Raw genomic sequence first — 57671 nt, 5'->3', positions numbered from 1 at the left:
ACCTGGATCGCCGGCGACAGGCCTTCAGGCAACACACCTTCGTTGACGAGTTGGGTGAGGGCTTGTTGGATCAGCTGGCGAATGGTGTCTTTCATGGTGTTCTCTTTCGACCGCAAGCGGCGGCGCGCGATGCGCAGGTGGAAAAACTGGGCATTATCCGTGGCGAGGGCGGGCTTGCCAACCTTCGCGGGACCTGTGGCCAGGGTTAATACAAATCTACCGGGTCTACGTCCAACGACCATCGCACTTGCCGGCCGCTGGGCATTTGCTCCAGGGCAAGCAACCAGCTACTTAATAGCCGATGCAGCGGTGCGCGGGAGGTTGCCTGCAAGAGTAGCTGAGCGCGATAGCGCCCGGCGCGGCGCTCCATGGGCGCAGGCACCGGGCCGAGCAGTTCGATGCCGCTCAGACCCAGTTCGCCAAGCAAACGTTCGGCCGCGCTGCACGCTTCATCCAGGAAACCTTCGGCCTGCCCCGGCTTGTGCGCTTCGGCGCGTAGCAGTGCCAGGTGGGAAAACGGCGGCAGGCCGGCGGCGCGACGTTCGCTCAGGGCCTGTTCGGCGAAGGCGAAGTAGCCTTGCTCGGTGAGCTGGATCAGCAGCGGATGGTCGGCCAGGTGCGTCTGGATAATCACTCGGCCTGGCTCCTCGGCACGCCCTGCGCGGCCCGCAACCTGCACGATCAACTGCGCCATGCGCTCGCTGGCACGGAAATCCCCGGAGAACAGCCCACCGTCCGCATCCAGGATCGACACCAGGGTCACCCGTGGAAAGTGATGCCCCTTGGCAAGCATCTGCGTGCCGATGAGGATGCACGGCTGGCCTTTCTGGATGGTGGCGAACAGCTGGTTCATCGCGTCTTTGCGCGACGTGCTGTCACGGTCGACCCGCAGCACCGGGTAATCCGGGAACAGGATGCCCAGGCGTTCCTCGGCGCGCTCGGTGCCTGCGCCGACCGGTCGCAGGTCGACTTTGCCGCACTGCGGGCAATGGCGCGGCACCCGCTCCACATGGCCGCAGTGGTGGCAGCGCAGTTCGCCGTGGCGCTGGTGCACCGTCATGCGCGCGTCGCAGCGCTCGCACTCGGACATCCAGCCGCAGTCATGGCACAGCAGCGTCGGCGCAAAGCCGCGCCGATTGAGGAACACCAGCACCTGCTGGCCAGCGGCGAGGGTCTGGCCGATGGCTTGTTGCATTGGCCCGGAAATACCGCTGTCCAGCGGGCGGCTTTTGACGTCCAGGCGCAGGAAACGTGGTTGCTTGGCGCCGCCCGCCCGTTCGTTGAGGCGCAAGAGGCCGTAACGGCCGGTGTAGGCGTTGTGCAGGCTTTCCAGGGACGGCGTGGCCGAGCCCAGCACAATCGGGATGTCTTCCTGGCGAGCGCGCACCAGCGCCAGGTCGCGGGCGTTGTAGCGCAGGCCTTCCTGCTGTTTATAGGAGCCGTCGTGTTCCTCGTCGATGATAATCAGCCCGGGGTTTTTCATCGGGGTGAACAGCGCCGAACGGGTGCCGATAATAATGTCGGCCTCGCCATCCCGCGCTGCCAGCCAGGACTCCAGGCGCTCGCGGTCGTTGACCGCCGAATGCACCAGCGCAATACGCGCATTGAAACGCTGCTCGAAGCGCGCCAGGGTCTGCGGGCCGAGGTTGATCTCGGGGATCAGCACCAGCGCCTGTTTGCCGGCTTGCAGGGTTTCGCGGATCAACTGCAAATAGACTTCGGTCTTGCCGCTGCCCGTGACGCCGGCCAGCAGGAAAGCGTGGAAACTGTCGAAGCCTGCTCGGATCGCTTCGTAGGCGGCGCGTTGCTCGGTGTTCAGCGGCAATTCCGGCTGGGCCAGCCAGTGTTCGTGGCGGGCGTCAGGGGCGTGCTTGCGGATTTCCACCTGTACCAGGCCTTTTGCAAGCAGCAGGTCGAGGCTGTCTTTGCTCAGCATCAGCTTGCTCAGCAGTTGATGAGCCACGCCATGGGGATGCTGCGCCAGCGTGGCCAGTGCTTCACGTTGGCGTGGGGCACGGGCGATGCGCGGGTCGTCGAGGCGCGCGCCGGGCACCATCGACCAGAAGCGCTCCTGACGCGCTTCGGCCAGTTCGCCCTGGCGCAGCAGCACCGGCAAGGCCCAGCTCAACGTATCGCCCAGGCTGTGCTGGTAATACTGAGCGGTCCACAGGCACAGCTTGAACAGCGCGGGTGGCAGTGGAGGGGTGGTGTCGAGAATGGCCAGCGCGGGCTTGAGTTTTTCGGCCGGCACTTCGCTGTGGTCGGTGACTTCAACCAGAATGCCGATCATCTCACGCCGCCCGAACGGCACACGCACACGCATGCCCGGTTGCAACTGCGCCCGCAGTACGCCGGCCGGCGCCCGGTAATCGAACAGGCGGCGCAGGGGCGAAGGCAGGGCGAGGCGCAGAATGGCGTCGGGCACGCGAGGAGTCTCATATAAAGGCAGGCGGTGGCGCAGGGGCGGGAGCCTAGCAGAGCCGGGAGGGCTTGGGTATGCCACGGTTTTCTGATGAAAGGAGGTTTTCAGCCAGATGTGCAGCTTGCGTGATTGAAAAGGTCTGGTAGAATCCGCGGCCTAATTACGTGCGGTATTCGACAATAGTGTCGAGTGGCGGCACGCTAGCCCGAGGAAGTGCCATGAAAGCCGATATCCATCCAGCGTACGAAACCATCGAAGTCACCTGCAGCTGCGGCAACAAGTTCGAAACCCGTTCGAACCTGTGCAAGCCACTGGGTACTGACGTATGCAACGAGTGCCACCCGTTCTACACCGGTAAGCAGAAAACTCTGGACACCGGCGGCCGTGTACAGCGCTTCGCAGATCGCTTTGGTGCTTTCGGCAAGAAGCCTGCTGCTACTCCAGCAGAGTAAGGCTCAAAAGCCTTATGGGCTTTTGCCAGCTGTTGAAAAAGGCGTCCCGTGTGGGCGCCTTTTTTGTGCCTGGGATTTGGCTTTCAGTCGCCCAGGCCGACGTGTCGTGCCCCGCGCCGTCCGCCTTGGCCCGGGTGGAGGTGCAACGTGTGGTGGATGCGACACCGTGCGCCTGAAGGATGGCCGCAGTGTGCGGATGATCGGTCTCAATGCCCCGGAAACCGGCAAGCAAGGCCGCTCCGACGAGCCCTACGCCGTCGCGGCTCGCCAGCGTTTGCAGGTGTTGGTTGAGGCCAGTGGCGGCCGGGTTGGCTTGGTGCCGGGGCGCGAGAGCAAGGACCGCTACGGCCGTACCTTGGCCCACCTCTACAGCGCTGATGGAAAGAACCTTGAGGCGCAACTGCTGGCCGAAGGCCTGGGGTTTCAGGTGGGGGTCGCGCCCAATGTCGATCTTGTCGCTTGCCAGAAAGCTGCGGAGGACAGCGCCCGTGACGCGCGTTTGGGCGTATGGCAGCCGTCACCCGTGCAAGGCGTGGCGCAACTCAAGCAGTCCGGCTTCGCCCTGGTCAGCGGCCGAGTGAGCAAGGTCGAACGCAATCGTGGTGGAATCTGGATCGAGTTGCAGGGTTCACTGGTATTACGCATTGCACCCGAACTCGCCCGCCGGTTCGACTCCGTATTGCTCAGTGGTCTGCAAGGCAGGGCAGTCGAAGCCCGTGGCTGGGTGCAGGATCGATCCAAACGGGGTGGCCGGAAAAACGGCCAGGCACGTTGGTTGCTGCCGCTGACCGACCCCAGCATGCTCAAATTGGCTGATTAATAAAAAATTGTAGACATTTTTTTATTCGATTGTGAACAGTTAACCCCTTGTATCCCGTGGCCTTAGACCAAAGTACGGCGTTTTGGGGCCTTGACACCTGTGACTACCCAGTCTTGTAGGGACTTTGCGACACGCGTATCCTCGGCGGTCCGTCGACCAACAGTAAAAGCGGAATGCCGATATGTCTGATTTGAAAACTGCCGCTCTCGAATATCATGCCCATCCTCGTCCAGGAAAGCTGAGTGTAGAGCTCACCAAGGCCACTGCCACCGCCCGCGACCTGTCGCTGGCCTACAGCCCTGGTGTTGCCGAGCCCGTACGTGAAATCGCCCGCGACCCCGAACTGGCGTACAAGTACACCGGCAAAGGCAACCTGGTTGCAGTGATTTCCGATGGCACCGCGATTCTCGGCCTGGGCAACCTCGGTCCATTGGCCTCCAAGCCAGTCATGGAAGGCAAGGGCGTGCTGTTCAAGCGCTTTGCCGGCATCGACGTTTTCGACATCGAAGTCGACTCCGAAAGCCCGCAGGCTTTCATCGACACGGTCAAGCGCATTTCCATCACCTTCGGTGGCATCAACCTGGAAGACATCAAGGCACCTGAGTGCTTCGAGATCGAAAAGGCCCTGATCGAACAGTGCGACATTCCGGTATTCCACGATGACCAGCACGGCACCGCGATCGTTACCGCGGCCGGCATGATCAACGCCCTGGAAATCGCCGGCAAGACCCTGGCTGACGCGCAGATCGTCTGCCTGGGCGCCGGCGCTGCGGCCATCTCCTGCATGAAGTTGCTGGTGAGCATGGGCGCCAAGCTGGAAAACATCTTCATGGTCGACAGCAAGGGTGTGGTCCAGTCCGAGCGTACCGACCTGAACCAGTACAAGGCGATGTTTGCCCACGCCACCGACAAGCGCACCCTGGCTGACGCCCTCGACGGTGCAGACGTGTTCGTCGGCCTGTCCGGCCCGAACCTGCTGAGCGCCGAAGGCCTCAAGTCCATGGCGGCCAACCCGATCGTGTTCGCCTGCTCCAACCCGGACCCGGAGATCTCGCCGGAACTGGCTCACGCCACCCGCAGCGACGTGATCATGGCCACCGGCCGTTCGGACTACCCGAACCAGGTCAACAACGTACTGGGCTTCCCGTTCATCTTCCGTGGCGCCCTGGATGTGCGCGCCAAGCGCATCAACGAAGAGATGAAAGTGGCTGCCGCCAATGCCCTGCGTGAACTGGCCAAGCTGCCGGTGCCTCAGGACGTGTGCGACGCCTACGGTGGCGCCAAGCTGGAATTCGGTCGTGAGTACATCATCCCGAAACCAATGGACAAGCGCCTGATCACCCTGATCTCCGATGCCGTGGCCAAGGCCGCCATCGAGACCGGCGTGGCCACCCTGCCGTATCCGAAGCACTACCCGCTGAAAAGCGTGGATGATGTGTTCAACGGCTAAGCCGTTGTAGCGCACCCACAAAAAGCCCCGGCTCTCGCGAGTCGGGGCTTTTTTGTGGCGATTCACTTGGGCCTTGTGGAGACCCAAGTGTGGGAGCGGGCTTGCCCGCGATAGCGATGGATCAATCAGCTCATGTGGCGCCTGACACACCGCAATCGCGGGCAAGCCCGCTCCCACATTGAATCTGTTTCAGGCCATAAATCTCACTAGAACAGATCGATCGGCGCCGCCTCATCCGCCGGCAGCGGGCTACCCGGTGCAACGCCATTGCCCAGCTCATTGACCGACGGCGGCGTGTCTTCGCTCTTGAACAGTTCGAAGTACGCATTCGGTGTGCTTGGCGAGGCCGCACGGCCACTGATCGGGTCGATGCGCAGGCTGAGGATGCCTTCCGGCTCCGGCTGGGTGTGCGGCGGCTTGTCCTTCAAAGCTGCGCCCATGTAGCTCATCCAGATCGGCAGTGCGACGGTGCCACCGAACTCGCGGCGACCCAGGCTTTCCGGCTGGTCATAGCCGGTCCACACGGTGGTCACGTAGTCGGCGTTGTAGCCGGAGAACCAGGCGTCCTTGGATTCGTTGGTGGTACCGGTCTTGCCGGCGATGTCTGGCCGGTTCAGCGCCAGGGCGCGGCGGCCGGTCCCCTTCTTGATCACATCTTCCAGGATGCTGTTGAGAATATAAGTGGTACGGCCATCGACAATACGCTCGGCAACTGCCGGCGCCTGTGGCTCCGCCGGGGTACCGTTGGCGGCCTGCGTCGTGCCTGGGGTCGGCTCGATGGTGATGCCGCCATTGCTTGGCGCTGCCAGGCCATCCGTCGCTGCCACGCCGTTGACCACGTCACCGGGCACGCGTGGTGGGTTGGCGGTGAACAGGGTGTCGCCGTTGCGGCTTTCGATCTTGTCGATCAGGTACGGTGTGATCTTGTAGCCGCCGTTGGCAAAGGTGCTCCAGCCGGTGGCGATTTCCATCGGTGTGAGGGTCGCGGTGCCCAGGGCGAGGGACAGGTTGGGCGGCAGGTCTGACTTGGCGAAACCGAAGCGCGTCATGTAATCGATGGTCTTGCTCACGCCCATTGCCTGCAGCAAGCGGATCGACACCAGGTTACGCGACTTGTACAGCGCTTCGCGGATGCGGATCGGGCCAAGGAAGGTGTTGGTGTCGTTCTTCGGGCGCCAGACCTTGTCCAGGTACTCGTCGACAAACACGATGGGTGCATCGTTGACCAGGCTGGCGGCGGTGTAGCCGTTGTCCAGCGCGGCGCTGTAGATGAACGGCTTGAAGCTCGAGCCCGGTTGGCGTTTGGCCTGGGTCGCGCGGTTGTAGTTGCTCTGCTCGAACGCGAAGCCACCGACCAGGGCACGGATTGCACCGTTCTGCGGGTCCAGCGACACCAGTGCGCCCTGGGCCAGCGGCACCTGGCTGAACTTGAGGCTGTCGTCCTTCTGGCGTTGTACGCGGATCAAATCGCCCACCTGCGCCACGTCCGACGGTTGCTTGGGCATCGGGCCCATGCTGTTGGTGTTCAGGAACGGGCGCGCCCACTTCATGCTGTCCCATGCCACATGGGCTTCGCCGGTGCGGGTCAGGACCTGCACGCCATCTTTTTTCACCTGGGTGACGATGGCCGGCTCCAGGCCGCTGATCGCACGCTGTTTGCCCAGCTCGGTGGTCCATGCGCTCAGGGTCTTGCCCGGCAGGCGTGATTCGGGGCCACGGTAGCCGTGACGCTGGTCATAGGTGATCAGGCCGGAATGCACCGAATTATTGGCGATATCCTGCAAGTCGCTCGGCACGGTGGTGGTCACGCGGAAACCTTCGGTATACGCCTCGCTGCCGTAGCGGCCGACCATCTCGGCGCGCGCCATTTCGGCGATGTAAGGGGCGTTCACTTCCGGCGTCGGCACGTGGTAGCTGGCATTCAACGGCTCGGCGATGGCGCTTTCGTAAGCGGCCTGGTCGATCTTGCCCAGCTTGTACATGCGCCCCAGGATCCAGTCGCGGCGCTCTTTGCTGCGCGCTGGGTTGGCCAGTGGGTTGAAGCGTGAGGGCGCCTTGGGCAGGCCGGCGATCATGGCCATCTGCGCCAGGCTGGCGTCACGGATGGACTTGCCATAGTAGACCTGCGAGGCCGCCTCGATCCCGTAGGCGCGGTTGCCCAGGTAGATCTTGTTCACGTACAGCTCAAGGATCTCATCCTTGGTCAACTGGCGTTCGATTTGCAGCGCCAGGAGGATCTCGGTGGCCTTGCGCGAAAAGCTGCGCTCGCTGGTCAGGAAGAAGTTCTTCGCCACCTGCATGGTGATGGTGCTGCCGCCGGATTGAATGTGTCCGCTTTTTACCAATTGCGTGGCCGCACGCACCAGGCTGCTGGGGTCGACGCCATAGTGGTTGGCAAAATTATCGTCTTCGGCCGAGAGCAGGGCGCTGATGAAATTGGGTGGAATATCGGCAAAACGGATCGGTGTGCGGCGCATTTCGCCGAACTCCGCGATCAGTTTTTCATCGCTGCTGTAGACCCGCAAAGGAATCTGCAACTGGATACTTCTGAGGGCCTCTACGGAGGGCAAACCCGGACTAAGGTAGAGGTAGGCCCCGCTGAGCACGAGCAGCAGCCCGCAAACGATGGCGACAATGGAGTACCCGAAAAACTTCAGCAGACGAATCAAGGCTTTTGGATTTCCAGAGAAAAGAATGGGTTAGGCGTCGGGGCTTGCATGGCAATCGATGGATCGACCCGAGCTGCAGATAAAAAGCGGCAAAAAACGCTGGGCATTAAAGCATTTTTCGACTTGGGGCGTCATTCGCACCTGCTCAACAAGTCGACCGAATGCATGGCGCCCGGCGGCAATCAGGCGGTATGACAGGCAAAGCTTTAGGGAGTTTTATGGGAAAAGGATTTTTCACGGGAAAACTCGATACCCTGCTGGGCGTCGACATCAATGACACGGCAATCCGGCTGGTGGAGCTGGGCCGTTCAATCACGGGTTACCACATTCGGGCCTATGTCACCCAGGCATTGCCGGTACGCTCGGTGGTGGACGGCACATTCCTGGATCTCGAAGGCGTGGGACGCACCTTGCGCAGTGCGTTGTCGCGAATGACAACATCGGTCCGTGGTGCTGCCGCTGCGGTATCCGGGCCCTCGGTGATCACGCGCATAATCGAGATGGAGGCTGGGCTCACCGACGATGAGATGGCCTGGATGATCCAGATGGAGGCAGACCAGTACATTCCTTATCCATTGGATGACGTGGCCATCGACTTTCAAGTGCGCGGGCCGACCGCCCTGGACCCAGGTCGTGTCGAGGTGCTGCTGGCGGCGTGCCTGAAGGAACACGTCGAGGCACGGGAAGCGGTTCTGGCGCTGGCCGGGCTGGTGCCGAGGGTGGTCGATGTCGAAGCGTTTGCATTGGCGCGCGCATGCAGTCAGGATTTCGCCAGCTTCACGCCGGGCCATCGAGTCGATGGTGCACAATGGGCTGTGGACGCCCACGGGATGGGAATTGCTTGCGGGTTGGCCCTGAGGAGTTTCGCTTGAAGACACGAATCAACCTTTTGCCTTGGCGCCAGGCGCTGGCGGAGCGGCGACGCAAGTACCTGCTGGCGTGTCTGCTGGCGTTCGCCTGCACGGCGCTCGCAGCCGTGTGGCTGGCGGACCAGGTGATCGACCAGGCCATTGACCGGCAAGTGACCCGTAATGACCATCTGGGCAAACAAATCACCGGCCTGGATTCGCGCATCAAGACCATCGATGACCTGCAGGAGCAAAGCCAGCAGTTGGCGCAGCGCATGAAGGTTGTGCAGGACCTGCACGACTCCCGCTCGTCCGGTGCGCAATTGTTGGATCAGTTGGCGCGCGCAGTACCCGACGGTGTCCATCTGCATGAAGTGGTGGCGAAGGGCGATACGGTGAGTATCAGCGGCAGTGCCGAGTCGAGCCAGGATATCGCCCAACTGATGCGTCGCCTGGAGTCCGCGCAAGGCGCCCACTCCACGCGGTTGCAACAGGTGCGAACCGAGGGCGCGCGTGGCAACAACGAATTCCAGCTGATGGTGCGACAGGGCGAGCCTTCCGAGGCGCGACCTTGAGCCCGTTGAGGCTCAATCTTTCTGCACTCACTCACAACGCTGCAAAATGGCCCCTACCTGGCAAGGCCCTGTTGGGCTGTGCGCTGGCGAGCCTGATATTTGTGGTGGGTGACCTTGTGTACCTGAGCCCGTCGCGTCAGCGGCTAAGCCAGGTCGAGGTGCGGGAAGTGGCCCTGCAACAGCAAGTCGCTCAAAAGACGGCCATGGCTGCCCCCCTTGAGGCGCGCACGCAGCAGCTCCAATTGATGCAGGCGAAAGCCGATGAGCTTTTCCGGGCGTTGCCGGGCAAATCCGAAATGCCCGGCTTGCTGGAAGACATCGCGCACTTGGCATTGGCCAATGGTCTGGTGGTCGAGAGCGTCACGCCGTTGGACGAACAGTCCCAGCCGTATTATCACGAGCAGCCGGTACAGGTCGGCGTGGCAGGGGCTTACCACGACCTGGCGACGTTCCTGAGTAGCTTGGGTGGTCTGGTGCGAATCGCGACGGTGCACGATGTGGTCCTGCGGCGGGATGGCAAGCTGCTGCGCCTTGATCTGCTGGTCAAGAGCTACTGGCAGCCGGGCGGCGTGGGAGGCGGTCAGGCCCGCCAAGGGCAGCCCTTTGTCTACGAGGCTTGCGGGCTGCGCGACCCTTTTCAGCGGCTTGCCGTTCAGGTCGATCACCTACCTGGGCGGCCGGCCCGTGCGCCAGATCTCGCCCGGCCACGCGCAGCCCTGGAAAGCCTTGCGCTGGACCAGTTCGAAATGGTCGGCACGCTGTCCCGCGGGTCGCAGGTTTTCGCCTTGCTGCGTGCGGCCTCCACGGTGCATCGCCTGGCGGTCGGTGACTATGTGGGGCCGGACCATGGCCGGGTCACGGCCATCCATGAGCGTCACATAGAGCTGGTCGAGCTGTTTCCTGATGGTCAGGGTGCATGGCTGGAGCGCCCGCGAACCCTGGTGTTGAACGTCAACTCATAACGGAATCGAATCAATGAAAAGGATTTTCTTGTCCTTCGGTGTGGCGCTATGGATAGCGTTCACGGCGCCGATGGCTGTTGCTGTGCCCAATCGTGTAGACCTGATCCAGTTGCCACCGCCTGGCAGCGCCACGTCGAGCGCTTACACCGGCGACAAGCTGAACCTCAACTTCCAGAGCATCGAGTTGCGCACCGCGCTGCAGCAGATTGCCGATGTGGCGGGCCTCAATCTGGTTGCCAGCGACGATGTGCAGGGCTCGATCACCCTGCGTCTTAAGGATGTGCCTTGGGATCAGGCGTTGGACCTGGTGCTGCAAGCCAAGGGCCTGGATAAGCGGGTAAAGGCCGGTGTGTTGCTGGTCGCGCCCGCCGAGGAGTTGGCCGCGCGTGAGCTGCTGACGCTGGAGTCGCGCAAGCAAATGGCCGAACTGGCGCCGTTGCGTCGGGAGCTGCTGCAGGTCAATTACGCCAAGGCGGCGGACCTGGCCAAGTTGTTTCAGTCAGCCACGGGCCTTGAGGGCGTCACCGATGAGCGTGGCTCGGTGGCGGTGGATGATCGCACCAACAACATCATCGCCTATCAGACTGGCGAGCGGCTGGAGGAACTGCGCAGGATCGTGGCGCAACTGGATGTGCCGGTGCGCCAGGTCATGATCGAGGCACGGATTGTCGAGGCGAATGTCGATTATGACAAAAGCCTGGGCGCGCGCTGGGGTGGGCGGCTGACTCGCGGCAACTGGGGCGCGGGTGGCATTCCCAAACCTCTGCCTGAAGGCGCGGAGCCGCCGGAAAACCCACCCAGTTCACCTTTCGTGGACTTGGGGACATTCAACGGCACCTCGGGCTTGGGCATCGCCTTTATCACCGACAACCTGCTGCTGGACCTGGAGCTCACCGCCATGGAGAAAACCGGTAACGGCGAAATCGTCTCGCAACCCAAGGTGGTCACGTCCGACAAGGAAACCGCACGCATCCTCAAGGGCACCGAGATTCCCTACCAGGAATCCAGCTCCAGCGGCGCCACCTCGGTGTCGTTCAAGGAGGCCTCGCTGTCGCTGGAGGTCACCCCGCAAATCACCCCTGACGACCGCGTGATCATGGAGGTGAAAGTCACCAAGGATGAGCCCGACTATCTCAATAAACTCAACGACGTGCCGCCGATCAAGAAAAACGAGGTCAACGCCAAGGTGCTGGTCAAGGATGGCGAGACCATTGTCATCGGCGGGGTTTTCTCCAATACCCAAAGCAAAGTGGTAGATAAAGTGCCATTTTTGGGCGATGTGCCGTATCTTGGCCGCCTTTTCCGGCGCGATGTGCTGGCGGAGAAAAAATCCGAGCTGCTGGTATTCCTGACTCCGCGTATTATGAATAACCAGGCGATTGCTGTGAGTCGTTGATTCTGTGCGAAATTTGATTCTTGTAGGACCGATGGGCGCTGGAAAAAGCACCATCGGCCGTTTGCTGGCCAAAGAGCTGCGCCTGCCGTTCAAAGATTCCGACAAGGAAATTGAATTGCGCACGGGTGCCAATATCCCATGGATCTTCGATAAGGAAGGCGAACTGGGCTTTCGTGACCGCGAGCAGGCGATGATTGCCGAGCTGTGCGGCTGCGATGGCGTGGTATTGGCGACCGGTGGTGGCGCGGTGATGCGTGACGAGAACCGTCGCGCGCTGCATGCCGGTGGCCGCGTGGTCTACCTGCATGCGTCGGTCGAGCAGCAAGTGGGCCGTACCGCCCGTGATCGCAATCGCCCGTTACTGCGCACGGCCAATCCGGAGAAAACCCTGCGGGATTTGCTGGCGCTGCGCGATCCGCTGTATCGGGAAATTGCCGATCTGGTGGTGGAAACCGATGAGCGGCCACCCCGGATGGTGGTCCTCGACATTCTTGAGCGCCTGCAACGGCTGCCACCCCGTTAAAGCCAGGCCCGAAATGCGCTATTCTCGGCGGCGCGCCAACACCTCCCAAGGTGTGGCGTAGAGCCATCAGGCAGCGTCAGTGTTTGGCGTTACCGGTCGTCAATACATCTTCAACGCGGGGACACATGCAGACACTTAAGGTCGATCTAGGCGAGCGAAGCTACCCGATCCATATTGGCGAAGGTCTGTTGGACCAGACCGAGTTGCTCGCACCGCATATTGCCGGGCGGCAAGTGGCGATCATCTCCAATGAAACGGTCGCGCCGCTGTATCTTGAGCGTCTGAGCCGCAGCCTCGCGGCGTACTCCGTTATTTCTGTGATCCTGCCCGACGGCGAGGCCCATAAGAACTGGGAAACCCTGCAACTGATCTTTGATGGCCTGCTGACTGCACGTCATGACCGCCGTACTACCGTGATCGCCCTGGGCGGCGGTGTGATCGGCGACATGGCCGGCTTTGCAGCGGCCTGCTACCAGCGTGGCGTGGACTTTATCCAGGTGCCGACCACCCTGCTGTCCCAGGTGGATTCGTCGGTGGGCGGCAAGACCGGCATCAACCACCCGCTGGGCAAGAATATGGTGGGCGCGTTCTACCAGCCGCAAGCCGTGCTGATCGACACCGCGACTCTCAACACCTTGCCGCCGCGTGAGCTGTCGGCGGGTCTGGCGGAAGTCATCAAGTACGGGCTGATCTGCGACGAACCGTTCCTGACCTGGCTGGAAGAGCACGTCGACGCCTTGCGCAATCTCGACCAGGCGGCCCTCACCGAAGCCATTTCCCGATCCTGTGCCGCCAAGGCACTCGTGGTGAATGCCGACGAACGGGAGTCCGGCGTACGGGCCACCTTGAACCTGGGTCACACCTTCGGCCATGCGATCGAAACCCACATGGGCTATGGTGTGTGGTTGCATGGGGAAGCCGTTGCGGCTGGCACCGTGATGGCACTGGAGATGTCGCAGCGCCTGGGCTGGATCAGTGCCCAGGAGCGTGACCGTGGCATCCGCCTGTTCCAGCGCGCCGGTTTGCCGGTGATTCCGCCTGAAGAGATGACCGAGGCAGATTTCCTCGAACATATGGCAATAGACAAGAAAGTGATCGACGGTCGACTGCGACTGGTGCTGCTGCGCCACATGGGCGAAGCGGTGGTGACCGACGATTATCCGAAAGAGATTTTACAGGCCACGCTGGGAGCGGATTACCGCGCCCTGGCCCAGCTTAAAGGTTAATAAGATCCCGATGACTAGTTTGCATGCCGACGAGGCGTTCCTCGGCCATTACCAGTTAAGCCACGACCCTTTTGCTCCACGGGTGCCTGGTTTCAAATTTTTCCCGGCCCAGCGCAAACCAGTGCTCGGCCAGTTGCATCACCTCGCGCGCTACAGCCAATTGCTGCTGGTCGTGACCGGCCCTTTGGGCAGCGGCAAAACCTTGCTGCGCCAGGCCCTGGTGGCCAGCACTAACAAGCAGTCGGTGCAGAGCGTGGTGGTGTCGGCCCGTGGTGCCGGTGATGCGGCGGGCGTGTTGCGCCAGGTCGCCCAGGCGCTGGACGTGGCGACTGCCGAGCCGAACGCAATCCTCAAGCAAGTGGTACAACTGGGCCTGACCGGCCAGGAAGTCTACCTGCTGGTGGATGACGCCGAACAGCTCGACGAATCCGCCCTCGAAGCGCTGCTGGCGCTGGCAGCCGGTACGCCGGAAGGTCGCCCCCACGTGTTCCTGTTTGGTGAGTCGTCGCTGATTGCCGAGCTGGAGCAGATCAGCGGTGATCAGGAGCTGTTCCACGTCATCGAACTGCAGCCGTACGAAGAGGAAGAAACCCGCGAATACCTGGCTCAACGCCTGGAAGGCGCGGGCGCGGGTATCGAACTTTTCTCCGCTCAACAGATCTCTGATATTCACGAAAGCTCCGACGGCTGGCCTGGCACCATCAACCAGGTTGCCCGCGATGCCATGATCGAAGCCATGATTGCCAGCCGCACAGCGGTCAAGCGTCCAAAGATGGGGTTCACTATGCCTAAGAAACACGTATTGGCTATTTCCGCCGTTGTCGTGGTCGCTGTCGCCGCCGCCTGGTTGATTCCAGGCCGCAGCAAGGCACCGACTACGGCCGGCGCGCCAACCGAACAGGCGCAGTTGCCACTGGGCAAACCCACGCCAAACGTCGAGTTCGCCAATTCCGGGCAACCGACCAACCTGCCGATGGTTGGCCAACCTGTCATGCGCGGCCCGCTCGCCGAAGAAGCTGGTGGTATCTCCGAAGGTGATGACGGCGTGCCGGTGGAAGGTTCCAGCGCAACACCGCCGACCGTCACGACCACTGCACCACCTGCGGGCGTCCCAGCCGGTCAGCCAGCGGCAAAACCAACGCCGGCACCGACTGTTGCAACCGCCAAGCCTGCGCCTGTGACCAAACCTGTTGCGCCAGCGCCAGCCGCCAAGCCCGCTCCGGCCCCGGCTGCCAAGCCTGCTGAAAAACCGGCCGCCACCGTTGCCAAGGCCGGTGCTGCAGGTAGCGGCTGGTATGGCAGCCAGCCTTCCGGCAACTTCGTGGTGCAGATCCTCGGCACCAGCTCCGAAGCCAACGCCCAGGCGTTCGTGAAAGAGCAGGGCGGCGAGTACCGTTATTTCAAGAAAGTGCTCAACGGCAAGCCTCTCTACGTGATCACCTATGGCAGTTTCTCCAGCCGTGCAGCGGCTGATTCTGCCATCAAGGCCTTGCCAGCGAAGGTTCAGGCTGGTAAACCTTGGCCTCGCACTGTTGCCAGCGTTCAACAAGAACTCGCAACAACTCGCTGAAGATCCGGCGGCCTTACCCAGGTCGCCCTCCCGGCACCTCAAAAAAACCACAAGTGCGTGCTGTCTCTAGAGACCGCGCGCTTTGTGGTGTCTGCGTCACAGTGGCTTTTGAGTCGTAACGGTCAGAATTAAAAAAGTTTTGACTAGCACAGCATATCGCTTTAAACCTTTCATAAATGCGACATAGATTTGCGACATTTCGTCGCTAAATTTGTGAGCGTCTGTGTCGGTGTGTACAATGACCTCCCTTTTGCCCCCGCTAAGCCGGCGTACGTTCGGCGTGGAAGGTAACCGGTTGAATTGAAAAGAAATTTGCCTCGGAATAAGAGGCAGCCTGGTGAGAAAGTGTCTATGAAAGCAGGTCTGTACCAACCCGATGAATTCAAGGATAACTGCGGTTTCGGCCTGATAGCCCATATGCAGGGCGAGCCCAGTCATACCCTTTTGCAAACGGCCATCGAGGCCCTGACCTGCATGACCCACCGCGGTGGGATCAACGCCGACGGCAAGACTGGTGACGGCTGCGGCTTGCTGATTCAAAAGCCCGACCTGTTCCTGCGTGCTGTCGCAAAAGAGCAATTTGCGGTCGACCTGCCCAAGCAGTACGCCGTGGGCATGGTGTTTTTCAACCAGGACCCGGTCAAAGCCGAAGCCGCTCGCGAGAACATGAACCGCGAGATCCTGGCTGCCGGCCTGCAACTCGTCGGCTGGCGCAAAGTGCCGATCGACACCAGCGTGCTCGGCCGCCTGGCCCTCGAGCGCCTGCCGCAGATCGAGCAAGTGTTCATCGCCGGGGACGGCCTGAGCGACCAGGACATGGCGATCAAGCTGTTCACGTCGCGTCGCCGCTCGTCCGTTGCCAATGCCGCCGACACCGACCACTACATCTGCAGCTTTTCCCACAAGACCATCATTTATAAAGGCCTGATGATGCCGGCGGACCTCACCGCCTTCTATCCAGACCTGAGCGATGAGCGCCTGCAGACCGCAATCTGCGTGTTCCACCAGCGCTTCTCCACCAACACCCTGCCGAAATGGCCGCTGGCCCAGCCATTCCGCTTCCTCGCCCACAACGGCGAGATCAACACCATCACCGGCAACCGCAACTGGGCCGTGGCCCGTCGCACCAAGTTCGCCAACGATTTGATGGACCTGGAAGAGCTCGGCCCGCTGGTCAACCGCGTGGGTTCCGACTCCTCCAGCATGGACAACATGCTCGAACTGATGGTCACCGGCGGCATCGACCTGTTCCGTGGCGTGCGCATGATCATTCCGCCAGCGTGGCAGAACGTCGAGACCATGGACCCGGACCTGCGTGCATTCTACGAGTACAACTCGATGCACATGGAGCCGTGGGACGGCCCGGCCGGCGTGGTCATGACCGACGGTCGCTACGCGGTATGCCTGCTCGACCGTAACGGTCTGCGCCCGGCGCGTTGGGTCACCACCACCAATGGTTTCATCACCCTGGCTTCGGAAATCGGCGTGTGGGACTACAAGCCCGAAGACGTTATCGCCAAAGGCCGCGTGGGGCCGGGCCAGATCCTGGCCGTGGACACCGAAACCGGGCAGATCCTCGACACCGACGCCATCGACAACCGCTTGAAGTCCCGTCACCCGTACAAGCAATGGCTGCGCAAGAACGCCCTGCGCATCCAGGCGACCATGGAAGACAACGACCATGGTTCGGCGTTCTACGACGTGGACCAACTCAAGCAATACATGAAGATGTACCAGGTCACGTTCGAAGAGCGCGACCAGGTGCTGCGTCCGCTCGGTGAGCAAGGCTACGAGGCGGTTGGCTCCATGGGCGATGACACGCCGATGGCCGTGCTGTCCCAGCGCGTGCGTACGCCGTACGACTATTTCCGCCAGCAGTTCGCCCAGGTGACCAACCCGCCTATCGACCCGCTGCGCGAAGCTATCGTGATGTCCCTGGAGGTGTGCCTCGGTGCCGAGCGCAACATCTTCCAGGAGTCGCCTGAGCACGCCTCCCGCGTGATCCTCAGCTCGCCGGTCGTGTCTCCGGCCAAGTGGCGCTCGCTGATGACCCTGGAGCGCCCGGGCTTTGACCGCCAGATCATCGACCTGAACTACGACGAGAGCCTCGGCCTTGAAGCCGCAGTGCGCAACGTCGCCGACCAGGCCGAAGAAGCCGTGCGTGCTGGTCGTACCCAGATCGTACTGACCGACCGCCACATCGCGCCGGGCAAGCTGCCGATCCACGCCTCGCTGGCGACTGGCGCGGTGCACCACCGCCTGACCGAGAAAGGCCTGCGTTGCGACTCCAACATCCTTGTCGAAACCGCCACCGCCCGCGACCCGCATCACTTTGCGGTGTTGATCGGTTTCGGCGCCTCGGCGGTGTACCCGTTCCTTGCGTACGAAGTGCTGGGTGACCTGATCTGTACCGGTGAAGTGCTGGGCGACCTCTATGAGGTGTTCAAGAACTACCGCAAGGGCATCACCAAAGGCCTGCTGAAGATCCTGTCGAAGATGGGCATCTCCACCGTTACGTCTTATCGCGGTGCGCAACTGTTCGAAGCCATCGGCCTGTCCGAAGAAGTCTGCGAGCTGAGCTTCCGGGGAGTGCCAAGTCGCATCAAGGGCGCACGTTTCGTCGATATCGAAGCTGAACAGAAAGCCCTGGCAGCCGAAGCCTGGAGTGCGCGCAAGCCGATCCAGCAAGGCGGCCTGCTCAAGTTCGTGCACGGTGGCGAATACCACGCGTATAACCCGGACGTGGTCAACACCCTGCAAGCCGCCGTGCAGCAGGGCGACTACGCCAAGTTCAAGGCATACACCTCGCTGGTGGACAACCGCCCGGTGTCGATGATCCGTGACCTGTTCAAGGTGAAGACCCTGGACACGCCGATGGACATCGCCGAAGTCGAGCCGCTGGAATCGATCCTCAAGCGCTTCGACTCCGCCGGTATCTCCCTGGGCGCGTTGTCGCCCGAGGCTCACGAAGCCCTGGCCGAAGCCATGAACCGCCTGGGTGCGCGTTCCAACTCCGGCGAAGGCGGTGAAGACCCGGCGCGCTACGGCACCATCAAGAGCTCGAAAATCAAGCAGGTCGCGACCGGCCGTTTCGGTGTAACCCCGGAATACCTGGTCAACGCCGAAGTGCTGCAGATCAAGGTGGCCCAGGGCGCCAAGCCCGGTGAGGGCGGCCAGCTGCCAGGCGGCAAGGTCAACGGTCTGATCGCCAAGCTGCGTTATGCAGTGCCGGGCGTGACCCTGATCTCGCCGCCGCCGCACCACGACATCTATTCGATCGAAGACTTGTCGCAGCTGATTTTCGACTTGAAACAAGTCAACCCGCAGGCGCTGGTCTCGGTGAAGCTGGTGGCGGAAGCCGGCGTGGGCACTATCGCCGCCGGTGTGGCCAAGGCCTATGCCGACCTGATCACCATCTCTGGCTACGACGGCGGCACCGGCGCTTCGCCGCTGACTTCCATCAAGTACGCCGGCGCGCCTTGGGAGCTCGGCCTGGCCGAAACCCACCAGACCCTGCGCGGCAACGACCTGCGTGGCAAGGTGCGCGTGCAAACCGACGGCGGCCTGAAAACCGGCCTCGACGTGATCAAGGCCGCGATCCTCGGTGCGGAGAGCTTTGGCTTTGGCACTGCGCCGATGATCGCCCTGGGCTGCAAATACCTGCGCATCTGCCACCTGAACAACTGCGCCACCGGTGTCGCCACTCAGAACGAGAAGCTGCGCAAGGATCACTACATCGGCACCGTCGACATGGTGGTGAATTTCTTCACCTTCGTCGCCGAAGAGACCCGTGAGTGGCTGGCCAAGCTGGGCGTGCGTTCGCTGGAAGAGCTGATCGGCCGTACCGATCTGCTGGAAGTCCTCGAAGGCCAGACCGCCAAGCAGAACCACCTGGACCTGACGCCGCTGTTGGGCAGCGATCATATCCCGGCCGACAAACCGCAGTTCTGCGGCGTGGACCGTAATCCACCGTTCGACAAAGGCCTGTTGGCCGAGAAGATGGTCGACATGGCCGGTTCCTCGATCAACGACGCCAGCGGTGGCGAGTTCGCCCTGGATATCTGCAACTGCGACCGTTCCATCGGTGCACGCATCTCCGGCGAAATCGCGCGCAAGCACGGTAACCAGGGCATGGCGAAAGCGCCGATCACCTTCCGCTTCAAGGGCACCGCGGGCCAGAGCTTCGGCGTGTGGAACGCCGGCGGCCTGCACATGTACCTGGAAGGCGACGCCAACGACTACGTGGGCAAGGGCATGACCGGCGGCAAGCTGGTGATCGTTCCGCCTAAAGGCAGCGTGTACAAGACCCAGGACAGTGCCATCATCGGCAACACCTGCTTGTACGGCGCCACCGGTGGCAAGTTGTTCGCTGCCGGTACTGCCGGTGAGCGTTTCGCCGTGCGTAACTCCGGTGCCCACACCGTGGTGGAAGGCACTGGCGATCACTGCTGCGAGTACATGACCGGGGGCTTTGTCGCGGTACTGGGCAAGACCGGTTACAACTTTGGTTCGGGCATGACCGGCGGTTTCGCCTACGTGCTCGACCAGGACAACACCTTCGTCGACAAGGTCAACCACGAGTTGGTCGAGATCCAGCGGATCAGCGGCGAAGCCATGGAGTCCTACCGGAACCACTTGCAGCACGTGCTGGACGAGTACGTCGAGGAAACCGGCAGCGAATGGGGTCGTAACCTCGCCGAAAACCTCGATGATTACCTGCGTCGTTTCTGGCTGGTCAAGCCCAAGGCTGCCAACCTGAAATCGTTGCTTTCCAGCATCCGTGCCAACCCGCAGTGATATGCGCCTGAAGAGTTTGATGAGGTTTTAACATGGCTGAACGTCTGAATAACGACTTCCAGTTCATCGATGTCGGGCGCAAAGATCCGAAGAAGAAACTGTTGCGTCAACGCAAGAAAGAGTTCGTGGAAATCTACGAACCCTTCAAACCCCAGCACTCGGCCGACCAGGCCCACCGCTGCCTGGGGTGCGGTAACCCGTATTGCGAATGGAAGTGCCCGGTGCACAACTTCATTCCCAACTGGCTCAAGTTGGTGGCCGAGGGCAACATCCTCGCTGCCGCCGAGCTGTCGCACCAGACCAACACCCTGCCGGAAGTCTGCGGCCGGGTGTGCCCGCAGGACCGTCTGTGCGAGGGTGCCTGCACCCTCAACGACGGCTTCGGCGCGGTGACCATCGGTTCGGTGGAGAAGTACATCACCGACACCGCGTTCGCCATGGGCTGGCGCCCGGATATGTCCAAGGTCAAGCCGACCGGCAAGCGCGTCGCGATCATCGGCGCCGGCCCGGCGGGCCTGGGCTGTGCCGACGTGCTGGTACGTGGCGGCGTGACCCCGGTGGTGTTCGACAAGAACCCGGAAATCGGCGGCCTGCTGACCTTCGGCATCCCCGAGTTCAAGTTGGAAAAAACCGTCCTGAGCAACCGTCGTGAAGTGTTCACCGGCATGGGTATCGAGTTCCGCCTCAATACCGAAGTCGGCAAGGACATCACCATGGAGCAACTGCTCGAAGAATACGATGCCGTGTTCATGGGCATGGGCACCTACACCTACATGAAGGGCGGTTTCGCCGGTGAGGACCTGCCGGGCGTTTATGACGCGCTCGATTTCCTGATCGCCAACGTCAACCGCAACCTGGGCTTTGAAAAGTCGCCGGAAGACTTCGTCGACATGAAAGGCAAGAAGGTCGTGGTGCTCGGCGGTGGTGACACCGCGATGGACTGCAACCGCACCTCGATCCGCCAGGGCGCCAAGTCGGTAACCTGTGCCTATCGTCGGGACGAAGCCAACATGCCGGGCTCGCGCAAAGAGGTGAAGAACGCCAAGGAAGAAGGCGTGAAATTCCTCTACAACCGCCAGCCTATTGCAATCGTCGGTGAAGAGCGTGTCGAGGGTGTGAAGGTGGTCGAGACCCGTCTCGGCGAACCGGACGCCCGTGGCCGTCGCAGCCCCGAGCCGATCCCGGGTTCCGAAGAGATCATCCCGGCCGATGCCGTGGTCATCGCCTTCGGCTTCCGCCCAAGCCCGGCGCCGTGGTTCGAGCAGTTCCAGATCCAGACCGACAGCCAGGGCCGCGTCGTGGCCCCGGAACAAGGCCAGTACAAGCACCAGACCAGCAACCCGAAGATCTTCGCCGGTGGCGACATGGTGCGCGGTTCTGACCTGGTGGTAACCGCGATCTTCGAAGGCCGCAATGCCGCCGAAGGGATCCTGGATTACCTGAACGTCTAATCTCGTTCAGGCTGAAATGCGGTCAAAAATGTCGGAGGGGGCTTGCCCCCGATAGCGGTGGTTCAGTTACAGATACTGGGACTGACACACTGCAATCGGGGGCAAGCCCCCTCCCACATTTATTTTTGTAGCGCTTTCATGTCCGCGACAAATTGACCCGATAGACAAAAGGCACGGCTCATACCGTGCCTTTTGCGTCTGGCTCTGAGAAAATGCCCGCACTTTTTTTGCGGATGCCGACATGACTGCCCTCAAGAACGACCGTTTCCTTCGTGCCCTGCTCAAGCAACCCGTGGACGTCACCCCTGTGTGGATGATGCGCCAGGCCGGTCGCTACCTGCCGGAATACCGCGCCAGTCGCGCCAACGCCGGCGATTTCATGAGCCTGTGCATGAACCCGGAGTTCGCCTGCGAAGTCACGATGCAGCCGCTGGACCGCTATCCACAATTGGACGCGGCCATCCTTTTTTCCGACATCCTCACCATCCCTGACGCCATGGGCCAGGGCCTGTACTTCGAGACCGGCGAAGGCCCGCGTTTCAAGAAAGTCGTCAGCACCCTGGCCGATATCGAAGCCCTGCCGATTCCAGACCCCCACAAAGACCTCGGTTACGTGATGGACGCCGTCAGCACCATCCGCCGCGAGCTTAACGGCCGCGTGCCGTTGATCGGCTTCTCCGGCAGCCCCTGGACCCTGGCCACCTACATGGTCGAAGGCGGCTCGTCGAAAGACTTCCGCAAGACCAAGGCCATGCTCTACGACAACCCGCAAGCCATGCACCTGCTGCTGGACAAGCTGGCACAGTCGGTCACCTCCTACCTCAACGGCCAGATCATGGCCGGCGCGCAAGCCGTGCAGATCTTCGACACCTGGGGCGGCAACCTGTCGGCGGCGGCGTACCAGGAGTTCTCCCTGGCCTACATGCGCAAAATCGTCAGCGGCCTGATCCGCGAACACGAAGGCCGCAAAGTGCCGGTAATCATGTTCACCAAGGGTGGCGGCCTGTGGCTGGAAAGCATTGCCGACGCCGGTGCCGACGCCCTGGGCCTGGACTGGACCTGCGACATTGGCGAAGCCCGCCAGCGCGTGGGCAACCGCGTCGCGCTGCAAGGCAACATGGACCCGACCGTGCTGTACGCCAAGCCTGAAGCCATCCGCACCGAAGTTGGCCGCATCCTGGCCAGCTACGGCAAAGGCACCGGGCACGTGTTCAACCTCGGCCATGGCATCACCCCGGAAGTGAATCCGGAGCATGCGGGTGCGTTCCTGCGCGCGGTGCATGAGCTGTCGGCGCAGTATCACGAATAACACGCAAAACAAATGTGGGAGGGGGCTTGCCCCCGATGGCGGTGTACCAGTCAGTACAACTATGACTGATCTACCCTCATCGGGGTGTAGCCCCCTCCCACATTAAAAGCCAGAGAAACTCAGGCCTTCGCTTGCCCCAACGGCGGCAACTTTGCCAACTTCAACGCCACCAGCAACGCCCCGATCAACAGCGCCACGATAAACGCGCCGATCCCGTTCCACCCGGCGAAGTGCCAGAAGAACCCGCCTGCCGTCCCGGCAATACTCGACCCCACGTAGTAGCAGAACAGGTACAGCGACGACGCTTGCCCCTTGGCCCTCACCGCGCGGCGGCCGATCCAGCTGCTGGCCACCGAGTGGGCGCCGAAGAAGCCGAAGGTGAAGATCAGCATGCCCGGCACCACCAGCCACAGGGGGGTGAACAAGGTCAGGGCCATGCCGGCCAGCATCAGCACGATGGTGCCCCACAGCACGCGACGGCGGCCGAGGCGGTCAGCCAGGGAGCCGATTTTCGCCGAGCTGTAGATGCCCGAGAGGTACACCAGCGACAGCAGGCCGACCACGGCTTGGCTCAGGTCATAAGGATCGGCCAGCAGGCGATAGCCGATGTAGTTGAACATGGTCACGAAGGCGCCCATCAACAGGAACGCTTCGAGGAACAGCCAAGGCAGGCCGGCGTCCTTGAAGTGCATGACAAATCCATCCACCAGGCTGCGGGGCTTGAGGCTGGTAGCGCGGAAGTTCCGTGATTCGGGGAGGATCTTCCAGAACACCGTGGCGGCGATCAGCGCCAGACCGCCAATAATCAGCATGGCGGTGTGCCAACTGACGAAGTCGATCAACACGCCGATGATCAGCCGCCCGCTCATGCCGCCAATCGCGTTACCGCCGATGTACAAGCCCATGGCCAGGCCGATGTGCTGCGGGTGGATCTCTTCGCTCAGGTAGGTCATGGCTACGGCGGCCAGGCCGCTGAGCGACAGACCCACCAGTGCACGCATCAGCAGGATACCTTCCCAGGTCGGCATAAGGCCGCTGGCGATGGTCGCCAGCGCGGCGCAGAACAACGCGGAGACCATCACCGGCTTGCGCCCCAGGCGGTCGGAAATCGGCCCGGTGATCAACAAACCACATGCGAGCATCGCCGTGGCCACCGACAGGATCAGGCTGCTTTGTGCCGCATTGATGGAAAACTCCTGGGACAGCGCCGGCATCATCGGCTGCACGCAATACAACAACGCAAAGGTGGCGAACCCGCCGGAAAACAACGCCAGCACCGTGCGCATGAACATCGGCGTGCCTTTTTCGATGTACGCGTCATTGAGCTGGGCCACCACCTCATCCAGGGCGGTGGGCGGTACGTCTTGAGCGAGTGGAGCAACAACAGCTTTCACGGGGACCTCGGGGAGGAAGAGCGTGCCAGGACAGGCAATGCAAAAAAGAATATAGCTCCCTAATGATTCTTTCCAATATATTGTTCGACCTGTTTGATAGCTTTAACGACCTAATGAGGCTCCTATGGAATTGCGTCACTTGCGGTACTTCATCGCCGTCGCCGAAGAACTGCATTTCGGCCGGGCCGCGCAGGTGCTGGGCATCTCGCAGCCGCCGCTGAGCCAGCAGATCCAGGCGCTGGAGCAGGAAGTGGGGGCGCGGTTGTTTGAGCGTACCAATCGTCGGGTCGAACTGAGTGAAGCGGGGCGGTTGTTCCTGCAAGAGGCGCGGCTGGTGCTGGCGCAGGTGGACAAGGCGGCGGACGTAGCGCGCCGGGCGCAGTTGGGTGAGCTGGGCGAACTGAAGATTGGCTTCACCTCGTCGGCGCCGTTCAATTCCAGCATTCCCCAGGCGATCTTTGCGTTTCGCCAGGCGTTCCCGGCGGTGCATCTGAACCTGCAGGAGATGAGCAGCACCGAAGTGGCCGAGTCGCTGGTGGATGAGTCGATCCAGGTGGGCTTGATGCGGCCACTGCCCTTGCCGGATTCCTTGAGCGTGGTCGAGTTGATGCGCGAACCCTTGGTGGCGGTGTTGAGTGCGGGTCACCCGTTGGTGGCGGGCAGCGAGCGTGGTTTGCACCTGGCGCAATTGGCACAGGAGCCGTTTGTGTTTTTCCCGCGCACTTACGGCAGCGGCCTCTATGCCCAGTTGCTCAACCTGGCGCGTGATGCCGGCTTCAGCCCGCACTTTGCCCAGGAGGCCGGGGAGGCGATGACCATCATCGGCCTAGTGGCGGCGGGCTTGGGCGTGTCGGTACTGCCGGCGTCCTACCAGCGCATTCGGATCGATGGTGTGGTGTATCGCACGCTGCTGGATCAGGAGGCGATGACGGCGGTGTGGCTGGTGCAACGCAAGGGCGCGCAGACGCCGATGGCAGAGGCGTTTGTGGAGTTGTTGACTCGCAAGGCCTCGGTGGAGACGTGCTCACATATCAGGTAACGCAAGCTGCTTAGCGATTCACGGGAAAGATTCGCAGAGTCGGCACTTTGCCACAGGTTGCCGTAAAGTTGTTTTCAGGCATACTGCCCACGTTCCCGAAAGGGGCTTGTGAGACTCTGAGGATCCTGGGCAACCAGCAATCGCAGAGCCAGGCAGGAAGCGGCGATGACAAGCCAACCTGTTTGTGAAGAGGGCGCCGAAAGGCGCCCTTTGTCGTTTCTGTAGAGCCTGAATTCGTTTTACTTGGTGGTGCCGGTTTGCTCAAACAACTGCGCCGCCGACCCTGCCTCATTCACGCCATTGCTGCGCAAGCCCGCCATGATATCGCTATCCAGATTGTTCACCCAACGGTTGTAGTTGCGATGGATCTTGCCATCCTTGTAGCCCAGTTCGCGGCTGTCGCGGTAGGTGATGGCGTAGCTGTTGCGGGTGTAGCGGATGTCGATGGCGGCGTAGTACTGGTTACGCACAGTGATTTCGGCCTGCACCAGTTGCGGGCTGAGGCGTTGTACCGTCCATTCGCGCTTTTGCAGGGCGTTGACGATCACCGTTTTCATTTTTTCTTCGCTGACCTGGGCGTTGGCCGGCAGGTCGTGCTGGGTATTGAGGATCGGTTTGCTGGTGCAGCCGGCGCTGACCAGCAGAGCCAGGGTGATCAAGGTAACGCGTAGCAAGGAAGACATTCCGTTTTCTCCAATCGATTAAAGAGTCAGGCCCAGCGGCGGAAAATCAGCGAGGTGTTGACGCCGCCAAAGGCAAAGTTGTTGTTCATCACGTAGTCGTGGTGCATCTCGCGGAAGTCACCCTGCAGGTAATCCAGCTCGCCGCATTGCGGGTCGACGGTGTCCAGGTTGAAGGTGTGCACGTACTGGTCGCGGTTCATCATCTCGATGCTGAACCACGACTCCAGCGCGCCGCACGCGCCGAGGGTGTGGCCGAGGAAACTCTTCTGCGAACTGATGGGCATGCGGGTGCCGAACAGGCTGCTGGTGGCCAGGGTTTCGGCGATGTCGCCTTGGTCGGTGGCGGTGCCATGCCCGTTCACGTAGCCGATCGCGGACGGCTCAAGCCCGGCATCTTCCAGGGCCAGCTCCATGGCGCGGCGCATGGTTTTCTGCTCCGGGCGGGTGGTGTGCTGACCGTCGGCATTGCTGCCGAAGCCGACAATCTCGGCATGGATATGCGCACCGCGCGCCAGCGCATGTTCCAGTTCTTCGAGCACCAGCATGCCGCCGCCTTCACCGATCACCAGGCCATCGCGGCCACTGTCATAGGGGCGTGGGCTGGTTTGCGGGGCGTCGTTTTTCAGGCTGGTGGCGTAGAGCGCGTCGAACACCATGGCTTCGGTCGGGCACAGCTCTTCGGCACCGCCGGCGAGCATCAGGGGCAGGCGGCCGAACTTGATCGCCTCATAGGCATAGCCGATGCCCTGGCTGCCGCTGGTGCATGCGCTGGACGTGGGGATCAGCCGCCCGGTCAGGCCAAAGAAGATGCTGATATTCGCCGCCGTGGTGTGCGGCATCATGCGCACGTAGGAGTTGGCATTCAGCCCCTCGGCCACCGAGTTCAGCAGCATATTGCCGAACGCCTTGATCTCGTCCGTGCTGCCGGTGGACGAGCCGCAAGCCACGCCCATGCGTCCGTCCTTGATCGACTCGTCACCGAGCAAACCGGCGTCCTGCAACGCCTGCTCCGCCGCCCACACCGCCAGACGCGAGACGCGGCCCATGCTGCGCAGTTGCTTGCGCGTCCAATGGGCGGGCACGACGAAGTCGTCGATCGGCCCGGCCAGGCGCGTGTTCAATTCAGTGAAGCGGTCCCACTCGTCCATGCGCCGGATGCCACTGCGGTTGGCGCGGAAGTTGGCCGAAATGCTCGCCCAATCGCTACCCAGGGAGGTCATGCCGGCCATGCCGGTGACGACGACGCGCTTCATCAGCACAAGCCTCCATTCACGGCCAGGACCTGGCGCGTGATATAGCCGGCTTCGGCCGACATCAGGAAGTTCACCGCACCGGCGACTTCTTCCGGCGTGCCCATGCGCTGCGCCGGGATCATTTTCATCAGCTCTTCCACCGGTACGTTTTCATCCAGCATCGCCGTGTCGATCAAGCCGGGGGCGACGCAGTTGACGGTGATCTTGCGCTTGCCCAGCTCGATGGCCAGGGCCTTGGCCGCGCCGATCAGGCCGGCTTTGGACGCGCTGTAGTTGACCTGGCCACGGTTGCCGATCAAACCGGAAACCGACGTGATGCACACGATACGCCCAGCCGCGCGACGACGAATCATCGGCATCATCACCGGGTGCAGCACGTTGTAGAAACCGTCCAGATTAGTGCGCATCACTACGTCCCAGTCCTCCTCCGACAGGGCCGGGAATGCGCCGTCACGGGTCAGGCCGGCATTGAGCACCACGCCGTAGTAGGCGCCATGTTGCTCCACATCGGCCTCGAGAATTTCCTTGCACAGCGCACGATCCGCCACATCGAACTGCAACACCCGCGCCTTGCGGCCCAGGGCTTCAACCTCGGCCTGCACCGCATCGGCGTCACTACGCCCGCTGCGGCAGTGCAGCACGAGGTCATGCCCGGCCTGGGCCAGGCGCAGTGCAATAGCGCGGCCGATGCCACGGCTGGAGCCGGTGACCAGTACGGATTCAGTCATGGCGTTACGTCCTTCGATTCATCTAAATAATTGGCCGCCTGGGGCGGTCGAAATACATTCAAGCGGGCGCTCGCCTGGATACCGTCACCGGTCAGGTGGCATTCGAACACACCCATGCCATTGTCGTCTTCCAGGGAGCGCAGGCCGTGGATGCTCAGCTCGGCGCCTGCCGGAAAGTGTTCCACGTTGCATTCGAACTTGCGCGTGCCGAGCAGGAAACCCAGTTCCACCGCTTCACCTTTCTGGCGCGCGTGGCAACCGGCGTAGGCGGCGACGCTTTGCGCCATCAACTCGATGCCGACCCAGGCCGGCAGGCTACCGTCAGCGCGGTTGAACAGGCCGCCTGGCTTGATTGTGGTGCGGGTGCGGACCTGCTCTTCATCGAACGACAGCACCTGGTCGATCAGGATCATGTCGCCCGCATGGGGCAGCAGTTCGGCGAGTGGCCAATCGATCATGGGGCCTCTCCAATAATCAGGCTGACATTGTTACCGCCGAAGGCAAACGAGTTGCTCATCAGGCAGCGTTTTTCCAGGGGCTCTGCGGCTTGCGCCCAGTGCAAGGCGGGCAGTGCCGGGTCGGCCTGGCCATCCCAGACATGCGGCGGCACCCGGTGATGGACCAGGCTCAACCAGCAGAACGCCGCTTCCAGCGCACCGGCAGCGCCCAGGGTATGCCCGCTCAGGGGTTTGGTCGACGAGCAGGCCACGCCGTGCGGGAACAGGCTGGCGACCGCCAGGCTTTCCATCGCATCGTTATGCTGGGTGGCGGTGCCGTGCAGGTTCAGATAGCCGATCTGCCCGGGCTGCAATTTCGCGCTGGCCAGGGCCTTGCGCATCGCCTGCAATGCACCTTTGCCGGTGGGTTCCGGGGCGGAAATATGGTGCGCATCGCAACTGGCGCCGCTGCCCAGCAGGGCGATGGGGGCAGGCACCTTGCTCATCAGGAACAGCACGGCCGCTTCGCCGATGTTGATGCCGTTACGGTTCACCGAAAACGGGTTGCAGCGTTCGTTCGACACCGCTTCCAAGGCACTGAACCCGTTGAGCGTGAGCTTGCACAGGCTGTCGACGCCGCCGCAGATCACTGCATCGCACACGCCCAGGTCCAGCAGGCGCTGGGCGCTCATCAATGCGCGCGCGCTGGAGGTGCAGGCGGTGGAGATCACATAGGCCGGGCCGCTCAGTTGCAGCCAGTCGGCGAGGAAGTTCGCCGGGGCGCTGAGTTCCTGCTGCCGGTAATCGTAATCGCCGGGGAACTGGTGTTCGCGCAGGTAATGGGCAATACCGCGACTGGCTTCATCGATACCCGAGGTGCTGGTGCCGAGCACGATGCCGACCCGTGAGGCGCCGTAGGTGTGGATCGCCTGGCGGATCTCGCCCTCGATCTGCAACGCCGCTTCCAGCAGCAACTGGTTATTACGGCTGCTTTGCTGGCCCAGCTCAGCGGGTATGGTTGCCAGTTCGCCGTGCACACCGGCCACCGGCAGCACACGGTCCGGGACCCAGCCGCTTTCGGCGCGCATGCCGGAGCAGTCACCGGCAAACAGGCTGCGGCTGACCTCCGCCTGGCCACGGCCAAGGGCGCAAATCACGCCCAGGGCGTTCAGGTAGGCGGTCATCGTGCCGCTCCTAGCGGTGTGATGCGGTAGCTCAAGGGTTGGCCAGTCATATTTACGCTGAACACCTCGGAAGACTGGTACACGATCTGCCAATGGCCCGGCAGGGTGCGCGTCAAATCCATCGCCTGCGCGCTGGGGTACAGCGTACGCACGTCATCCGACGAGGTCAGCGCAAACAGCAGCGCGGCAAACAGCTCGCGTGCCTGGGGGTTGGGCGGCAGCAAACCATCGGCTTGCCACTCGCCATCGATCAGCTTTTGCCGGGCCTGGGGAATGCCCAGCGGGTCCATCATCGACCAGCGAATGCCGCCGCCTTCGCGCTGGATCACCAGCAGCCAGTCCTGGCTCTGGCCGTCAGCCAGGCGTTGCACATGCAGTTGCAGCGGCAAGGCCAGGGCCGGGATTTTCTCGGGCAACGGCGCCTGGCTGGCACAGGCGCCCAGCAGCAACAGGCAACCGATCAACAGCCAGCGCATCATGGGTTGGCACTCGCCAGTGGTTTGCGTGCCACGCAGTTGACCAGGGTTTCTTCGCGTTGCCCCACCGGCGGTGCCTTGCGCAGGCCCCAGCGTTCCAGCAGGCCGAAGTCGCTGGAGCGGCTCCACCACAAGTACGGGTACGAGATGTTTTGCGGGCCGAACTCAAAGCCCTGTTCGCGGAGCATCTCCAGGTATTCTTCGGCGCTTTTCTGCACATGCATCGGGTGGCGGAACAGCCAGCGGATCACCCAGGTGTCGATATAGGCTTCGGTGGACTCGGCAAACAGCAAGTAACCGCCTGGCTTGAGCACGCGGTAGAACTCCTTGAGTGCGCGATGCTGCTCTACCAAGTGGTGGAAGGTCTGGTGGCAGAACAGGATGTCCACGCTGTCGTCCGGCACCTGCAGGGTGGCGCAGTCACTGCCGATCAGCTCGATGGTCAGGCCCTGGCGCGCCGCTTCTTCACGGCTCAGTTCCAGGCTGTGCAGGTCCGCGTCAAGACCGATCAGGCGCTTCGGGGCGAACACCTGCTGCAACAGCTTGAAGGATTTGCCCTGGCCGCAACCGGCGTCCAGCAGCACCGGCGCTTGTGGCAGTGGTTCGGTGAACAGGCTGCGCAGGTCGTTGATCGCCACGCGCAACACATGGTGCTGCCAGGTGTGGCTGCGCAGGAACCAGAAGCCGAACCTGGTTTCTTCGACGTAGTTCTTACTCAAATACTGACTGCTCACGCGGCGTCCCCTGCGCAAATTTCCGACAACATCCGCAAGCGTCGCTTGGGCTCACTCACAAACGGGTTGCGCTCATCCCACGCATAACCGGCGAGGATCGACGCGATCATCCGGCGAATCTCCGGCGAACTGCCCGGATGGAAGATCACATCCTGGAACGTCCCGGCGTACCAGCCTTCGACGTAGCAGCGGAACGTATCGACACCGCGCTTCAACGGTTCGGCAAACTCTGTCTGCCAGTCTACGGTTTCGCCGTTGAGCTGACGATGCAGCACGCCGGCCGCCATGCTCGCCGAACGCATGGCGATGGTCACGCCCGAAGAAAACACCGGGTCGAGAAATTCCGCCGCGTTGCCCAGCAGCGCAAAGCCAGGCCCGTGCAGGGCTTTGACGTTGGCCGCGTAGCCGCCGATGGTCCGCGCCGGCGTATCCCATACGGCGTTTTGCAGCACACCGGCCAGGCTCGGGGTTTCATCGATGAAGCCGCGCAGGCAGGCGTCGAGGTCACTGTCACGACCGTCGAAATGCTGCTTGGCAGCGACCACGCCCACCGAGCAGCGGCCGTTGCTGAACGGGATGGTCCAGAACCAGATATCACGCTGGGTCGGGTGTGTGGTCACCAGGATCTTGCTGCGGTCGAAACCTGGGTGTTCGATGCGATCTTCGATGTGGGTGAACACCGCCTGGCGCACCGGAAAGTCCGACGGCAGATCCAGCTCCAGCAGGCGCGGCAACACCCGGCCGTAGCCACTGGCATCGAGCACGAACTTGGCCTTGAGGTGGTACTCGCTGCCGTTCTCCCTGCGTACATGCAGGTAGCGCGACTCACCCTTGAAGTCCACGCCGACGATGGTTTCGCCGTAGCGGATATCCACGCCTTGCTTGGCTGCCTGATCGGCCAGCAACTTGTCGAACTCGCCGCGCTGCACCTGGAAAGTGGTCGGTTTGCCGTTGCTGAAGGTGTCGCCGAAATCAAACGCGCTGTAGCGCTCGCCCCAGGCAAACGCGGCGCCGGTTTTCACCTGGAAACCTGCCGCCTGCACGGCGTCGAGCATGCCGGCTTCTTCGATAAAGTCGATGCAGTGCGACAGCAGGCTTTCGCCAATCGAGAACCGTGGAAAATGCTGGCGCTCGATGATCAATACATCATGCCCTTTGCGCTTTAACAGCGCGGCGGCGATAGCCCCGGATGGACCGGCACCGATCACCACCACCTGGCGACGTTCCATTTCAACTGTGGGCACGAGGGCTCCTTGCCACATTGGCGATAATTACATTCATAAGGCGTGCTTCTGCCGCCCGGCCCAGGGTGCCAGCATAAAGCTGAATGCCAGGCCCAGGCTGACCGATAAGCCGAAATTGCTCACCGCTGGCGTACTTGATACGGCCAGCAGGCCAAACGACAACCAGGTCGTCAGCGCCGCCAGCAATGTGCCGAGAAGACTGACCGCAGGACCGCCTATCTGTTCGCGCATCAGGATTGCGTAGTCCACGCTGATGGCCGTGACCAGCAGCAGGCCGAACAGGCTGAACAGCGTCAGCGGCTGGCCCAGCCAACCGAGGCTGGCCAGGCTGCACAGCGCCGCCAGCAATGGCAGGGCGACGATGCGCAAGGCCCCGCCGAAACCGAACGGCAGGATCAGCAGCAGGACGATCAAGACGCAGGACATCAACTTCAATTCAGCGGCGCTGATCTGGGTGTCGGCAAACACCCGGTTCAAGTCGCCCAGGCGGTCGACCAACTGCACGCCGGGCAGATCCAGCGCTTGCACGCGCAGCAGCGCGGGGTTGTTCAAGCCTTGCAGGCTGACCATCGCCGCCACGCCGCCGTCCACCGGCCCGAGCCACAGCGTGCGCCAAGGCTCGGCCAGCGGGCCTTTCAGCGCGGCGTCGATGTCTTGGGTGGGCAGTGCTTGCAACTGGGCGACTTCGGCTTGCAGGGCACTGGCGGGCACGCCGAGGTCCAGCAGCGGCCGCCAGTGTTGCGGCAGTGCGTTCAGTGCGTCGCGCAGCTGTTGCTGTTCGGCGGGCAGGCTGACCAGTTGATCGAGCGCCAGGTAGCCCTGGAGCTTGTCCATGTTCACCAGCTGATCTAGGCGTTGGCCCAACGCGTGTTGACGCTCCAACAGCTGTTGCTGGTTGTCTGCACGCACCAGGAAAAACTGGCTGGTAGGTTGGAACCCGGTGATCCGCGCCACGGCCTGGGCTTCTTGCAGCAGCTGCGGCGGCGCGCCGATCCACTGGCGGATATCGTTCTTGCTGTTCAAGTGCCACAGGCCGCCGGCGCAAAACAGCAGCACAAGCGCCAGCAATGCCGGGCTCGGCACGCGCTTGAGCAGCGATTCGCGCACTAGCCACAGGCATTGCGCGACGCGCAGCGGCCATTGCGCCGGGCGCAGTTCGACGCCCTTGAGCAGCGCCGGCAGCAGGCACACGGCGGACAGGTACGCACCGACCAGTCCCGCTGCGGAGAACACCGCAATCTGGGTCAGCGCCGGGAACGGCGTCCAGGCCAGCGCCAGGTAGCCGATGCAACTGGTGGCCAGGCTCAGGCTCAAACCCGGCAAGGTGATGCGCAACGCCGGCCAACTGCGCCACGGCTGCAGGCTCCAGCTCTTCGACAGGTAGTGCAGCGGGTAATCCACCGCCACGCCGATCAGGCTGGAACCGAGTACCAAGGTCATCACATGCATATGGCCGAACAGCGCCACACAGGCCACCGCGCCAAACAGCATGCCCACCAGCACCGGCACAAAGGCCAGCAGCACGCGCCAGCGGCGGAAGGCGAGCAACAGCAACAACAGGATGCCAACGGTAGCGCCGCCGCCGACCCAGGTGATCTCCCGCGTGGCCTGCTGTTGACCATTGGCGGCGTACAACAAACCGCTGGCGGCGAGCAATTGCGCGCCTTGCTGACCGGCTTGCTCGCGGCTCGCCTGGAGCAGATCCGCCACCTGCAACGGCAGTTTCATGTCGAAGGCATTGCCGGTGGTGCGTGCCCGCAGCAGCACCCAGCTTTTGCCGTCGGCATCGGCGATCAATGCGCCGCTGCCGATATCCAGTTGCACCGAGCCGTGTTGCGGCTGGCTGTTCTGGATACGCCCGGTCAGGCCCAGCCAGTCATCCTGGCTCGGCACCAGGCTGAATCCGGTGAAGGGGTCGAACAGCGCCTGTACGCGTTGCTGGATAAACGCATCGGGATGCTCGATCAGTTGCTCGCGGTCCTTGGCTGACAGCATCGCCAGGCGGCCACGCAGCAATTGCTCGCGCAGTGCCGGCAAGTCGGCTTGCAGGTTCCACTGCACTTTTTCGAATAGCCCGCTGGCCTGCCAGCGCTCGCCCAACTGTTGCGCCACGGCCACGGCTTGCTGGCGGTCGGCATGCCCCACCAGCACCAGCATTTCGCGGTTCAGCGGCTCCTGCATGCGTTGTTCGGCTTGCTGTTCCAGCGCATCCGGGGTGTTGCCCGGCACCAGTTCCATCAGGTTGGCCGACAGCGGCGCACCGTGGCGCCACTGCCAGCCGGCCAGGGCCAGCACGGCCACCAGCAGGATCAGGAACAGGCGCGGCAGCAGGCGCTCACTGGGCAAAGTCGTGTTGCTCCGCTTCACTCAGGGGCAGGTCGGCATGGCTGTCTTGCATGCGCAGCACGGTGCTGTCGCCCTGGGTTTCCAGCAGTTCGATGGTTTGCACCAGGTCGCCGCCGTCGATGTTGATCTGGGTGAAGACTTGCTTGAGCAACAGCGAGCGCGGGATCAGGGTCAACTTCCACTGCTTGGCCTCGCCTTGCAGCTTCAACTCGAAGTCACGTTGCAGGCCGCTGCTGTCGCCCTGCAGTACGGCGAGGAACAGCCGATTTTGCTCGGCACCGGCGCTCTTGTTCGGCAGCAGTTGCCAACCATTGGCGTCGCGACGGGCAATGCCCTGGGCGCTGATGCGGTAGTCCTGTTGCAGTGGGGCTTTCAGCAGCCACAGCAGGCCATGGTCCTTGGCGAGCACGAAGGTGCCTTTGCTGACCAAGGGCTGGGGCAGGGCACGCAGGTGTTTTTCCTGGGTGAAGTTGCCGTGGATCACCGAGGGTTTGGCCAGTTGGTCGCTGAGTTGTTGCAAGTCAAAAGCATGTGCACTGAAGCTCAGGAACAACCCGATCAAAAATGTGGCAGCGGGCTTGCCCGCGATGAGCCTGAGGGCGCTGCGTAGTGTCCGGCGGATCGCGTTATCGTTGAAGTCCGTCGGGGGTAAGCCCCCTCCCATATGGGATTTCATTTCAGGGCCCTTTCGACGGCGTTGGTGAAGACTTTGGGGGAGGCCAGTTGCATCTCGCGCGTGGCGATTTCCACCGCGACTTGCACGGTGCTGGCGCGGGTCAAACGCTCGCCGCTGGCGAGGTCGGTGATCAGGTAGTTGACCTTCAAGCGGTTCTCCCACTCCACCAGGCTGGCGCGTACGTTGATGGTCTGGCCGAACACGGCGCCGCGCACGTAGCGCAGTTGCAGGTCGATCACCGGCCAGGCATAGCCCGATTCGAGCATCGCCGCGTAGTTGTGGCCGAGTTTGTCCAGCAGCGCGCAACGCGCCACCTCCAGGTACTTCACGTAATGCCCGTGCCACACGACGTTCATGGTGTCGACGTCAAAAAATGGCACGAGGATTTCAGTGTCGCAATGCAGCACGCCAGGGTTACGCATGCAGCCTCCAGTGTTGTTCGGCGATGCGTTGCAGGCACAGGCGCAGTTCGCCTTCCAGGGCGCGGTCTTCGATGACCGGCGGGAAGTCCTTGGCCAGATCCGCGTGCATGGCGGCCAAGGCCGGTGGCAGCGGCCGCGCATCCTCGGCCTGGGCCCGCAGCCACACGCCCTGGTTGGCGGCGAGCAAGGTCGCGGCGGCGACCTGTTCGGTCAGCTCCAGCACGCGGATCGCATCGCGGGCGGCGATGGTGCCCATGCTCACCTTGTCCTGGTTGTGGCACTCGGTGGAGCGCGAGAACACGCTGGCGGGCATGGTGTTTTTCAGGGCTTCGGCGGTCCAGGCGCTGGTGCCGATCTGCACCGCCTTGAAGCCGTGGTTGATCATGGCGCGGTCAGCCGGCGCGCCGGACAGGTTGCTCGGCAGGCCGTGGTTGTAGCGCACGTCCACCAACAGTGCGAGCTGGCGGTCGAGCAGGTCGGCGACGTTGGCCACCAGGGTCTTGAGGCTGTCCATGGCAAAGGCGATATGCCCGCCGTAGAAGTGCCCGCCGTGCAGCACGCGTTCTTCTTCGGCGTCGATGATCGGGTTGTCGTTGGCGCTGTTCAGCTCGATTTCGATGAACGAACGCAGCCAGTTCAGGCTGTCGGCCAACACGCCGAGGACGTGGGGCGCGCAGCGCAGCGAGTAACGGTCCTGCAGGCGGTGCAGTGGCGCGGTCGGCGCATCGATGGCCAGGTCCTTGCGCAGCCAGGCGGCGACTTGCATCTGCCCCGGGTGCGGCTTGGCGGCGAACAGCCGCTCGTCGAAGTGTTCCGGGTTGCCTTGCAGCGCCACCACGTTCAGCGCGGTGATGCGCGTGGCCAGTTGCAGCAGGTAGTCGGCGCGGGCGAAGGCCAGGCACGCCAGGCCGGTCATCACGGCGGTGCCGTTCATCAGTGCCAGGGCTTCCTTGGGGCGCAGCACCAGCGGGTCCCAGCCCAGTTCGCGGTGCACGTCGGCGGCCTGGCGGCGTTCGCCACGGAACATCACTTCACGTTCGCCGGACAGGGTTGCGGCCACGTAGGACAGGGGCGTCAGGTCACCGCTGGCGCCCACCGAGCCTTCTTCCGGGATCAGCGGCAGCACGTCGTGTTCGAGGAACGCATGCAGGCGCTCCAGCAGCTCCACGCGCACGCCGGATACGCCGTGGCACAGCGACTGCAAACGAGCCGCCAGCACCGCCCGGGTGGCCTGGGCGTCGAGCAACTTGCCCAGGCCGCAACCGTGGAAGGTGTACAGATGACGCGGCAGCGCTTCGACGTGCTGCAAGGGCACCGCCACCACGCAGGAGTCGCCGTATCCGGTGGTCACGCCGTAGATCACGCCTTCCTTGTCCAGCAGCGAGTCGAGGAACTGTGCGCCCTTGGCGATGCGCTGGCGATACGCGGGGTCATCCTGCAACTGCGTAGGCGCCTGACGGTTGGCCAGGGCCAGCACGTCTTCGATGCGCAAAGGGCGTTCGCCAAAGGTTACCGGCTCAAGATGCGTGGTCATCGGTCTTCCAGAAAGGGTAAAAGTTGAACCATTGTCGGGGCGCTTCCAGGCAGAACTCGCCCAGGCGTGCGGCGTAGCGTGCGGTCCACAGGGCTATGACCTGCTCGCGGGTGGTGCGTTTCCATTCGATCAGCGGCGTAAACGGCTCGATGCTCAGGCGATAGCGGCTGCCGTGCTTGAGGCACATCAACAGGTTCACCGGGCATTTGAGCAGGCCGGCCAGCAGCCACGGGCCTTGGGGGAAGGCGGCGTCGTGGCCGAGGAAGTCCACACGCACCGTGCGCCCACCGTGCAGCGGCACGCGGTCGCCGGCGATGGCCAGCCACTCGCCGTCATCCAGGCGCTGGCTGAGCAGCAGCATGGTGGCCGGGTCCAGCTCGCTGACCTGGATCAGGCGCAAGTGCGTCGCCCCGGCCTCGCCCAACAGGCGGTTGAATTGTTCGGCGTGCTTGGTGTGCACCAGCACGTTCATGGTGACCTGTTCACCGATCTCGGCCAGCGCCCGGCACACTTCGAGGTTGCCCAGGTGCGCGCCCACCAGCATCTGCCCGCGCTCGCCCCGCAGTTGCCCGCGCAATTGCGCAGGGTCGTTGATTTCGATCTGCTCCAGGCGCAGCTTGCCGTTCCACACGTCGAGCTTGTCGAGCAACGAGTCGGCAAAGGCCATGAACTGGCCGAAGACTTTCCAGTGGGTAGGGCGCAGTTCGTCACGCCCGCTCCAGTCGGCCAGGCGCTGCTGGTATTGCCAGGCGCTCTGTCGGGCGGTGCGGCCGAACAGGAAGAAGTACAGGACGATGCCGTACAACACCGGGCTCAGCAGTCGACGACCAAGGACCTTGGCGGCGAAGGCGGTGAGTTTCATCAGCCAATAGCTGCCGCGCTCCTCGCGGTCGGCCCAGTGTTTGATGCTGTCGCTCATGCCTGCCACCGCCGCCACAGGATCATCGGCGCGCGGATCAGCATGCCGAAGAACAGCCGGGTGTGCATGGCCGAGATGCGTACGTTGTCGCGGAACAGGCGGAAGTGCGACAGGCCATCGGCCGGGTAATGCACCTGGGTCGGCAGCCAGCGCATCGGTTGGTTGCGCCAGGCCAGGCGTACCAGAATGTCGGAGTCGAAGTCCATGCGCGTGCCGATGTAGGCCGAGTCCATCAGCGCCAGCACCGGTGCCAGCGGGTACACGCGAAAGCCGCACATCGAGTCGCGGATCTGCAACGACAAGGTGTTGATCCACACCCACACGTGGGTCAGGTAGCGCGCGTACAAGCGGCCTTTGGGCACGCTGTCGTCGTATTCGGGATAGCCGCAGATAATCGCATCGGGGTGCCGGCGCGAGGTGTCGATAAAGGTCTCGACTTCGCGCAGGTCATGCTGGCCGTCGGCGTCGACTTGCAGGGCGTGGCTGAAACCCAGGCGTGCGGCTTCGCGAAAGCCGGCCATCACTGCGCCGCCTTTGCCCTGGTTGTTCGGCAAGGTCAGCAGGGTGACGTTGTCCAGGGTTGCCAGTTGCGCCAATACCGCTGCGCACGCCGGGCTGCTGCCGTCATCCACCAACAGGCAGGGCAGGCCGCTGTCCAGCAGGCTGCGGACCACGGCCGGCACGGCGGCTTCGTGGTTGTAGACCGGGATCAGGGCGCAGGGGTCATGCATTGGATGCCACCAACTGAATGCGTCCGCTGGAGCAGGCCGCTACGCCGTTGCGATAGGCGAAATACAATTTGCCGCGTTCCGGGTCAAAGCGCAGGTGCAGTTCGATCCCATCGCCTGGGCGCACTAATTGCTGAAACTTGAGCACTTCCATACCCGCAAAACTCGGTGGCAAATCGAGCAGTTGTTGGCCCAGGTTGAACGCCCACTCGACTTGCACCACGCCCGGCAGCACCGGCGTGACCGGGAAGTGGCCGCTGAAATAGGCCAGGTCTGGCGGGACGCTCAGTTGCACGGTCCATTCGCCGTTGGCTTCGACGCGCTCCAATACTTCCGGTGCCTTGGGCCGGGGTGCCAGCAGCAGTGCCTCGATGTCGGCCTGAGGCAGTTTGCCTTGGCTGTTCAGCGGCAGCTGCCTCAGCAACCGCCAACGACGCGGCAGGGCCAGGGCTTCGCAGTGCTGGCTCAGGTGTTGGCGCAGGGTTTGGGTGACGGTCCGGCGGCCTTGATTGCGCAAGGCATGCAGGCCTTCGGCGCTCAACACCACCAGCGCACCAAGCGAGGCGCGATTTTCCTGGACTACGCCCAGGCGGGTGTCGGCGACCCACGGGTGGGTCATCAACGCGTGTTCCAGCATGGGCAGGGAGATGCGTTTTTCTTCCAGCTTGACGATGCGGTCCAGGCGGCCGAGCAGCTCGAAACGGCCATCGGCATGGATGCGTGCGGCGTCGGCGGTCTGTTCGACATGCCCCTCAGGCAGGTAAGGCGATGCAATGCGCAGGGCACCGTCGGCATCCTGGCTCAGTTGCACGTCGGTAAACGGCTGCCAAGGCTGTGCGCCTTGGCGCCAGGCGATGCCGCCGGTTTCCGAGCTGCCGAGAATCTCGGTCGGCCATTGTTGCAAGCGGTCGTACAGGCTGCCGGCGCCGTCCACCGGCAACGCGCCGCCGGACGAAAACACCCGCGACACGCTGCTCAGCGCCGGCCAGTCGAGGTTATCGCCCATGCGCTTGAGCAGTGCCGGGCTGGCAACCCAGGCAAAGTGCGCATGCTCGCGACTGGCGCGCTGCATGTCTTCGGGGAATGCCAGTTGCTTGCGCACAAAGGTACGGCCGGCGCACAGCGGCCACAGGACGCGGAACAGCAAACCGTAGATGTGTTGGGTGGCGACGCTGCCGATGATGCAGGCGTCCTTGAGGTCCTGGCCCCACAGGGTTTCCAGGGCCTCGACCTCGTTGGCCAGTTGACGCAGGGTCTTGTCGATGCGCTTGGGTTCGCCGCTGGAGCCGGAGGTGCACAGGCTCAGTTGGCAAGCGTCCAGGTCAAGTGCGGCAGCGCTCAATGGCGCCGCATACAGCGACTCAAGGTCAGCCGCTTCGGTCAGCCAGGCATCGACGGCTTCATCCCAGCGTTGGCGGGTCTGAGGTTGCAGGTCGGCGGGCAGCAGTACGCTGACTCCGGCCCGCCAGGCACCCAGCAGGGCAATCGCCAGCAGGCCGGCATCTTCCAGGTACACGGCCAGTCGCTGGATGCCGCGGGCTTGCAGGCCCGCCGCCAGGCTCAGGGAGTATGCCCACAGTTGGGCGTGATTCATGGCAGGTTCGGTGGTAACCGGACGCTGTTCCAGCGGCTCAAGCAGCACGTGCTCAAGTTTCAACCCATTCATACGCGGCCTCGAACCCTTTGTCGTACTAGCCATTCCACGGCAAACAACAGCCCCATCAGCCCGTAGGCGATCAGGCCGTTGTACAACGTCCACCAGCTCAGCGGTGCCCACAGGGTGAGGGCCGCGGCGAGCAGGCCATTACACAGAAAAAACACACTCCACACCACGGTGACCTGGCGGGTGTACACGATGGCATGCGGCGCCAGCACCGGGTCGGTCATGCGCGCCAAGCGCTCGACCATCGGCGGGCCATATTTGAGGCTCAGGCCGAACAGCGCCAGCATGAACGCGCTGACCAGGCTCGGGTACCAGCGCAGCAGGCGGGGGTTGTCGAACCAGGCCAGCAACAGGCAGAACACGATCACCGCCAGCGCCATCCAGCGGCTGCCCGGGCGTCGTGCACCGGTCAGCGCGCGCAGCAGCCACAGACTGCCGAGCAGCAGACCGAATTGCCACGGGGCAAAGTGTTCGGTGCCGTAATACACCGCAAAGGGGTACAGCAGCCCCGCCAGCAACAGGCCAAGGCCGATCAGCCGGCTCATGCGGCAGGCGTGACCAGACGGTACACCGCCTCAACCACGTCGTTCACGGTGCGCACAGCCTTGAATTCCTCGGCGGCGATCTTCTTGCCGGTCTGGCGCTTGATATGGTCGATCAAGTCGACGGCATCGATGCTGTCGATTTCCAGGTCCTGGTACAGGTTGGCGTCCAGAGTGACGCGTTCCGGCGGCAGTTCGAACAGTTCCACCAAGGCATCGCGCAGGGTGTTGAAAATATCGTCACGAGTTTGCATGGTCCGGTCTCAAGCTGCCTGTCTGGCCGTGACGAACGCCGCAAGGCTGGCCACGTTGGTGAAGTGATTGCGGGTGTCCTTGGCGTCGGCATCGATCTTGATGCCGTACTTTTTCTGGATCGCCAGGCCCAGTTCCAGGGCATCTACCGAATCCAGGCCGAGGCCTTCGCCGAACAGGGTCTGATCGCTGCCGATATCGTCGACGCTGATATCTTCCAGGCCCAGGGCCTCGATGATCAGCGCCTTTATGTCGTGCTCAAGGCGGTGTTGGTCGCTCATCTTCGGCGAGCTCCTTAATAAAATAGTGATGCAGGTAATCGTTGAGCTTGCGTGAGGCCTGGGGCGCGGGCCCCAGTGTTGCGAACGCCTGTGGTTCTATATCGGCACCCACCCGCAAACTGAAGTGCACGCGGCATTTAGGGATGCGATACCAGGGTTCGGCCTTGGTCAGCGTGGTCGGGCTGACCTTGATCACCACGGGGGTGATGATTGTCGCACCCCGCAGTGCAATGGCGGCACCGCCACGATGAAAGGCAGGCGCCGCGCCGGGTGTGGTGCGGGTGCCCTCGGGAAAGATGATCAGGGTCTGGCCGCTGCGCAGGGCGTCTGCGGCAGCATCGAGCATCTCGGCACTGCCGTCGTTGCTGATATAACCGGCGTCGCGCACCGGGCCGCGGGTGAACGGGTTCTGCCACAGGCTCTGTTTGACCACGCAATTGGCCTGGCGCACCAGGCCGATCAGGAATACCACGTCGATCAGCGATGGGTGGTTGGCGATGATCATCTGGCCCGGGCGACCGAGCTTTTCGGCGCCTTCGACGCTGTAGGTCAGCACGCCGACGCGTTGCATCAGGCGGATAAAGAACCAGAACAGCCAACTGATCGTGTGACGGGCGCGGCTGCGGTGCTTTGCAGCGTCCCCTGGCAGGCAACTGAGCAACGGAAACACCAGTAAACGCAGGCACAACCCGCCGAAACCGAACAGCGCAAAGCTGGCGGCGGTGGCGAACAGACGCCAGTAATAGGCGTCTCGTGGTTTGTCATTCAGGGCTTGCGTTGCCAGTTCCATACGCGGTTCTTCCAGGCATGTTGGCAGGCGACCTGTTCGGTGAGCAGGGTGCGCAGCAGGTTCAGGGCGTGGGGCCACTGGGTTTGAGTGGGTTGGACAGTGCCGGTACCGAGTTCCAGTTGCCACTCGTCGCCCGGCGTCAGCAGCAGACCGAGGGCGTAGGGGAAGGGCACGTCGACGATCCAGCTGGCATAGGCTTCGGGCGCCTGCTCTTCGGTTATCACCAGTAAAACCGCCGTCGCACCTTCGTTGAGCAGCGCGGCGGCTTCGAGCATGCCGTGCTCCAGGCCATCGCCGGCGGCGGCGAGGGCGGTCATTTCGCTGGTTTCATTGCGCAGGATCGACCAAAGGCCAATCACCGCATTGTGCACCGACAGGCTGAACTGGGTTGGCGACAGCGGTTGTTCGCTGGCCAGGTCGCTGAGGATGTCAAGGGTGCGCGGGGTTTCGCCATGCCGGGAGATAAACACCAGCGGCAGGTCCTGCAGGCCTTCGGCCAGTGGCCAACCCACGCTGAACGCCATGCGCGCCAGCCTGCTCAGGCGGCGGCGTTGCATGGCAGGCAGGAACGAGACATCAGGGGCTGCATCACTTGCGGGCAGCAACGCCGGCGCCTGACACCAGGCGCACCAGTCATCCACGCTATCGAGCCCGGGGGCCCAGGCGCGCCATTGGGCGATGTTGAAAGTGATCACTGAGAAGTTGTCCCGCCCCTGCGGGCTTCCATGTGCGACTTTTGGCCCCGAATACCGGGACAGGGAACAATAGCCGAATGGCGCGCATTATCCCGGTGCCGTGGGGTTCTAGCAAACTTTGGTAAAGATTTGTGCACGGTCGATTACAAAATAGTGGAAAGAATTGACAGATTGTCCTTTACCCAAGGACTGGATGGATTGTCGGACCGTTCTTTTTAATCTGTGGGCTGTGTATGACAGCTATCGTGCCAATGGCATCGTGATGCAGCAGTGCATGGATGAACGAGGTAGCTAACAGGCGCTTTTGCCCTCTACACTCGGACATTCATTGATACACGGAGGTTTTTCCATGCGGCGTGTGGTGTTCAATCAAAAAGGTGGCGTTGGCAAGTCCAGCATTGCCTGCAACCTGGCGGCAGTCAGCGCCAGCGAAGGTTATCGAACCCTGTTGGTGGACCTCGATGCGCAAGCCAATTCAACCCAATACCTCACTGGGCTGACCGGCGACGATATCCCCATGGGTATTGCCGAATTCTTCAAGCAAACCCTGTCTTCCGGGCCGTTTTCGAAGAAAAACCGAGTGGATATCTACGAGACCCCCTTCGACAACCTGCACGTGATCACCGCAACCGCAGAGCTGGCGGACCTGCAGCCCAAGCTCGAGGCCAAGCACAAGATCAACAAGCTGCGAAAGCTGCTGGATGAGCTGAGTGAAGATTACGACCGGATTTACCTGGATACGCCTCCAGCGCTGAATTTTTATGCGGTTTCAGCGCTGATTGCCGCTGATCGCGTGCTGATCCCCTTCGATTGCGACAGCTTCTCGCGCCAGGCCCTGTATGGTCTGCTGGCGGAGATCGAAGAGTTGAAGGAAGACCACAACGAGGACCTCGAAGTGGAAGGCATCGTGGTCAATCAGTTCCAGGCCCGGGCGAGCCTGCCGCAGCAGATGCTGGATGAGTTGATTGCAGAAGGGTTGCCGGTGCTGCCGGTGTACTTGGCCAGCTCCGTGCGCATGCGTGAGTCGCACCAGGAGAGCAAGCCGCTGATCCACCTGGACCCACGGCACAAGCTGACGCAGCAGTTTGTAGAGTTGCATAACCTGCTGGAAAACGCGTGATCCAAAAGACAACACAAAAACCCTGTGGGAGGGGGATGGGTGGTTTCCAAGGCCGAGTTACACGCCTTGGCTACGCAACCAGCTCATCAATTGCGGCAACGCAAGCGCCCCACTCTGGCGCGCCACTTCGCGGCCGTTCTTGAACAGAATCAAACTGGGAATCGAGCGAATCCCCAACTGTGCCGACAACTGCTGATTGGCCTCGCTGTCCAGCTTGGCCAACCGGCACTTGCCCGCCAACTGCCCGGCCGCCTGCTCGAACACCGGCGCAAACGACTTACACGGCCCACACCAGTCCGCCCACACATCCACCAGCAACGGCAAATCGCCCTTGATTTGACTGGCGTAGTCGCCTTGCTTCAACTCAAACGGCTTGTTCGACAAAACCGGCTGCTTGCAGCGCCCGCATTTGGGCGCATCACCCAGGCGTTCACCGGGGATGCGGTTGAGGCCGTTGCAGTGGGGGCAGGGGATGACAAGAGGTTCGGGCATGGTGGGGCTCCAATGAAAGCAGTCAGTGAAGTTCAATGTGGAGCCGGACGCAGGTGTTATCAAGTTATGAAGCGGCGTTGCATATGCTCACAGATTTTTGCGTGCTGGTTGGGCATACCTACCTAGGCTGTGAAAGCGTGTTCGACAAAGCACCACCGGTCCGATCGACTCTATAGCAAATTGCGATAGTCAGCGTTCGAGTTTAACCTTCATAGCAAGATGCGATAGGGATGTTGCATGCGAGTGATCAGTGCGAAGCAAATACGAAATGCCAAGGAAAAATGGCCTCACTCAGCCAGTGCTCTGGATGAGTGGCATCGGAAGGTCAAAGTCATCAACCCTGAAGACTTTGCGACGTTGAGAGCAGTTTTCCCTGCTGTGGATAAAGTGGGGGCGCTGCATGTGTTCAATATCGCAGGCAACAAGCTCCGCCTTATTGCCATCGTGCGCTATCGAATGCAGCGTCTCTACATCCGGCATGTTTTGGACCATCGTGAATACGACAAGGGTAAGTGGAAGGAGTAATGGGAAAAATGAGTGTATTGATCGAGCAAGTCGCCGAGCATTGGAAGTTCGTGTCCCCCTTGTTGCGTAAGCCGAAAACCGAGGCTGATTACGATGTGTTGGTAGAGGCGCTCGACGAATTGCTGGATATCGTGGGGGACGATGAAACCCATCCGCTGATGGGGCTGGTCGATATCATCGGTGATTGGGTTGAGGCCTATGACTTAGAGCATTGGCCAATACCTGAGGCGAGCGGTGTCGATGTATTGCGTTCAATGATGCAGGAGCATGGCTTGACGCAAAGTGACCTGCCTGGTGTCGGCGCTCAGTCGGTTGTCTCAGAAATCCTGAGTGGAAAACGCCAGCTGAACGTTCGGCAGATTCGTTGGCTGGCGGAGTTCTTCAAGGTCCCTGTGGATATGTTCATCTGATCACGATCACGGCGGTGGGCGATCTTCTGGATAGGCCTCCTATGACGAACAACTAATCTCCAAATGTTTCCCCCAATCCGGCGGCCGCTGTGCGTACTGCTCCATCCCCGCTTGCTCCTCAAACGGCTTGGAAAGCACCGCATGCAACCGCCGCACTTCGCTGTAATCCCCGGATTCGGCGGCAACGATGGCGTTCTGCGCCAGGTAGTTGCGCAGGATATACAGCGGGTTCACCGCATGCATCCGCGCACGGCGTTGTTCTTCGCTGAACTCCCCATCCCGCTCAACGCGCGCCTGGTACTGCTCGGCCCAGGCATCAAACCCGGCCAGGTCGACAAAGTCATCGCGCAGCCGCGCTACGGCCAACGCCGCCGATTCATCCCCCAGGCGCCGGAAGAACAGGGTGTAATCCACGCCGCTGTTTTGCATCAGCTTCAGTAAACGCTCGACCAGTTGCTGGTCATCGTCTTCGGCGGTGGTCAGCCCCAAGCGGCGGCGCATCAGGTCCAGGTAGTTCGCTTGATAAAGCGGCAGATACAACCCAAGTGCTTCCTTCAACGCATCGACGCTGATAAACGGTGTCAGCGCCTGCGCCAATGCACTCAAGTTCCACTGCCCGATCGGCACCTGATTACTGAAGGAATAGCGCCCTTCGTGATCCGAGTGGTTGCAGATGAAGTGCGCGTCAAAGTCGTCCAGGAATGCAAACGGTCCGAAGTCGAAGGTGATACCGAGGATCGACATGTTGTCGGTGTTCATCACCCCGTGGCAGAAGCCATACGCCTGCCATTTGGCGATCAGCTCAGCATTGCGCTCGACGATTTCGCGGAACATCGCCAGGTACGGCTCGGGCTGTTCGCGGCATTCGGGGTAGTGCAGGTTGAGCACGTGTTCGGCCAGTTGCGCCTGCTGCTCGGGTTTCTTGGTGTAGTAGAAGTATTCGAAATGCCCGAAGCGGATATGGCTGTGCGCCATGCGCAACACCATCGCGCCGCGTTCCTGTTTTTCGCGCCACACCGGGGTGTCGGAACCGATCACGCACAGCGCGCGGCTGCTGGGGATGCCCAGCGCATGCAGCGCTTCGGACGCGAGGAATTCGCGGATCGACGAGCGCAGCACGGCACGCCCATCGCCCATGCGTGAGTAAGGCGTCATGCCGGCGCCCTTGAGGTGCAGGTCCCAATGCTCGCCCGCCTCGTTGTACACCTCGCCCAGCAACAACCCACGGCCGTCACCCAATTGCGGGGTGTAGCCGCCGAACTGATGCCCGGAATAGACCATCGCCCGCGGCTCTGCCTCGGCCCACAGTTTGTGCCCGCCGAACAGTTCGGCGAACACCGGTGTTTCGGCAACGGCGGGGTCCAGGTCGAGCAGGGCCATGGCGGCCTCGCTCGCCACGACCAGGCGCGGTGCGTCGAGGGGCTCGGGCAATACGTGGGTTGAGAACGCATCGCCCAGGCGTGCGAAGCGGTTGTCGAAGGTCAGTTCGTCGAGGGCTTTCACCGGCCATCTCCAGCAGAATGTCCGAGCATTCTGCTGGGGATAGCGCGGTTAGTCGAGTTTGCTCGGTGGTGGTTCCTGCACGCCGCCGTCATTGGCGGGCTTGGCCGGGGTGTCGACTTCCACCAGTTTGTATTCCTGGCCGTGGAGGTTCTTGAGATAGACCTCCATCTGGCGGAACGAGATGTTGATGTGCTCTTTCTTGAACTCGCGATTGATAAAGCGGTTCACTTCGTCGATCACCGGGTTGCGGTCGCCCAGGTCGCGCACGTGCATGCGCAGTTCATGGTCGAGGGTGCTTTCGCCGAAGTTGAGGAAGTACACATGGGGTTCCGGCTCCTTGAGTACCCGCGGGTTCTCGCGGGCGGCCTTGAGCAGCAGTTCCTTCACGCGGTCCAGGTCGGAGCCGTAGTCCACGCCGAGCTTGAGGGTGACGCGGGTAATGGTGTCGGTCAGTGACCAGTTGATCAGTTGTCCGGTAATGAACGTTTTGTTCGGGACAATGATGTCCTTGCGGTCAAAGTCGGTGATCGTCGTGGCGCGGATGCGGATCTTGCTCACCGTGCCCGACAGGTTGCCGATGGTGATGGTGTCGCCGATGCGCACCGGGCGTTCGAACAGGATCATGATGCCGGAGATGAAGTTGGCGAAGATCTCCTGCATACCAAAGCCCAGGCCCACCGACAGCGCCGCCACCAGCCATTGCAACTTGTCCCAGCTCACGCCGAGGGTCGACAGGGTGGAGACGAAACCGACGCCGGCAATCACGTAGGACAACAGCGTGGTAGTCGCGTAGGCGCTGCCCTGGGCCAGGTCCAGTTTGGACAGCACCAATACTTCGAGCAAACCCGGTAAGTTGCGCGCGAGCGCGAAGGTAATGCCGATGATGATCAGCGCGCCGAGCAAGTCGCCGATGCTGATGGGCACCATGCTGATATTCGCACCGGTGCCGCTGGTGTATTCGTACAGCGTGACGTTATCCAGGTAGGAAAATACCGAGATCAGGTCCGCCCACACCCAATACAGCGCGGCGATAAAACCGCCGAGCAATGCCAGGCGAATCAGGCGCATGGACTGCTCGTTGACCTGCTCGATGTCCAGGGTCGGTTCTTCGATCACCGCTTCGCCGTCGCCGGCTTCCTTGGCGGCCTGGCGTTTGGCCAGGGCGCGCGCATAGGCCAGGCGCCGGGCGGCAACGCCCAGGCCACGGACGAAGGTGGCTTCGATCACCAGCCAGAACATCAGCAGGTACAGGGTATTGATCAGCCGGTCGCTGAGCTTGAGTGCGGTGTAGTAGTAGCCGAAGCACACGGCGATAAACAGCGCGATGGGCAGCGCGGTAAACAGCAGGCCCACGGCCTTGCGAAACAGCGAAGCCTTTTCGTGCGTAGGGCTGTTGAGCAACAGGCGGCCCAGCAGCCAGGCCATCAGCGCGTAGCAGGTCAGCACCACGCCGATGCCCAGCACGTCGTCGGCCAGCGCCGCGGGTTGGTGTTCAGCGATGGCGACCACGGCCACCAGGGCCAATACCACCAGCCCGAGTTTGCGCACCCAGCCTTGCAGGAATTCGACCTGGGGCTTTTCCCAGCGAAAGTGCAGTTCGGCCACGCCACCGGGCGCCAGGATGCGATAGGCGGTGTAGAACACCAGCCAGGCCTGAGCGATCTGCAACAGGGCTGAACCGAGGTTGGCGTTTTGCCCACGGGCGTCGATTTGCAGCGCATACCCGCACAGCGCAAGGCCGAGGGACACCGGCATCGCCAGCAGGATGTTGATCAGGATGGCCTGGGGCGTGTGCCACTGGCTGTCGCGCTTGAAGTGGCCGATGTCCAGGTGCACCTTGTTCAGGCGCTGGTACAGGTTTTTACGACGCCACAGCAACGCGCCGATCAACAGCAGCAGGGGCAGGAACAGCAGCGGGCGTTGGGTCAGGCCGTCATACAGTTCGCTGACGCTGGACGCCCAGGGCAGGGTGGCGACTTGCTTGCTCAGGTGCGCGGGGACGGTTTCCAGCCATTCGGTATCCAGCGGCTTGTTGCTGGGAATCCAGAACATCTGCTCATCCAGCGTCGCGCGCAGGGTGGTGGCGGTGCTAAGCAGTTGTTTCTGGTTCAGTTGCAACGTGATGGATTCGTTTAGCAGCGCGCTCAGTTCACGGCTCAGGCGCTCCAGCAGGTCGCTGCGGGTGATCGCCAATTCGAGCAAGGTGCGGCGCAGCTGCGGGGTGACATCCTCCGGCGCCTGGTTCGCCAGCAGGTTATCCACATAGGCGCTGGGCGAGCTGATCAGCTCGCGCTGCTGGTTGACCTCGAACTGGTACAGGCGAATGTTGGCGATGTCGTCCGCCAGGTCGCGGTCCACGGTGAGACGCGGCAGGGCCTGCTTTTGCTTGTAGAGGATCTTTGACAGCAGCAGGCTGCCCTTGAGCACGTTGATTTGCTCGTCCAAGGCCGAGTCGCTCTGGGTCACGGTGTCCAGTTGCTGCTTGGTCTGCAGGTTCTTCTGGGTCAGGTCGTTGAGGCGGTCGGTACTTTTGAGCAGGTAGTCGGACAGCTTCAGGTTGGCCGCGCTTTCCGTGGCCAGCAGGCTGCTGCCACCGGCCTTTTGCGCTTCGATGGACTGCTGGGTCACGGTCTGCTGGGACTGGGCCAGGCGCTTCTGGTTGATCAGGGTCTGCAGGTCCTGGATCTCTTGTTCCAGGCGTGCGGTCTTTTCCATCACCAGGTCATGCTGGCTGTTGCCCAGGTCTTGCAGCTGGCTGTTGCCAGCCAGTTCCTGGCGGCGCAGGGGGATCAGCGCGTTGAGGGCCGCAAGTTCGGCGTTGAGCTGGTTGCGCTGGTCGGCGCTGAGGGTCTTGCCGTTGTCTTTACCGGCCTTGAGGGTCGAGTTGATCTGCAGAATGCGCGTCTGGCTGTTGCTGATTTCGGTCTGGGCGCGCTCAGGACGGGTCTGGGCGGCGATGGACAGGCTGTTGGCATCGGCCAGTTCTTTTTGCAGGTCGCCTTGCTGGGTGCTGCGCTGCACCAGCAACTGTTCAAGCTGTGGCACCGGCAGGCTGGCGTAGCGCTGGGCGACCGGGATGACTTTGGTTGCCTTGAGCCGGGTCAGTTCGCGCTGGTTCTCGGTGGTCTGGCGCGGGGCGTCTTCCAGTTGGCGCTTGAGGTCGGCCAGGCGCTGCTCGTAATCCTGCTTGTTGCCCAGGTACGTCAGGGTTTGCTGCAGGATGGTCTGCAGCGCCTTCATGTCGGCGTCGGGCAGCTTGCGGTCGGGCAGCTTGTCCAGGGTTTGCTGGATAGCCTCGGCGCTGGGCGGGTCGGCGGCGTGGACGACGCCGACACACAGGGTCAGGCTCAGCAGGGCAGTGGCGAGAAGAGTGCGCAAGGTTGGCATAGAGACCGGTCGTGCAAGGTGAAGAATCGGGGGCGTCATCGCCCCGCAGTTTAGAGGAAGAGTCCGGGGCCCGGGCGACTTCCTTCGGGGAATCTGACGCCCACTTTGCCGATCTTGTTCCCGTCCATGACCGCAACGGTCCAGATGGTGTTGTTCCACTCCACCTGGTCGCCGACGATGGGCGCGCCCCCGACTTTCTGGGTGATGAAGCTGCTCAGCGGCATGTCCGGGTCGATGCCCTCCAGCTTCAGGCCGTACAAGGCCGACACCGCGCCCAGCTGGGCGTCGCCTTCCAGCACGAAGTCGCCGAAGAAGCGCAGATCCAGCCCGCGTTGCGGAGCCTGGCTGAACAGTTTGCCCAGGGCTGGCAGGTTGTGTTCGTGGCCGATCACGCAGAGCAAGTCGCCGACTTCCAGCACGGTACTACCCGACGGATGGAGCAGTTGCTGGCCACGGAACAGCGCGGCAATCCGCGTGCCTTCGGGCATTTTCAGCTCGCGCAGGGCGGCACCGATGCACCATTTTTCCGCGCCCAGGCGGTAGACGAACAGCTCCCATTCGCTGGTGACGTGCACTTCCAGCGCCGCGCGGGAAATCGGCGCCGGGTCCGGCGGGACGGTGACCTTGAGCAGCTTGGCGACCCACGGTAGGCTCGTGCCCTGCACCAGCAGTGACACCAGTACGATAAAGAACGCCAGGTTGAAGTACAGCTGCGCATGGGGCAGTCCGGCCATCAGCGGGAACACCGCCAGAATGATCGGCACCGCGCCGCGCAACCCGACCCAGGCGATAAAGGCTTTTTCGCGGCCATGGAACGCCTTGAAGGGCAGCAGGCCAACCATCACCGACAGCGGCCGTGCAAACAGGATCATCCACAGCGCCAGGCCCAGGGCCGGCAACGCAATCGGCAGCAAGTCATGGGGCGTGACCAGCAGGCCCAGCACCAGGAACATGCCGATCTGCGCCAGCCAGGCCATGCCGTCGAGCATATGCAGAATGCCATGACGGCTGCGCACCGGGCGGTTGCCTATCACCAGGCCGCACAGGTACACGGCGAGGAAGCCGCTGCCGTGCAGGGCGTTGGTCACGGCAAATACGAACAGGCCACCGGCGATCACCAGGATCGGGTACAGGCCGGTGGCCAGGTTGATGCGGTTGACCATCTGCAACATCAACCAGCCGCCGCCCAGGCCGACGATGCCGCCGATGCCGAATTCGCGCACCAGGTGCGTCAGCAGGCTCCAGTGCAGGCCGGTCTGGCCGCTGGCGAGCATGTCGATCAGGGTGACCGTGAGAAACACCGCCATCGGGTCGTTGCTGCCGGATTCGATCTCCAGGCTGGCGGTGACCCGTTCGTTCAGGCCTTTGCCGCCGAGCAGCGAGAACACGGCTGCGGCGTCCGTCGAGCCGACAATCGCACCAATCAGCAAGCCCTGGATGATATTGAGGTCAAACAGCCAGGCCGCGGCCATGCCGGTGAGGCCGGTGGTAATCAACACCCCCACCGTGGCCAGCGACAACGCCGGCCAGAGTGCCACGCGGAAACTCGCCACCCGCGTGCGCAAACCGCCATCAAGCAGGATCACGGCCAGGGCGAGGTTGCCCACCAGGTAGGCGGTCGGGTAGTTGTCGAAGATGATGCCGCCGCCGTCGACGCCGGCGACCATGCCCACGGCCAGGATGATCACCAGGATCGGGATCCCCAGGCGGGACGAAAGAGAACTCACTAGAATGCTCGCACTTACCAGCAACGCGCCGATCAGGAACAGGCTGTTGATGGTCGTCGCATTCAAAGGCAGTACTCCATGGGCAAACAAGACAGGGCGCAAACTGACCATGCAGTCTGCGTGCCAGCGATTCTAACCTGTTGAATTGCTGCGCTGTCAAAAAGCTTTTCCAGATTCACAGCGATTCAAATGTGGGAGGGGGCAAGCCCACTCCCACAGTTTTGACCCAGTTGTTTCAGTCAGAGGCGGAAGCGGCCGACCATGCCGTTCAGGTCCACTGCCAGGCGCGACAGTTCACTGCTCGCCGCGCTTGTCTGGCTGGCGCCGGTGGCCGACTGCACCGACAAATCGCGGATGTTCACCAGGTTGCGGTCCACTTCCCGCGCCACCTGCGCCTGCTCTTCCGCCGCGCTGGCGATCACCAGGTTGCGCTCGTTGATCTCGACGATTGCGGTGTTGATGGTATCCAGTGACATCCCGGCACCTTTGGCGATGTTCAGCGTCGATTCGGCGCGTTCGGTGCTGTTGCGCATAGAATCCACCGCGTGCTCGGTGCCGGCCTGGATACTGCCGATCATCCGCTCGATTTCGCTGGTCGACTGCTGTGTGCGATGGGCCAGGGCCCGCACCTCATCGGCCACTACCGCAAAGCCGCGACCGGCTTCACCGGCACGCGCGGCTTCAATCGCCGCGTTCAGGGCCAGCAGGTTAGTCTGGTCGGCCAGGCCACGGATCACGTCGAGTACCTTGCCGATATCGCGGGACTCATTGGCCAGGTCGCCAATCAGGGTCGCGGTGGCTTGCACGTCGGCGCTCATGCGCTCGATGGCGCCGACCGTTTCCTGCACCAGATCACGGCCATCACCGGCGGAGGTGGTGGCGTTGCGCGACGCTTCGGAGGTGCTCACCGCATTGCGAGCAACTTCTTCGACGGCACTGGTCATTTCATTCACCGCCGTGGCGGCTTGTTCGATTTCATTGTTTTGCTGGGTCAGGCCACGGGCGCTTTCGTCGGTGACCGCGTTCAACTCTTCGGCGGCCGATGCCAACTGGGTGGCGGAACCGGCGATGCGTTGCAGGGTGTCGCGCAGCTTGTCCTGCATCTTGGCCATGGCTGCCAGCAGGCGCCCGGCTTCGTCGTTGCCGTCGACCTTGATCGGGCGGGTCAGGTTGCCTTCGGCCACTTCTTCCGCAGCTTCCAATGCCTGGGAAATGGGCAGTGTGATGCTGCGGGTCAACAGCCAGGCAAACAGCAGGGTCAGCAGCGTGGCGACCACCAACAGGCTTACCACCAGGTTGAAGGCCATGTTGTATTGGTCCTCGGCTTCCTTATTGGTGGTCAGGGCCATCGTGTTGTTGAGGTCCAGCAGCCGCGTGAGCACGGCGTTGACTTGCTCGGAGTTGCTGAGCAATTCGGTGTTGAGCAGGCTGCGCAGTTCCTCCACTTGATTGGCCCGTGACAGGCTCTTCATGCGCTCTTCAATCTGGTGGTACTGGCCGAGCAGGCGTACGTACTCGTCATAGGTCGAACGCTCCTCACTGCTCTCGATCAGTTTTTCGTAGATGCCCTGGGCGGTGCGGATCTGCTGGTTGCGCAGCTCGAAGGCTTCCAGGGTTTTCTGTTGCACATCCGGTTCACGGTTGGTCAGCAGGCGGTACGACAGCACCCGCAGGCGCAGGGTCAGTTGGGTGAACTCATCCAGGGCGCGAATGCTCGGCACGCTGGACAGGGTGATGTCTTCGGTGGCGGCGCGGATTTTGCTCATCTGATTCAGGGCGAACACACCGAGAAACAACATCAACGCACCAATAAACGCGAAGCCGAGGAAGGCCCTCGGAGCGATATTCATATTACGAAGCGACATGCGGGAATCCTGGGGGAGAAGCGCGATCCGTGCGGCCGTGAGACGGGGTGTGCCTCTCTATCGGTCGTACGACTAAAGTCTAAAGGGGCGTGTGCGGTTTTGTCGCACCTGACGAGGGGTTTGACTGATTCAGGAACCAGATCCGGTAAATGCAGTCACTAAGGCTCGAAAGTGCGGCCCGGCCCTTAAAAAACGGGCCGCGCGCCGGGGATAACCCTGGCATCCGAGGTGAATTTTCTTTATCGTCACCGCCCTTTGAAAAGCCAGAGAAATCAAAATGTTAGAAGCATCTCTCAGCCAATTGGAACAACTCGTCAGCGACCTCGTACAACAGAATCAGGACCTGCTGGGCAGCAATGAATCCCTCAAGGCCGAACTGGCCCGCGCCAAGGATGAGAACGACAGCCTGCAACTGAGCCTGATGGAACAGGAAGAGAAGCACGGCGCCACCGCCGCCCGTATCCAGGCGCTGGTTGAGCGTGTGAGTGCAGGGCCTGTCAGCGCATGAGTGAAGGGATAAAGGTCGTTTCGATTCTCGGAGAGGATTACTCGATCAAGGCCCCGCCTGGGGAAGATAAGACCCTGATGCACGCCGTGACCCTGCTCAAGGCCTCCCTGGCCACCACCAAGAAAAAGTACCCGACCCTGATCGGTGACAAATTACTGGTGCTGGCGGCGCTGAACCTGTGCGCCGAGCAGATCGAAATGCAGCAGGCTCACCAGCAGGAACTCGACCGTTACCAAGAGCAAGTCAGCGCCACGGTCGATGTGATTTCCAAGGCGATCGGAACGCCTTAGAACCACTCCTCCTGCATACCGAGGCACGTGTCATCGCGTGCCTCCAGAATCGCCAGTTCATGATGGCAGCCCGGTACTTCCCAGGTCAGGAAGTACCGGGCTGCCCGGAGCTTGCCTTTGTAGAAGGCCACATCGGCCGCATTGCCCTTGGCCAAGCCTTCTTCGGCGCGAATTGCCTGTTCCAGCCAGCGCCAGCCAATCACCGTATGTCCGAACACCTTCAAGTACAGCGCCGAGTTCGCCAGGCTGCTGTTGACCTTGCCCTGGGCGAGATCCGTCAGCAGGCCGATGGTCACGCCTTGCAGGCGGTTCACCAGTTGTTCCAGCGGTTCCCTCAGTGCAGTGAGGCTTGGATATTGCTGCGCACGGGCGCCGGTTTCGGCGATCAACCTGATGAGTTGCTTCAAGCCCGCGCCGCCATTTTGTGCCAGCTTGCGCCCCAGCAAATCCAGGGACTGAATGCCATGGGTGCCTTCATGGATCGGGTTCAGGCGGTTATCACGGTAGTACTGCTCCACCGGGTATTCACGGGTGTAGCCGTGGCCGCCGAGAATCTGGATCGCCAGTTCGTTGGCCTTGAGGCAGAACTCCGACGGCCAGGATTTGACGATGGGGGTCAGCAGGTCCAGCAGTTCATGGGCCTGTTTGCGCGCGTCTTCGGTTTCCAGGGTGGTGGTGTCGTCGAACAGGCGTGCGGCGTAGAGGCCCAGGTCGAAGGCGCCTTCCACATAGGATTTTTGTGTGAGCAGCATGCGCTTGATGTCGGCGTGCTGGATGATCGAGACCGGTGCGGTTGTAGGATCCTTGCTGTCGGGCAGGCGACCTTGAGGGCGTTCGCGGGCGTACTCCAGGGAATAGAGGTAGCCGGCGTAGCCAAGCATTACCGCGCCCATGCCCACGCCGATGCGTGCCTCGTTCATCATCTGGAACATGCAGCTCAACCCCTGGTGCGGTTTACCCACCAGATAACCGACACAGTTGCCGTTATCGCCGAAATTCAACGCCGTGGAGGTGGTGCCGCGCCAGCCCATCTTGTGGAACAGACCGGCCAGCAACACATCGTTGCGCTCGCCCAGGCTGCCATCGTCGTTGACCAGGAACTTGGGCACGATAAACAGCGAAATGCCCTTCACCCCGGCGGGCGCGTCCGGCAGCTTGGCCAGCACCATGTGCACGATGTTTTCCGACAGCGGGTGATCGCCGCCGGAAATAAAGATCTTGTTGCCCTTGAGGCGATAGGTGCCGTCAGCCGCTGGTTCTGCGCGGGTGCGAATATCCGACAGCGATGAACCTGCATGGGGTTCAGTCAGTGCCATGGTGCCGAAGAAACGGCCGTCGATCATCGGTTGCAGGAAGCGTTGTTTCTGATCGTCGGTGCCGAAGCTTTCGATCAGGTTGGCGGCGCCCATGGTCAGGAACGGGTAGGACGTGGACGCGGCGTTCGCCGATTGGAAGTGCGCGAAACAGGCTTGTGACAACAGGGTGGGCAGTTGCATGCCACCGGCTTCGAAACTGCGTGCTGCGTTGAGGAAACCGGCTTCAAGGAACGCATCCACCGCCGGTTTGACCTCCGGAATCAGAATGGCCTTGCCGTCTTCGTAGCGCGGTTCGTTCTCGTCGTTCTTGCGGTTGTGGGGCGCAAAGTATTTTTCCGCAATGCTGCGGGCGGTGCTGATGGCCGCGTCGAAGGTTTCGCGATTGTGCTCGGCAAACCGCTCGCGCTGGGTCAGGCCCTCGGCATCGAGGACTTCGTACAGCTCGAAAGCCAGATTGCGGGAACTGAGCAGCGTCTCGGACATGGCGGATTACCTTTGGAGGAATTGGCCTGAGTCTAAGTGCGCGAATAGAGGCTGGATAGCAACATTGATTTGGGTGATGCAGAGGCAAAACGCGGGTGGGAGGTAGGGTGCAGGCCATGTGGGAGGGGGCTTGCCCCCGATTGCGGCGCTTCAGTCAATACACAGGTGACTGATCCACTGCTATCGAGGGCAAGCCCCCTCCCACATTTTGGCCGTGTTTCGTCAGGGTTAGCCGATGGTCATCAGGCTGGCGTTGCCACCCGCCGCAGCAGTGTTAACACTCAACGCCCGCTCAATCACCAAACGCTCCAGCGCAATCGCCGTCTCGCCCTGGGACAAACCATGCACCCCGACAATCGCGCCACCACGCTGTGCCACTTGCTGGCACACCGCGCGCAACTGGTCGGAATCACCGTGGTGCAATACCGCATCGAACACCACTTCGTCCTTGGTCCAGTCGGCCACGCGCTTGATCTTCGCCTGAATCTCCTTCGGCAGGCGTGGGAACAAGGCTTTGGTCAGGTCAGATTCCGGCCATACCGCCGAACCGCCCACGGCCAGCACTGCCGCCAGTTGCGTCAACAGATCACCTTCCACGTCCGCCAGGCACAGAACGTGCTCGCGGGGCAGGATGGCGTAACTGTTGCGCTCGCCGGTCGGGCCGGCCAGTTGGCGGGTGATACCGCTTTGCGATTGCGCGGCGAACTGGCTGCACAGGGCGCTGAGTTCGCTGAACTGGTTGCTGTCGGCCCAGGTTTTGAGGGCCGTCAGCGGTTGGCTCATGGCGTCGCGCAAACGAACATCCGGTGCGGCCAGTGCGTCGCAGCGTACGAAGGATTGCTCGATCGCATCCGTAGGACGGGTCGACAGCAGGCGGTACAGGTACAGCGGACCACCGGCTTTTGGACCAGTGCCCGACAGGCCTTCGCCGCCGAACGGTTGTACGCCAACCACGGCACCGACGATGTTGCGGTTCACATAGACGTTACCGGCATTGACGTTGTCGATCACCTTGGCGATGGTCTCGTCGATACGGGTGTGCACGCCCAGGGTCAGGCCGTAGCCGGAAGCGTTGATCTGGCCGATGAGCTGGTCGATCTCTTTACGCTTGTAGCGCACCACGTGCAGCACCGGACCGAAGATCTCGCGTTGCAACTCGTCGAAGCTTTCCAGTTCGATCAGGGTTGGCATCACGAAGGTGCCGCGCTTGATCTCTTCACCATCGGCAATCGCCACCTGGTATACGCTGCGGCCTTTGTCGCGCATGGCCTGGATGTGTTTCTCGATGCCGGCCTTGGCTTCGGCGTCGATCACCGGGCCGATATCCACCGACAGGCGCTCCGGGTTGCCCAGGCGGCATTCAGCCATGGCGCCCTTGAGCATTTCGATCACACGGTCTGCTGAATCTTCCTGCAGGCACAGTACGCGCAGGGCCGAGCAACGCTGGCCGGCGCTGTCGAAGGCCGAAGACACCACGTCGATCACGACTTGTTCGGTCAGCGCCGAGGAGTCGACGATCATCGCGTTCTGGCCGCCGGTTTCGGCGATCAACGGG

Annotated in this window: 48 protein-coding genes and 4 pseudogenes (2 of these 52 cut by a window edge); 20 read left to right on the top strand and 32 right to left on the bottom strand. The window is 62.2% G+C overall.

The genetic code is table 11. The features are described 5' to 3' along the window. Both argS and BFN10_RS27500 read right to left on the bottom strand, forming a co-directional pair. Window positions 1-95 carry the beginning of an arginine--tRNA ligase gene (gene argS, locus BFN10_RS27505; RefSeq protein WP_071492372.1) on the bottom strand. The gene continues 1642 nt to the left of window position 1, outside the view, so 95 of the gene's 1737 nt are visible here — the first part of the coding sequence; it begins with the start codon at window positions 93-95; its stop codon lies off the left edge, out of view. A 110-nt stretch (window positions 96-205) separates the two neighbouring features. After that, window positions 206-2425 carry a primosomal protein N' gene (locus BFN10_RS27500; protein ID WP_071492371.1) on the bottom strand — a complete coding sequence of 740 codons (2220 nt, stop codon included), beginning with the start codon at window positions 2423-2425 and terminating at the stop codon, window positions 206-208. 215 nt (window positions 2426-2640) lie between these two features. Here BFN10_RS27500 and rpmE point away from each other — a divergent pair, with 215 nt between their 5' ends. From rpmE to BFN10_RS27485, 3 genes and pseudogenes are all read left to right on the top strand, one after another. Beyond that, window positions 2641-2874, top strand: a complete 234-nt coding sequence (gene rpmE / locus BFN10_RS27495; RefSeq protein WP_005784030.1) for a 50S ribosomal protein L31 — start codon at window positions 2641-2643, stop codon at window positions 2872-2874. A gap of 14 nt (window positions 2875-2888) precedes the next feature. After that, window positions 2889-3694: pseudogene (locus BFN10_RS27490) on the top strand (thermonuclease family protein). Between the two features lie 181 nt (window positions 3695-3875). Beyond that, window positions 3876-5144, top strand: coding sequence for a malic enzyme-like NAD(P)-binding protein (locus BFN10_RS27485; protein WP_071492370.1), 1269 nt, complete (start codon window positions 3876-3878; stop codon window positions 5142-5144). A 206-nt stretch (window positions 5145-5350) separates the two neighbouring features. Here the strand turns inward: BFN10_RS27485 and BFN10_RS27480 are convergent, their stop codons facing one another. Beyond that, window positions 5351-7810, bottom strand: a complete 2460-nt coding sequence (locus BFN10_RS27480; RefSeq protein WP_414860448.1) for a penicillin-binding protein 1A — start codon at window positions 7808-7810, stop codon at window positions 5351-5353. 51 nt (window positions 7811-7861) lie between these two features. Here BFN10_RS27480 and BFN10_RS29550 point away from each other — a divergent pair, with 51 nt between their 5' ends. The 11 genes and pseudogenes from BFN10_RS29550 to hemE all read left to right on the top strand — a co-directional run bounded on the left by BFN10_RS29550 (window position 7862) and on the right by hemE (window position 22470). After that, on the top strand, window positions 7862-8008 hold the full coding sequence (locus tag BFN10_RS29550; RefSeq protein ID WP_156682174.1) for a hypothetical protein: 147 nt from the start codon (window positions 7862-7864) through the stop codon (window positions 8006-8008). Window positions 8009-8031: 23 nt separating this feature from the next. Then, window positions 8032-8685: a type IV pilus assembly protein PilM gene (gene pilM, locus BFN10_RS27475; RefSeq protein WP_071492368.1), complete on the top strand. Its 654-nt coding sequence runs from the start codon at window positions 8032-8034 to the stop codon at window positions 8683-8685. Continuing rightward, window positions 8682-9236 carry a PilN domain-containing protein gene (locus BFN10_RS27470; RefSeq protein WP_071492367.1) on the top strand — a complete coding sequence of 185 codons (555 nt, stop codon included), beginning with the start codon at window positions 8682-8684 and terminating at the stop codon, window positions 9234-9236. Before pilM ends, BFN10_RS27470 begins: the two co-directional genes overlap by 4 nt. After that, the gene (locus tag BFN10_RS27465; RefSeq protein WP_071492366.1) at window positions 9233-10198 is read left to right on the top strand and encodes a pilus assembly protein PilP; all 966 of its coding nucleotides are present in this window, start codon (window positions 9233-9235) and stop codon (window positions 10196-10198) included. The genes BFN10_RS27470 and BFN10_RS27465 overlap by 4 nt, the downstream gene beginning before the upstream one ends. 139 nt (window positions 10199-10337) lie before the next feature. Continuing rightward, window positions 10338-11594: pseudogene (locus BFN10_RS27460) on the top strand (type IV pilus secretin PilQ); the annotation flags it as partial. A 4-nt stretch (window positions 11595-11598) separates the two neighbouring features. Further along, window positions 11599-12117 (top strand): shikimate kinase AroK, encoded by a 519-nt coding sequence (gene aroK / locus BFN10_RS27455; protein ID WP_003171222.1) that lies wholly within the window; start codon window positions 11599-11601, stop codon window positions 12115-12117. A gap of 125 nt (window positions 12118-12242) precedes the next feature. After that, window positions 12243-13343: a 3-dehydroquinate synthase gene (aroB, locus tag BFN10_RS27450; RefSeq protein WP_071492365.1), complete on the top strand. Its 1101-nt coding sequence runs from the start codon at window positions 12243-12245 to the stop codon at window positions 13341-13343. Between the two features lie 10 nt (window positions 13344-13353). Beyond that, window positions 13354-14913, top strand: a complete 1560-nt coding sequence (locus tag BFN10_RS27445; protein WP_071492364.1) for an SPOR domain-containing protein — start codon at window positions 13354-13356, stop codon at window positions 14911-14913. A gap of 351 nt (window positions 14914-15264) precedes the next feature. Beyond that, complete coding sequence (gltB, locus tag BFN10_RS27440) at window positions 15265-19710, top strand: glutamate synthase large subunit (protein WP_071492363.1); 4446 nt, start codon at window positions 15265-15267, stop codon at window positions 19708-19710. A gap of 32 nt (window positions 19711-19742) precedes the next feature. Further along, a complete protein-coding gene (locus tag BFN10_RS27435; protein WP_071492362.1) occupies window positions 19743-21161 on the top strand; it encodes an FAD-dependent oxidoreductase in 1419 nt (472 codons plus the stop codon). 241 nt (window positions 21162-21402) lie between these two features. After that, window positions 21403-22470, top strand: a complete 1068-nt coding sequence (hemE, locus tag BFN10_RS27430; RefSeq protein WP_071492361.1) for a uroporphyrinogen decarboxylase — start codon at window positions 21403-21405, stop codon at window positions 22468-22470. A 119-nt stretch (window positions 22471-22589) separates the two neighbouring features. Here the strand turns inward: hemE and BFN10_RS27425 are convergent, their stop codons facing one another. Beyond that, the gene (locus tag BFN10_RS27425) at window positions 22590-23816 is read right to left on the bottom strand and encodes an MFS transporter (protein WP_409996324.1); all 1227 of its coding nucleotides are present in this window, start codon (window positions 23814-23816) and stop codon (window positions 22590-22592) included. Between the two features lie 172 nt (window positions 23817-23988). Here BFN10_RS27425 and BFN10_RS27420 point away from each other — a divergent pair, with 172 nt between their 5' ends. Next, window positions 23989-24903 (top strand): LysR family transcriptional regulator, encoded by a 915-nt coding sequence (locus BFN10_RS27420; RefSeq protein WP_071492359.1) that lies wholly within the window; start codon window positions 23989-23991, stop codon window positions 24901-24903. Window positions 24904-25142: 239 nt separating this feature from the next. Here BFN10_RS27420 and BFN10_RS27415 read toward each other — a convergent pair whose 3' ends face one another. The 20 genes from BFN10_RS27415 to BFN10_RS27320 are packed head-to-tail and all read right to left on the bottom strand — an operon-like array spanning window position 25143 to window position 42490. Further along, complete coding sequence (locus BFN10_RS27415) at window positions 25143-25586, bottom strand: hypothetical protein (protein WP_071492358.1); 444 nt, start codon at window positions 25584-25586, stop codon at window positions 25143-25145. 26 nt (window positions 25587-25612) lie between these two features. Next, the gene (locus BFN10_RS27410) at window positions 25613-26839 is read right to left on the bottom strand and encodes a beta-ketoacyl-ACP synthase (protein WP_071492357.1); all 1227 of its coding nucleotides are present in this window, start codon (window positions 26837-26839) and stop codon (window positions 25613-25615) included. Continuing rightward, entirely contained in the window at window positions 26839-27567 is a 729-nt protein-coding gene (fabG, locus tag BFN10_RS27405; RefSeq protein ID WP_071492356.1) for a 3-oxoacyl-ACP reductase FabG, read from the bottom strand. Before fabG ends, BFN10_RS27410 begins: the two co-directional genes overlap by 1 nt. Continuing rightward, window positions 27564-28025, bottom strand: coding sequence for a hotdog family protein (locus BFN10_RS27400; RefSeq protein WP_071492355.1), 462 nt, complete (start codon window positions 28023-28025; stop codon window positions 27564-27566). The genes fabG and BFN10_RS27400 overlap by 4 nt, the downstream gene beginning before the upstream one ends. Then, window positions 28022-29188 (bottom strand): beta-ketoacyl-[acyl-carrier-protein] synthase family protein, encoded by a 1167-nt coding sequence (locus BFN10_RS27395; protein WP_071492354.1) that lies wholly within the window; start codon window positions 29186-29188, stop codon window positions 28022-28024. The genes BFN10_RS27400 and BFN10_RS27395 overlap by 4 nt, the downstream gene beginning before the upstream one ends. Further along, window positions 29185-29667, bottom strand: coding sequence for a hypothetical protein (locus BFN10_RS27390; protein ID WP_071492353.1), 483 nt, complete (start codon window positions 29665-29667; stop codon window positions 29185-29187). Before BFN10_RS27390 ends, BFN10_RS27395 begins: the two co-directional genes overlap by 4 nt. Further along, complete coding sequence (locus tag BFN10_RS27385; RefSeq protein WP_071492352.1) at window positions 29664-30398, bottom strand: class I SAM-dependent methyltransferase; 735 nt, start codon at window positions 30396-30398, stop codon at window positions 29664-29666. Before BFN10_RS27385 ends, BFN10_RS27390 begins: the two co-directional genes overlap by 4 nt. After that, on the bottom strand, window positions 30395-31642 hold the full coding sequence (locus BFN10_RS27380; protein ID WP_071492351.1) for an NAD(P)/FAD-dependent oxidoreductase: 1248 nt from the start codon (window positions 31640-31642) through the stop codon (window positions 30395-30397). Before BFN10_RS27380 ends, BFN10_RS27385 begins: the two co-directional genes overlap by 4 nt. Before the next feature lie 33 nt (window positions 31643-31675). Continuing rightward, window positions 31676-33988: an MMPL family transporter gene (locus tag BFN10_RS27375; protein WP_071492350.1), complete on the bottom strand. Its 2313-nt coding sequence runs from the start codon at window positions 33986-33988 to the stop codon at window positions 31676-31678. Continuing rightward, on the bottom strand, window positions 33978-34652 hold the full coding sequence (locus BFN10_RS27370) for an outer membrane lipoprotein carrier protein LolA (protein WP_071492349.1): 675 nt from the start codon (window positions 34650-34652) through the stop codon (window positions 33978-33980). The genes BFN10_RS27375 and BFN10_RS27370 overlap by 11 nt, the downstream gene beginning before the upstream one ends. A gap of 8 nt (window positions 34653-34660) precedes the next feature. Further along, entirely contained in the window at window positions 34661-35086 is a 426-nt protein-coding gene (locus BFN10_RS27365) for an acyl-CoA thioesterase (protein ID WP_071492348.1), read from the bottom strand. After that, a complete protein-coding gene (locus tag BFN10_RS27360; RefSeq protein ID WP_071492347.1) occupies window positions 35079-36620 on the bottom strand; it encodes an HAL/PAL/TAL family ammonia-lyase in 1542 nt (513 codons plus the stop codon). The genes BFN10_RS27365 and BFN10_RS27360 overlap by 8 nt, the downstream gene beginning before the upstream one ends. Then, window positions 36604-37539: an LpxL/LpxP family acyltransferase gene (locus BFN10_RS27355; RefSeq protein ID WP_071492346.1), complete on the bottom strand. Its 936-nt coding sequence runs from the start codon at window positions 37537-37539 to the stop codon at window positions 36604-36606. Before BFN10_RS27355 ends, BFN10_RS27360 begins: the two co-directional genes overlap by 17 nt. Further along, entirely contained in the window at window positions 37536-38270 is a 735-nt protein-coding gene (locus BFN10_RS27350) for a glycosyltransferase family 2 protein (protein ID WP_071492345.1), read from the bottom strand. The genes BFN10_RS27355 and BFN10_RS27350 overlap by 4 nt, the downstream gene beginning before the upstream one ends. Next, entirely contained in the window at window positions 38263-39933 is a 1671-nt protein-coding gene (locus BFN10_RS27345) for an acyl-CoA synthetase family protein (protein ID WP_071492344.1), read from the bottom strand. The genes BFN10_RS27350 and BFN10_RS27345 overlap by 8 nt, the downstream gene beginning before the upstream one ends. Then, window positions 39930-40475 (bottom strand): COG4648 family protein, encoded by a 546-nt coding sequence (locus BFN10_RS27340; RefSeq protein ID WP_071492343.1) that lies wholly within the window; start codon window positions 40473-40475, stop codon window positions 39930-39932. Before BFN10_RS27340 ends, BFN10_RS27345 begins: the two co-directional genes overlap by 4 nt. Beyond that, window positions 40472-40726: an acyl carrier protein gene (locus BFN10_RS27335; protein ID WP_016979215.1), complete on the bottom strand. Its 255-nt coding sequence runs from the start codon at window positions 40724-40726 to the stop codon at window positions 40472-40474. The genes BFN10_RS27340 and BFN10_RS27335 overlap by 4 nt, the downstream gene beginning before the upstream one ends. 9 nt (window positions 40727-40735) lie before the next feature. Further along, complete coding sequence (locus BFN10_RS27330; RefSeq protein ID WP_071492342.1) at window positions 40736-41005, bottom strand: phosphopantetheine-binding protein; 270 nt, start codon at window positions 41003-41005, stop codon at window positions 40736-40738. After that, the gene (locus tag BFN10_RS27325; protein WP_071492341.1) at window positions 40983-41795 is read right to left on the bottom strand and encodes a lysophospholipid acyltransferase family protein; all 813 of its coding nucleotides are present in this window, start codon (window positions 41793-41795) and stop codon (window positions 40983-40985) included. The genes BFN10_RS27330 and BFN10_RS27325 overlap by 23 nt, the downstream gene beginning before the upstream one ends. Next, on the bottom strand, window positions 41771-42490 hold the full coding sequence (locus BFN10_RS27320) for a beta-ketoacyl synthase chain length factor (RefSeq protein ID WP_071492340.1): 720 nt from the start codon (window positions 42488-42490) through the stop codon (window positions 41771-41773). Before BFN10_RS27320 ends, BFN10_RS27325 begins: the two co-directional genes overlap by 25 nt. A gap of 349 nt (window positions 42491-42839) precedes the next feature. Here BFN10_RS27320 and BFN10_RS27315 point away from each other — a divergent pair, with 349 nt between their 5' ends. Next, entirely contained in the window at window positions 42840-43610 is a 771-nt protein-coding gene (locus BFN10_RS27315; protein ID WP_071492339.1) for a ParA family protein, read from the top strand. 57 nt (window positions 43611-43667) lie between these two features. Here BFN10_RS27315 and trxC read toward each other — a convergent pair whose 3' ends face one another. Continuing rightward, window positions 43668-44102 (bottom strand): thioredoxin TrxC, encoded by a 435-nt coding sequence (trxC, locus tag BFN10_RS27310; RefSeq protein ID WP_071492338.1) that lies wholly within the window; start codon window positions 44100-44102, stop codon window positions 43668-43670. A 237-nt stretch (window positions 44103-44339) separates the two neighbouring features. Here trxC and BFN10_RS27305 point away from each other — a divergent pair, with 237 nt between their 5' ends. Continuing rightward, window positions 44340-44627 carry a type II toxin-antitoxin system HigB family toxin gene (locus tag BFN10_RS27305; protein ID WP_071492337.1) on the top strand — a complete coding sequence of 96 codons (288 nt, stop codon included), beginning with the start codon at window positions 44340-44342 and terminating at the stop codon, window positions 44625-44627. 8 nt (window positions 44628-44635) lie between these two features. After that, the gene (locus tag BFN10_RS27300) at window positions 44636-45037 is read left to right on the top strand and encodes a helix-turn-helix domain-containing protein (protein ID WP_071492530.1); all 402 of its coding nucleotides are present in this window, start codon (window positions 44636-44638) and stop codon (window positions 45035-45037) included. 39 nt (window positions 45038-45076) lie between these two features. On the opposite strand, the gene selO is transcribed toward BFN10_RS27300, so the two are convergent. From selO to BFN10_RS30260, 5 genes and pseudogenes are all read right to left on the bottom strand, one after another. Then, window positions 45077-46540, bottom strand: coding sequence for a protein adenylyltransferase SelO (selO, locus tag BFN10_RS27295; protein WP_071492336.1), 1464 nt, complete (start codon window positions 46538-46540; stop codon window positions 45077-45079). 48 nt (window positions 46541-46588) lie between these two features. Continuing rightward, entirely contained in the window at window positions 46589-49927 is a 3339-nt protein-coding gene (gene mscK / locus BFN10_RS27290; protein WP_071492335.1) for a mechanosensitive channel MscK, read from the bottom strand. 50 nt (window positions 49928-49977) lie between these two features. Continuing rightward, window positions 49978-51720, bottom strand: a complete 1743-nt coding sequence (locus tag BFN10_RS27285; protein WP_058423526.1) for a potassium/proton antiporter — start codon at window positions 51718-51720, stop codon at window positions 49978-49980. A gap of 173 nt (window positions 51721-51893) precedes the next feature. Continuing rightward, window positions 51894-52493, bottom strand: a pseudogene (locus tag BFN10_RS30265) (methyl-accepting chemotaxis protein); the annotation flags it as partial. 303 nt (window positions 52494-52796) lie between these two features. Further along, window positions 52797-53453: pseudogene (locus BFN10_RS30260) on the bottom strand (MCP four helix bundle domain-containing protein); the annotation flags it as partial. Window positions 53454-53796: 343 nt separating this feature from the next. Here BFN10_RS30260 and BFN10_RS27275 point away from each other — a divergent pair. Further along, the gene (locus BFN10_RS27275; RefSeq protein WP_058423524.1) at window positions 53797-54027 is read left to right on the top strand and encodes a hypothetical protein; all 231 of its coding nucleotides are present in this window, start codon (window positions 53797-53799) and stop codon (window positions 54025-54027) included. After that, on the top strand, window positions 54024-54317 hold the full coding sequence (locus BFN10_RS27270; RefSeq protein WP_071492333.1) for a cell division protein ZapA: 294 nt from the start codon (window positions 54024-54026) through the stop codon (window positions 54315-54317). Before BFN10_RS27275 ends, BFN10_RS27270 begins: the two co-directional genes overlap by 4 nt. Here the strand turns inward: BFN10_RS27270 and BFN10_RS27265 are convergent. Together BFN10_RS27265 and putA are read right to left on the bottom strand one after the other, a co-directional pair. Further along, window positions 54314-56116, bottom strand: coding sequence for an acyl-CoA dehydrogenase (locus tag BFN10_RS27265; RefSeq protein WP_071492332.1), 1803 nt, complete (start codon window positions 56114-56116; stop codon window positions 54314-54316). The genes BFN10_RS27270 and BFN10_RS27265 overlap by 4 nt on opposite strands. Before the next feature lie 228 nt (window positions 56117-56344). Next, window positions 56345-57671 carry the 3' portion of a trifunctional transcriptional regulator/proline dehydrogenase/L-glutamate gamma-semialdehyde dehydrogenase gene (gene putA / locus BFN10_RS27260; RefSeq protein ID WP_071492331.1) on the bottom strand. The gene runs 2627 nt beyond the window's last position, so 1327 of the gene's 3954 nt are visible here — the last part of the coding sequence; the start codon falls outside the window, past its right edge; its stop codon occupies window positions 56345-56347.

Source organism: Pseudomonas extremorientalis, assembly GCF_001870465.1.
GTDB classification, from domain to species: Bacteria; Pseudomonadota; Gammaproteobacteria; order Pseudomonadales; family Pseudomonadaceae; genus Aquipseudomonas; species Aquipseudomonas extremorientalis.
The sequence above is the reverse complement of the archived record's forward strand: the minus strand, read 5'-3'. Positions and strand labels throughout refer to the sequence as shown.

What these genes read in the sequence shown, in the direction of transcription:
- BFN10_RS27300 (WP_071492530.1), top strand. Translation starts at nt 44,636, where the DNA reads ATGAGTGTATTGATCGAGCAAGTCGCCGAGCATTGGAAGTTCGTGTCC.
- BFN10_RS27315 (WP_071492339.1), top strand. Translation starts at nt 42,840, where the DNA reads ATGCGGCGTGTGGTGTTCAATCAAAAAGGTGGCGTTGGCAAGTCCAGC.
- BFN10_RS27485 (WP_071492370.1), top strand. Translation starts at nt 3,876, where the DNA reads ATGTCTGATTTGAAAACTGCCGCTCTCGAATATCATGCCCATCCTCGT.
- BFN10_RS27410 (WP_071492357.1), bottom strand. Translation starts at nt 26,839, where the DNA reads ATGAAGCGCGTCGTCGTCACCGGCATGGCCGGCATGACCTCCCTGGGT.
- BFN10_RS27445 (WP_071492364.1), top strand. Translation starts at nt 13,354, where the DNA reads ATGACTAGTTTGCATGCCGACGAGGCGTTCCTCGGCCATTACCAGTTA.
- rpmE (WP_005784030.1), top strand. Translation starts at nt 2,641, where the DNA reads ATGAAAGCCGATATCCATCCAGCGTACGAAACCATCGAAGTCACCTGC.
- BFN10_RS27360 (WP_071492347.1), bottom strand. Translation starts at nt 36,620, where the DNA reads ATGACCACGCATCTTGAGCCGGTAACCTTTGGCGAACGCCCTTTGCGC.
- trxC (WP_071492338.1), bottom strand. Translation starts at nt 44,102, where the DNA reads ATGCCCGAACCTCTTGTCATCCCCTGCCCCCACTGCAACGGCCTCAAC.
- pilM (WP_071492368.1), top strand. Translation starts at nt 8,032, where the DNA reads ATGGGAAAAGGATTTTTCACGGGAAAACTCGATACCCTGCTGGGCGTC.
- mscK (WP_071492335.1), bottom strand. Translation starts at nt 49,927, where the DNA reads ATGCCAACCTTGCGCACTCTTCTCGCCACTGCCCTGCTGAGCCTGACC.
- BFN10_RS27270 (WP_071492333.1), top strand. Translation starts at nt 54,024, where the DNA reads ATGAGTGAAGGGATAAAGGTCGTTTCGATTCTCGGAGAGGATTACTCG.
- BFN10_RS27435 (WP_071492362.1), top strand. Translation starts at nt 19,743, where the DNA reads ATGGCTGAACGTCTGAATAACGACTTCCAGTTCATCGATGTCGGGCGC.
- BFN10_RS27345 (WP_071492344.1), bottom strand. Translation starts at nt 39,933, where the DNA reads ATGAATGGGTTGAAACTTGAGCACGTGCTGCTTGAGCCGCTGGAACAG.
- BFN10_RS27365 (WP_071492348.1), bottom strand. Translation starts at nt 35,086, where the DNA reads ATGCGTAACCCTGGCGTGCTGCATTGCGACACTGAAATCCTCGTGCCA.
- BFN10_RS27355 (WP_071492346.1), bottom strand. Translation starts at nt 37,539, where the DNA reads ATGAGCGACAGCATCAAACACTGGGCCGACCGCGAGGAGCGCGGCAGC.
- BFN10_RS27400 (WP_071492355.1), bottom strand. Translation starts at nt 28,025, where the DNA reads ATGATCGATTGGCCACTCGCCGAACTGCTGCCCCATGCGGGCGACATG.
- BFN10_RS27325 (WP_071492341.1), bottom strand. Translation starts at nt 41,795, where the DNA reads ATGGAACTGGCAACGCAAGCCCTGAATGACAAACCACGAGACGCCTAT.
- BFN10_RS27415 (WP_071492358.1), bottom strand. Translation starts at nt 25,586, where the DNA reads ATGTCTTCCTTGCTACGCGTTACCTTGATCACCCTGGCTCTGCTGGTC.
- BFN10_RS27335 (WP_016979215.1), bottom strand. Translation starts at nt 40,726, where the DNA reads ATGCAAACTCGTGACGATATTTTCAACACCCTGCGCGATGCCTTGGTG.
- BFN10_RS27330 (WP_071492342.1), bottom strand. Translation starts at nt 41,005, where the DNA reads ATGAGCGACCAACACCGCCTTGAGCACGACATAAAGGCGCTGATCATC.
- fabG (WP_071492356.1), bottom strand. Translation starts at nt 27,567, where the DNA reads ATGACTGAATCCGTACTGGTCACCGGCTCCAGCCGTGGCATCGGCCGC.
- BFN10_RS27420 (WP_071492359.1), top strand. Translation starts at nt 23,989, where the DNA reads ATGGAATTGCGTCACTTGCGGTACTTCATCGCCGTCGCCGAAGAACTG.
- BFN10_RS27305 (WP_071492337.1), top strand. Translation starts at nt 44,340, where the DNA reads ATGCGAGTGATCAGTGCGAAGCAAATACGAAATGCCAAGGAAAAATGG.
- BFN10_RS27390 (WP_071492353.1), bottom strand. Translation starts at nt 29,667, where the DNA reads ATGATGCGCTGGCTGTTGATCGGTTGCCTGTTGCTGCTGGGCGCCTGT.
- BFN10_RS27340 (WP_071492343.1), bottom strand. Translation starts at nt 40,475, where the DNA reads ATGAGCCGGCTGATCGGCCTTGGCCTGTTGCTGGCGGGGCTGCTGTAC.
- BFN10_RS27265 (WP_071492332.1), bottom strand. Translation starts at nt 56,116, where the DNA reads ATGTCCGAGACGCTGCTCAGTTCCCGCAATCTGGCTTTCGAGCTGTAC.
- BFN10_RS27350 (WP_071492345.1), bottom strand. Translation starts at nt 38,270, where the DNA reads ATGCATGACCCCTGCGCCCTGATCCCGGTCTACAACCACGAAGCCGCC.
- aroB (WP_071492365.1), top strand. Translation starts at nt 12,243, where the DNA reads ATGCAGACACTTAAGGTCGATCTAGGCGAGCGAAGCTACCCGATCCAT.
- gltB (WP_071492363.1), top strand. Translation starts at nt 15,265, where the DNA reads ATGAAAGCAGGTCTGTACCAACCCGATGAATTCAAGGATAACTGCGGT.
- BFN10_RS29550 (WP_156682174.1), top strand. Translation starts at nt 7,862, where the DNA reads ATGGCAATCGATGGATCGACCCGAGCTGCAGATAAAAAGCGGCAAAAA.
- BFN10_RS27275 (WP_058423524.1), top strand. Translation starts at nt 53,797, where the DNA reads ATGTTAGAAGCATCTCTCAGCCAATTGGAACAACTCGTCAGCGACCTC.
- hemE (WP_071492361.1), top strand. Translation starts at nt 21,403, where the DNA reads ATGACTGCCCTCAAGAACGACCGTTTCCTTCGTGCCCTGCTCAAGCAA.
- BFN10_RS27370 (WP_071492349.1), bottom strand. Translation starts at nt 34,652, where the DNA reads ATGGGAGGGGGCTTACCCCCGACGGACTTCAACGATAACGCGATCCGC.
- BFN10_RS27395 (WP_071492354.1), bottom strand. Translation starts at nt 29,188, where the DNA reads ATGACCGCCTACCTGAACGCCCTGGGCGTGATTTGCGCCCTTGGCCGT.